60 protein-coding genes, 1 pseudogene and 1 riboswitch (1 of these 62 running past the window's edge) are annotated in these 57,671 nt (G+C 36.3%); of the genes and pseudogenes, 42 read left to right on the top strand and 19 right to left on the bottom strand.

Going from position 1 to position 57,671, the window contains the following annotated elements:
• The 3 genes from A9G22_RS02505 to A9G22_RS11050 form a co-directional block, all read left to right on the top strand.
• Positions 1 to 216, top strand: partial view of a DUF6708 domain-containing protein gene (locus A9G22_RS02505; protein ID WP_075508305.1) — the 3' portion only. Its footprint begins 609 nt before the window's first position; only the last 216 of its 825 coding nucleotides appear in the window; its start codon lies beyond the left edge, outside the window; its stop codon occupies positions 214 to 216.
• A gap of 513 nt (positions 217 to 729) precedes the next feature.
• Positions 730 to 909 (top strand): histidine kinase dimerization/phospho-acceptor domain-containing protein, encoded by a 180-nt coding sequence (locus A9G22_RS11055; RefSeq protein WP_176700213.1) that lies wholly within the window; start codon positions 730 to 732, stop codon positions 907 to 909.
• Between the two features lie 2 nt (positions 910 to 911).
• Entirely contained in the window at positions 912 to 1,415 is a 504-nt protein-coding gene (locus A9G22_RS11050) for an ATP-binding protein (RefSeq protein WP_082264484.1), read from the top strand.
• Here the strand turns inward: A9G22_RS11050 and A9G22_RS02495 are convergent.
• Complete coding sequence (locus A9G22_RS02495; protein WP_075508304.1) at positions 1,384 to 2,004, bottom strand: YrbL family protein; 621 nt, start codon at positions 2,002 to 2,004, stop codon at positions 1,384 to 1,386. The genes A9G22_RS11050 and A9G22_RS02495 overlap by 32 nt on opposite strands.
• A 277-nt stretch (positions 2,005 to 2,281) precedes the next feature.
• Between A9G22_RS02495 and rplM the strand changes: the two genes are divergently transcribed.
• From rplM to glnE, 6 genes are all read left to right on the top strand, one after another.
• On the top strand, positions 2,282 to 2,710 hold the full coding sequence (rplM, locus tag A9G22_RS02490; protein WP_065566227.1) for a 50S ribosomal protein L13: 429 nt from the start codon (positions 2,282 to 2,284) through the stop codon (positions 2,708 to 2,710).
• 11 nt (positions 2,711 to 2,721) lie between these two features.
• Complete coding sequence (gene rpsI, locus A9G22_RS02485) at positions 2,722 to 3,114, top strand: 30S ribosomal protein S9 (protein ID WP_034915459.1); 393 nt, start codon at positions 2,722 to 2,724, stop codon at positions 3,112 to 3,114.
• Positions 3,115 to 3,451: 337 nt separating this feature from the next.
• A complete protein-coding gene (locus A9G22_RS02480) occupies positions 3,452 to 4,084 on the top strand; it encodes a glutathione S-transferase N-terminal domain-containing protein (protein ID WP_065586084.1) in 633 nt (210 codons plus the stop codon).
• A 49-nt stretch (positions 4,085 to 4,133) separates the two neighbouring features.
• Positions 4,134 to 4,541, top strand: a complete 408-nt coding sequence (locus A9G22_RS02475) for a ClpXP protease specificity-enhancing factor (protein ID WP_075508303.1) — start codon at positions 4,134 to 4,136, stop codon at positions 4,539 to 4,541.
• 219 nt (positions 4,542 to 4,760) lie between these two features.
• The gene (locus A9G22_RS02470; RefSeq protein ID WP_065586086.1) at positions 4,761 to 5,702 is read left to right on the top strand and encodes a CYTH domain-containing protein; all 942 of its coding nucleotides are present in this window, start codon (positions 4,761 to 4,763) and stop codon (positions 5,700 to 5,702) included.
• Positions 5,703 to 5,967: 265 nt separating this feature from the next.
• Complete coding sequence (glnE, locus tag A9G22_RS02465) at positions 5,968 to 8,799, top strand: bifunctional [glutamate--ammonia ligase]-adenylyl-L-tyrosine phosphorylase/[glutamate--ammonia-ligase] adenylyltransferase (RefSeq protein ID WP_081296906.1); 2,832 nt, start codon at positions 5,968 to 5,970, stop codon at positions 8,797 to 8,799.
• A gap of 161 nt (positions 8,800 to 8,960) precedes the next feature.
• Here the strand turns inward: glnE and ttcA are convergent, their stop codons facing one another.
• Together ttcA and yeiP are read right to left on the bottom strand one after the other, a co-directional pair.
• Positions 8,961 to 9,857: a tRNA 2-thiocytidine(32) synthetase TtcA gene (ttcA, locus tag A9G22_RS02460; protein ID WP_065586087.1), complete on the bottom strand. Its 897-nt coding sequence runs from the start codon at positions 9,855 to 9,857 to the stop codon at positions 8,961 to 8,963.
• A gap of 14 nt (positions 9,858 to 9,871) precedes the next feature.
• The gene (gene yeiP / locus A9G22_RS02455) at positions 9,872 to 10,444 is read right to left on the bottom strand and encodes an elongation factor P-like protein YeiP (protein ID WP_065586088.1); all 573 of its coding nucleotides are present in this window, start codon (positions 10,442 to 10,444) and stop codon (positions 9,872 to 9,874) included.
• Between the two features lie 115 nt (positions 10,445 to 10,559).
• On the opposite strand from yeiP, the gene A9G22_RS02450 reads away from it, so the two are divergent.
• Together A9G22_RS02450 and A9G22_RS02445 are read left to right on the top strand one after the other, a co-directional pair.
• The gene (locus tag A9G22_RS02450) at positions 10,560 to 10,826 is read left to right on the top strand and encodes a YkgJ family cysteine cluster protein (protein ID WP_065586089.1); all 267 of its coding nucleotides are present in this window, start codon (positions 10,560 to 10,562) and stop codon (positions 10,824 to 10,826) included.
• A 206-nt stretch (positions 10,827 to 11,032) separates the two neighbouring features.
• On the top strand, positions 11,033 to 12,475 hold the full coding sequence (locus A9G22_RS02445) for an amino acid permease (protein ID WP_255306864.1): 1,443 nt from the start codon (positions 11,033 to 11,035) through the stop codon (positions 12,473 to 12,475).
• Positions 12,476 to 12,602: 127 nt separating this feature from the next.
• Here A9G22_RS02445 and infA read toward each other — a convergent pair whose 3' ends face one another.
• The 6 genes from infA to bamD all read right to left on the bottom strand — a co-directional run bounded on the left by infA (position 12,603) and on the right by bamD (position 18,899).
• Positions 12,603 to 12,821 carry a translation initiation factor IF-1 gene (gene infA / locus A9G22_RS02440; RefSeq protein WP_025315083.1) on the bottom strand — a complete coding sequence of 73 codons (219 nt, stop codon included), beginning with the start codon at positions 12,819 to 12,821 and terminating at the stop codon, positions 12,603 to 12,605.
• Between the two features lie 185 nt (positions 12,822 to 13,006).
• The gene (nadD, locus tag A9G22_RS02435; protein ID WP_065586091.1) at positions 13,007 to 13,660 is read right to left on the bottom strand and encodes a nicotinate-nucleotide adenylyltransferase; all 654 of its coding nucleotides are present in this window, start codon (positions 13,658 to 13,660) and stop codon (positions 13,007 to 13,009) included.
• Positions 13,654 to 14,658 carry a DNA polymerase III subunit delta gene (holA, locus tag A9G22_RS02430; RefSeq protein ID WP_065586092.1) on the bottom strand — a complete coding sequence of 335 codons (1,005 nt, stop codon included), beginning with the start codon at positions 14,656 to 14,658 and terminating at the stop codon, positions 13,654 to 13,656. Before holA ends, nadD begins: the two co-directional genes overlap by 7 nt.
• A 7-nt stretch (positions 14,659 to 14,665) precedes the next feature.
• Entirely contained in the window at positions 14,666 to 15,163 is a 498-nt protein-coding gene (gene lptE, locus A9G22_RS02425) for an LPS assembly lipoprotein LptE (RefSeq protein ID WP_065586093.1), read from the bottom strand.
• Between the two features lie 35 nt (positions 15,164 to 15,198).
• Positions 15,199 to 17,781: a leucine--tRNA ligase gene (leuS, locus tag A9G22_RS02420; protein WP_075508302.1), complete on the bottom strand. Its 2,583-nt coding sequence runs from the start codon at positions 17,779 to 17,781 to the stop codon at positions 15,199 to 15,201.
• Between the two features lie 323 nt (positions 17,782 to 18,104).
• Positions 18,105 to 18,899 carry an outer membrane protein assembly factor BamD gene (bamD, locus tag A9G22_RS02415; protein WP_075508301.1) on the bottom strand — a complete coding sequence of 265 codons (795 nt, stop codon included), beginning with the start codon at positions 18,897 to 18,899 and terminating at the stop codon, positions 18,105 to 18,107.
• Positions 18,900 to 18,991: 92 nt separating this feature from the next.
• Between bamD and rluD the strand changes: the two genes are divergently transcribed.
• Positions 18,992 to 19,966, top strand: a complete 975-nt coding sequence (gene rluD / locus A9G22_RS02410; protein WP_075508300.1) for a 23S rRNA pseudouridine(1911/1915/1917) synthase RluD — start codon at positions 18,992 to 18,994, stop codon at positions 19,964 to 19,966.
• Positions 19,967 to 19,974: 8 nt separating this feature from the next.
• On the top strand, positions 19,975 to 20,742 hold the full coding sequence (pgeF, locus tag A9G22_RS02405; RefSeq protein WP_075508306.1) for a peptidoglycan editing factor PgeF: 768 nt from the start codon (positions 19,975 to 19,977) through the stop codon (positions 20,740 to 20,742).
• Between the two features lie 343 nt (positions 20,743 to 21,085).
• Here pgeF and A9G22_RS02400 read toward each other — a convergent pair whose 3' ends face one another.
• Complete coding sequence (locus A9G22_RS02400) at positions 21,086 to 21,700, bottom strand: 7-carboxy-7-deazaguanine synthase QueE (protein ID WP_075508299.1); 615 nt, start codon at positions 21,698 to 21,700, stop codon at positions 21,086 to 21,088.
• Complete coding sequence (gene queD, locus A9G22_RS02395; RefSeq protein ID WP_065586098.1) at positions 21,697 to 22,125, bottom strand: 6-carboxytetrahydropterin synthase QueD; 429 nt, start codon at positions 22,123 to 22,125, stop codon at positions 21,697 to 21,699. The genes A9G22_RS02400 and queD overlap by 4 nt, the downstream gene beginning before the upstream one ends.
• 3 nt (positions 22,126 to 22,128) lie before the next feature.
• Positions 22,129 to 22,174: riboswitch (PreQ1 riboswitch) on the bottom strand.
• A 286-nt stretch (positions 22,175 to 22,460) separates the two neighbouring features.
• Here queD and clpB point away from each other — a divergent pair.
• The 4 genes from clpB (at position 22,461) to A9G22_RS02375 (ending at position 27,499) form a co-directional block, all read left to right on the top strand.
• Positions 22,461 to 25,031: an ATP-dependent chaperone ClpB gene (gene clpB, locus A9G22_RS02390; RefSeq protein ID WP_075508298.1), complete on the top strand. Its 2,571-nt coding sequence runs from the start codon at positions 22,461 to 22,463 to the stop codon at positions 25,029 to 25,031.
• A 263-nt stretch (positions 25,032 to 25,294) separates the two neighbouring features.
• Positions 25,295 to 26,083, top strand: coding sequence for a lysine/arginine/ornithine ABC transporter substrate-binding protein (locus A9G22_RS02385; RefSeq protein ID WP_075508297.1), 789 nt, complete (start codon positions 25,295 to 25,297; stop codon positions 26,081 to 26,083).
• A 3-nt stretch (positions 26,084 to 26,086) separates the two neighbouring features.
• Positions 26,087 to 26,770 carry an ABC transporter permease gene (locus A9G22_RS02380; protein WP_075508296.1) on the top strand — a complete coding sequence of 228 codons (684 nt, stop codon included), beginning with the start codon at positions 26,087 to 26,089 and terminating at the stop codon, positions 26,768 to 26,770.
• 6 nt (positions 26,771 to 26,776) lie between these two features.
• Entirely contained in the window at positions 26,777 to 27,499 is a 723-nt protein-coding gene (locus A9G22_RS02375; protein WP_075508295.1) for an ABC transporter permease, read from the top strand.
• Positions 27,500 to 27,626: 127 nt separating this feature from the next.
• Here A9G22_RS02375 and A9G22_RS02370 read toward each other — a convergent pair whose 3' ends face one another.
• The gene (locus A9G22_RS02370) at positions 27,627 to 28,007 is read right to left on the bottom strand and encodes a hypothetical protein (RefSeq protein ID WP_065586103.1); all 381 of its coding nucleotides are present in this window, start codon (positions 28,005 to 28,007) and stop codon (positions 27,627 to 27,629) included.
• A 105-nt stretch (positions 28,008 to 28,112) separates the two neighbouring features.
• On the bottom strand, positions 28,113 to 28,739 hold the full coding sequence (gene lexA / locus A9G22_RS02365) for a transcriptional repressor LexA (RefSeq protein WP_065586104.1): 627 nt from the start codon (positions 28,737 to 28,739) through the stop codon (positions 28,113 to 28,115).
• A 268-nt stretch (positions 28,740 to 29,007) separates the two neighbouring features.
• Here lexA and coaE point away from each other — a divergent pair, with 268 nt between their 5' ends.
• The 5 genes from coaE to ycaO all read left to right on the top strand — a co-directional run bounded on the left by coaE (position 29,008) and on the right by ycaO (position 33,990).
• Positions 29,008 to 29,613: a dephospho-CoA kinase gene (gene coaE / locus A9G22_RS02360; RefSeq protein ID WP_075508294.1), complete on the top strand. Its 606-nt coding sequence runs from the start codon at positions 29,008 to 29,010 to the stop codon at positions 29,611 to 29,613.
• A 4-nt stretch (positions 29,614 to 29,617) separates the two neighbouring features.
• On the top strand, positions 29,618 to 30,355 hold the full coding sequence (gene zapD / locus A9G22_RS02355; RefSeq protein ID WP_075508293.1) for a cell division protein ZapD: 738 nt from the start codon (positions 29,618 to 29,620) through the stop codon (positions 30,353 to 30,355).
• 39 nt (positions 30,356 to 30,394) lie between these two features.
• Positions 30,395 to 30,613 carry a DNA gyrase inhibitor YacG gene (yacG, locus tag A9G22_RS02350; protein ID WP_075508292.1) on the top strand — a complete coding sequence of 73 codons (219 nt, stop codon included), beginning with the start codon at positions 30,395 to 30,397 and terminating at the stop codon, positions 30,611 to 30,613.
• On the top strand, positions 30,613 to 31,638 hold the full coding sequence (gene tsaD, locus A9G22_RS02345) for a tRNA (adenosine(37)-N6)-threonylcarbamoyltransferase complex transferase subunit TsaD (RefSeq protein WP_065586108.1): 1,026 nt from the start codon (positions 30,613 to 30,615) through the stop codon (positions 31,636 to 31,638). Before yacG ends, tsaD begins: the two co-directional genes overlap by 1 nt.
• Positions 31,639 to 32,226: 588 nt before the next feature.
• Positions 32,227 to 33,990, top strand: a complete 1,764-nt coding sequence (ycaO, locus tag A9G22_RS02335; RefSeq protein ID WP_075508290.1) for a 30S ribosomal protein S12 methylthiotransferase accessory factor YcaO — start codon at positions 32,227 to 32,229, stop codon at positions 33,988 to 33,990.
• Between the two features lie 53 nt (positions 33,991 to 34,043).
• On the opposite strand, the gene A9G22_RS02330 is transcribed toward ycaO, so the two are convergent.
• On the bottom strand, positions 34,044 to 34,874 hold the full coding sequence (locus tag A9G22_RS02330) for a shikimate 5-dehydrogenase (RefSeq protein WP_065586110.1): 831 nt from the start codon (positions 34,872 to 34,874) through the stop codon (positions 34,044 to 34,046).
• A 77-nt stretch (positions 34,875 to 34,951) separates the two neighbouring features.
• On the opposite strand from A9G22_RS02330, the gene A9G22_RS02325 reads away from it, so the two are divergent.
• The 3 genes from A9G22_RS02325 (at position 34,952) to mltG (ending at position 37,605) form a co-directional block, all read left to right on the top strand.
• Positions 34,952 to 35,281, top strand: a complete 330-nt coding sequence (locus A9G22_RS02325) for a nitrous oxide-stimulated promoter family protein (protein WP_075508289.1) — start codon at positions 34,952 to 34,954, stop codon at positions 35,279 to 35,281.
• Positions 35,282 to 35,490: 209 nt separating this feature from the next.
• Positions 35,491 to 36,576 (top strand): alanine racemase, encoded by a 1,086-nt coding sequence (alr, locus tag A9G22_RS02320; protein WP_075508288.1) that lies wholly within the window; start codon positions 35,491 to 35,493, stop codon positions 36,574 to 36,576.
• Between the two features lie 6 nt (positions 36,577 to 36,582).
• Positions 36,583 to 37,605, top strand: a complete 1,023-nt coding sequence (gene mltG, locus A9G22_RS02315; RefSeq protein ID WP_075508287.1) for an endolytic transglycosylase MltG — start codon at positions 36,583 to 36,585, stop codon at positions 37,603 to 37,605.
• A gap of 121 nt (positions 37,606 to 37,726) precedes the next feature.
• On the opposite strand, the gene A9G22_RS11775 is transcribed toward mltG, so the two are convergent.
• Together A9G22_RS11775 and ampD are read right to left on the bottom strand one after the other, a co-directional pair.
• A complete protein-coding gene (locus A9G22_RS11775) occupies positions 37,727 to 38,020 on the bottom strand; it encodes a YqcC family protein (protein ID WP_442899733.1) in 294 nt (97 codons plus the stop codon).
• Positions 38,021 to 38,032: 12 nt separating this feature from the next.
• Positions 38,033 to 38,578, bottom strand: a pseudogene (ampD, locus tag A9G22_RS11770) (1,6-anhydro-N-acetylmuramyl-L-alanine amidase AmpD); the annotation flags it as partial.
• A 201-nt stretch (positions 38,579 to 38,779) separates the two neighbouring features.
• On the opposite strand from ampD, the gene ppdD reads away from it, so the two are divergent.
• From ppdD to A9G22_RS02285, 6 genes are all read left to right on the top strand, one after another.
• A complete protein-coding gene (ppdD, locus tag A9G22_RS02305; protein ID WP_075508285.1) occupies positions 38,780 to 39,211 on the top strand; it encodes a prepilin peptidase-dependent pilin in 432 nt (143 codons plus the stop codon).
• A gap of 40 nt (positions 39,212 to 39,251) precedes the next feature.
• Complete coding sequence (locus tag A9G22_RS02300) at positions 39,252 to 40,358, top strand: ATPase, T2SS/T4P/T4SS family (RefSeq protein WP_075508284.1); 1,107 nt, start codon at positions 39,252 to 39,254, stop codon at positions 40,356 to 40,358.
• Positions 40,358 to 41,533, top strand: a complete 1,176-nt coding sequence (locus tag A9G22_RS02295; RefSeq protein ID WP_075508283.1) for a type II secretion system F family protein — start codon at positions 40,358 to 40,360, stop codon at positions 41,531 to 41,533. The genes A9G22_RS02300 and A9G22_RS02295 overlap by 1 nt, the downstream gene beginning before the upstream one ends.
• A complete protein-coding gene (locus A9G22_RS02290) occupies positions 41,533 to 42,294 on the top strand; it encodes a prepilin peptidase (RefSeq protein WP_075508282.1) in 762 nt (253 codons plus the stop codon). The genes A9G22_RS02295 and A9G22_RS02290 overlap by 1 nt, the downstream gene beginning before the upstream one ends.
• 216 nt (positions 42,295 to 42,510) lie before the next feature.
• The gene (locus tag A9G22_RS11510; protein ID WP_218058720.1) at positions 42,511 to 42,750 is read left to right on the top strand and encodes a hypothetical protein; all 240 of its coding nucleotides are present in this window, start codon (positions 42,511 to 42,513) and stop codon (positions 42,748 to 42,750) included.
• 38 nt (positions 42,751 to 42,788) lie between these two features.
• Entirely contained in the window at positions 42,789 to 43,667 is an 879-nt protein-coding gene (locus A9G22_RS02285) for an amidohydrolase (protein WP_218058719.1), read from the top strand.
• Positions 43,668 to 43,736: 69 nt separating this feature from the next.
• On the opposite strand, the gene ygfZ is transcribed toward A9G22_RS02285, so the two are convergent.
• On the bottom strand, positions 43,737 to 44,612 hold the full coding sequence (ygfZ, locus tag A9G22_RS02280; protein WP_075508281.1) for a tRNA-modifying protein YgfZ: 876 nt from the start codon (positions 44,610 to 44,612) through the stop codon (positions 43,737 to 43,739).
• A 284-nt stretch (positions 44,613 to 44,896) separates the two neighbouring features.
• Here ygfZ and ilvI point away from each other — a divergent pair, with 284 nt between their 5' ends.
• The 10 genes from ilvI (at position 44,897) to A9G22_RS02230 (ending at position 56,453) form a co-directional block, all read left to right on the top strand.
• Positions 44,897 to 46,615 carry an acetolactate synthase 3 large subunit gene (gene ilvI, locus A9G22_RS02275; RefSeq protein ID WP_065586121.1) on the top strand — a complete coding sequence of 573 codons (1,719 nt, stop codon included), beginning with the start codon at positions 44,897 to 44,899 and terminating at the stop codon, positions 46,613 to 46,615.
• Entirely contained in the window at positions 46,615 to 47,109 is a 495-nt protein-coding gene (gene ilvN / locus A9G22_RS02270) for an acetolactate synthase small subunit (protein WP_065586122.1), read from the top strand. The genes ilvI and ilvN overlap by 1 nt, the downstream gene beginning before the upstream one ends.
• An 851-nt stretch (positions 47,110 to 47,960) precedes the next feature.
• Positions 47,961 to 50,492, top strand: coding sequence for a type VI secretion system Vgr family protein (locus A9G22_RS02265; RefSeq protein ID WP_075508280.1), 2,532 nt, complete (start codon positions 47,961 to 47,963; stop codon positions 50,490 to 50,492).
• On the top strand, positions 50,492 to 50,998 hold the full coding sequence (locus A9G22_RS02260; RefSeq protein WP_075508279.1) for a DUF4123 domain-containing protein: 507 nt from the start codon (positions 50,492 to 50,494) through the stop codon (positions 50,996 to 50,998). The genes A9G22_RS02265 and A9G22_RS02260 overlap by 1 nt, the downstream gene beginning before the upstream one ends.
• A complete protein-coding gene (locus A9G22_RS02255) occupies positions 50,998 to 51,342 on the top strand; it encodes a hypothetical protein (RefSeq protein WP_075508278.1) in 345 nt (114 codons plus the stop codon). Before A9G22_RS02260 ends, A9G22_RS02255 begins: the two co-directional genes overlap by 1 nt.
• A 12-nt stretch (positions 51,343 to 51,354) precedes the next feature.
• Positions 51,355 to 52,431: a Tox-REase-5 domain-containing protein gene (locus A9G22_RS02250; protein ID WP_075508277.1), complete on the top strand. Its 1,077-nt coding sequence runs from the start codon at positions 51,355 to 51,357 to the stop codon at positions 52,429 to 52,431.
• A gap of 19 nt (positions 52,432 to 52,450) precedes the next feature.
• Positions 52,451 to 53,197, top strand: coding sequence for an Imm52 family immunity protein (locus A9G22_RS02245; RefSeq protein ID WP_075508276.1), 747 nt, complete (start codon positions 52,451 to 52,453; stop codon positions 53,195 to 53,197).
• Positions 53,198 to 53,335: 138 nt separating this feature from the next.
• Entirely contained in the window at positions 53,336 to 55,090 is a 1,755-nt protein-coding gene (locus A9G22_RS02240) for a hypothetical protein (RefSeq protein ID WP_075508275.1), read from the top strand.
• Entirely contained in the window at positions 55,087 to 55,743 is a 657-nt protein-coding gene (locus A9G22_RS02235) for a hypothetical protein (RefSeq protein ID WP_065579622.1), read from the top strand. The genes A9G22_RS02240 and A9G22_RS02235 overlap by 4 nt, the downstream gene beginning before the upstream one ends.
• A 134-nt stretch (positions 55,744 to 55,877) precedes the next feature.
• On the top strand, positions 55,878 to 56,453 hold the full coding sequence (locus A9G22_RS02230) for a hypothetical protein (protein WP_065579623.1): 576 nt from the start codon (positions 55,878 to 55,880) through the stop codon (positions 56,451 to 56,453).
• On the opposite strand, the gene A9G22_RS11225 is transcribed toward A9G22_RS02230, so the two are convergent.
• Both A9G22_RS11225 and A9G22_RS02225 read right to left on the bottom strand, forming a co-directional pair.
• A complete protein-coding gene (locus A9G22_RS11225; RefSeq protein WP_141669950.1) occupies positions 56,358 to 56,921 on the bottom strand; it encodes an IS3 family transposase in 564 nt (187 codons plus the stop codon). The genes A9G22_RS02230 and A9G22_RS11225 overlap by 96 nt on opposite strands.
• 65 nt (positions 56,922 to 56,986) lie before the next feature.
• Positions 56,987 to 57,244: a transposase gene (locus A9G22_RS02225; RefSeq protein ID WP_034909955.1), complete on the bottom strand. Its 258-nt coding sequence runs from the start codon at positions 57,242 to 57,244 to the stop codon at positions 56,987 to 56,989.
• A gap of 77 nt (positions 57,245 to 57,321) precedes the next feature.
• On the opposite strand from A9G22_RS02225, the gene A9G22_RS02220 reads away from it, so the two are divergent.
• On the top strand, positions 57,322 to 57,671 hold a 350-nt coding region (locus A9G22_RS02220; RefSeq protein WP_141669948.1), incomplete at its 3' end, for a hypothetical protein.

Here is a 57,671-nt window from a genome sequence, read left to right as displayed (position 1 = left end):
GGGAGTACATTTGTTTGGGGTTGGATCAATAGTTTTATGTTTTTTTGTGATGTGGCCAATATCGATGATGGTGAATATAAATCAGATCAAGAAGCGGAATTTAAAGCCCATAGGATTGACGGTCAAGACTGGCCCGAATGGATGGTAGAAGCATTTAATGCCACATCATTAGCAGAGTTAGCTGAAATTAAACAACGGCACCATATAACGGAATAGCCCAAAAGCCGTTACAGTTTGGCAAGAATGGGCAAAGCCATAGATTTACTGTAAACAACGTGAGTAAATCCGATAGTTGATTAATTCAAATTAGACAAATTATGATTTCAAAATTATTTAATAATATACGACATAGCATTCGTTGGAACCTTTTCTTTACTTTAGGCTTTATTATGTTGTTTTGTCAGATTATTACCGTTCTTTAGTTATGGCCTGAAAGTAAAGAACAAATTGATACTTTGATTAGCTTAACTATAAGCCAAAATAAAATTGATGAAGTTGTTTAAGAAGAGCTAGAAGCCATTTTTGTTTTATTTTGTTCTGCGCTTTCAATGATGTTAGTCACACTATTTTTAGCATACCAACTCATCAAACGAATCATAAAACCAATTGAAATTTTAGAAAAAAATCTTAATCAGCGTACCGAAGAAAATCCAAAACTCATTGAACCAATCAGTAATATGGGGGAGATTAAATCGATTACATCCGTATTAAATAACCTTTTTTGTTAGGTTGAATAATACATTATCTCAAGAACGTCTTTTTACTGCTGATGTGTCTCACGAAATGCGAACACCTTTAGCGGGTATCCGTTTGCATTTAGAATTGTTAGAAAATAAACCTAAGATTGATTGTCGTGAATTAATTAGTCGTATAGATCGTTTAGTTAATACCGTCGAAAAGTTATTTTAATCATGTTTGCACGAGCCAGTCAAAATTTCACAAATGGTCAATATCAACATATTAGTTTTTATAATGATATTATGATTCGTCTGTTCGATGAGCTAACACAATTAACCTTAAAAAAACAGCAAAAACTTGAGTGGTATATAATTAATAAAGATCTTGTTTTTAATGGTGATGTGACCTTCATAAGACTGTTAGTGCGTAATTTGATCGAAGATAGTTATCACTACAGTCCAGATAACACCAAAATTATGGTAAGTTGTTATCAATATAAAAAGGACATCGTTATTACGGTCGAAGATGAAGGCAAGGAGATTGATGAATCTAAAAGCGAAAAACTGACCCAAGTTTTTTTTTGCATGGATCTCAAGCATAACGGTATTAGGCTTGGGGTAAGTATTGTCAACCGTATAGCTAAGTTACATCATGGCCTAAAAAATAGGCCCGATAATATGAAAGGTGCTATTGCACAATTTTGTATCATTGATTCACATCTTCAACTAAACGAGTGATTAATATATTGTGGCTATTTTCTTTAATCATTGATGTTAAAAAACGTTGCCAAGTTCGTTCAATTTTAGCTTTAGCAAAAAAAGGAATGTAAGTGGCAATAGGAATTAAGGTTGAGTTACCAATATTATCAATAATCACTAAACGGCTTTTTTCAGTACTTAAGTGTTGAAATAATATATTTTTGCTTTTTATTGTCATTGTAATAATGCGGTCTTTTAATAGGGCTGATTTTAAATTTTTTAATGATATAACTAAATCATCATAATATTGCTGAGTTAATTTTTTATTAGCAAGGTATTTTTCAAGAGGTATAGCTATTTCACCATTATAATCTCGAATAAGTTCGAAAACATGACCTTCACCATAACTTGTTGAAACAGGGCCATAATATTGGGCTAATGCACCCCATGAAACATTACGTTTAATAAGGTGCTTATAATAGCTGATTTCACGTTTTGTTTCTTCTTCTGCGCCATCATTATAATTGACTTTAATGCATTTATTGGGATTTTCTGGATGATGATAGCATTTGCGGTGTAAGCCTCTGCCTATATAATCTTCTTTAGAAAGTCGAATTGTATTGTTCATTTATATCAATATGTCGTTATTTAATGTTAAGTGAAAGTTTAACAGTAAGCTCTTCTTATCGCCATGATTTTTTCTTTTTTGCTCTAGCGCTTTTATATTATTTCTGTATAATGTTGCCACCCACGTTACGACAATGTTTTTCCCAACGTTGTTTGCGGTTATCAATATTAATATAACTACTCGAAGGGGTAAATTAATTAATAAAGGTAATCAAAAAGTGTAAATAAATCAAATGATTTATTAACGTGAGATTAATTTAAAAATTGGATAATTACGAATGAGTACTTTTTCAGCTAAACCAGAAACAGTTAAACGCGACTGGTATGTTGTTGATGCAGCAGGTAAAACGTTAGGTCGTTTAGCTACTGAAATCGCAAGCCGTTTGCGTGGTAAACACAAAGCAGAATATACGCCACATGTTGATACAGGTGATTATATTATCGTTATCAATGCAGAAAAAGTTGCTGTAACAGGCAAAAAACGCACTGATAAGATTTATTATCGTCATACTGGCTATATCGGTGGACTTAAAGAAGCGACTTTTAAAGAAATGATTGAACGTCATCCTGAACAAGTCATCGAAATTGCTGTAAAAGGCATGTTACCGAAAGGTCCTCTTGGTCGTGCAATGTACCGTAAACTAAAAGTTTATGCTGGTAATGAGCACAATCATGCGGCACAACAACCGCAAGTATTAGATATTTAAGGGGATAAAAGATGGCTGATAATCAATATTACGGTACAGGTCGCCGCAAAAGTTCTGCTGCTCGTGTATTTATCAAACCAGGTAGTGGTAACATCGTTATTAACAAACGTTCATTAGAACAATACTTTGGTCGTGATACTGCTCGTATGGTTGTTATGCAACCGTTAGAGTTAGTTGAAATGACTGACAAACTTGATCTTTACATCACGGTTAAAGGTGGTGGTATTTCAGGTCAAGCTGGTGCGATTCGTCACGGTATTACTCGTGCATTAATGGAATATGACGAGACTTTGCGTTCTGCGTTACGTCAAGCAGGCTTCGTAACTCGTGATGCACGTCAAGTTGAACGTAAAAAAGTGGGTCTACGCAAAGCACGTCGTCGTCCACAATTCAGCAAACGTTAATTTCAACATTACAAACACATTACAAGTTTGTTTCAAAAACCCAGTATTATCTGGGTTTTTTTATGCTGATTTTATTTATTTAAAAACAAAGTTCAGTAGGTTAAAAGTTTTAATAATGGAAGGTTACCTACACAATAAATATTCTTTGACTAGATAAATCTAAATAATTTGTTTTTCCGTTATACTAAAACGTATGATTTCCTGAAACTTCTTGCTAAAAATGTATTCTTCATGAAAAGAATTTAAGAAAATTTATTTTTTTTAACAATTTTGTTATCCAATTTGTTAGAATAACTACCAACAAGAATTATTTTAATTTTACATATTTGGAGTGAATATGGTTGTTGCTGTTAATAAACGTTCTGTAATGACATTATTTTGTGATACAACAGATATTTACGGGCATCAGATTCGTTTTGTTCTGGCAGAAAAAGGGGTAACTGCCGAAATAGAGTTTGTAACGGCAGATAATCTACCACAGGAATTATTGGATCTTAATCCCTACAGTTCAATTCCAACTTTAATTGATCGCGATCTTACGTTATATGAACCACATATTGCATTAGAATATCTTGATGAACGCTTTCCGCATCCACCATTAATGCCAGTTTATCCAATTGTTCGTGCAAATTCTCGTTTAACAATGTATCGCATTAAAAAAGAGTGGTATAGCGCTTACGAAATGATTATTGCCGATCCTAATAGCAATGTAGCCAAAACGGCTCGGAAAAATCTTCTTGATGATCTTATTTCAATTTCGGTTATGTTTAAAGAAAAAGATTATTTTATGAGTGATGATTTTACTTTATGTGATTGTTATTTTGCTCCATTACTTTGGCGTTTACCGTTACTTGATATTGAATTACCCAAAGTGGCTGAAAAGAATTATTTAGCTTATATGGCGCGAATTTTTGAGCGTCCTGCTTTTGTTAATTCATTAACCGAAGAAGAAAAAAAGATAAGATCATAATCAATTAAATTTATCTTTATTTACGATAATTTTAGACTAGGTGGTTTTAATGGAACTTGAGCAAATGACTCCACGTCGCCCTTATATATTTAGAGCTTTTTATGATTGGATTTTAGAAAACGACTTAACGCCTTATATTGTGGTGAATACTTCGGTATATGGAGTATTAGTGCCGCAGGAGTTTATCCAAAATAATCAAATCGTATTAAATATTGCTCCACAATCAGTCGGTCAATATTTAGCTACTAATGAACAAATTGAATTCAATGCTCGCTTTTCTGGTGTGCCTCAACACATTGTTGTGCCAATGGCGGCAATCGAGGCCATTTACGCCCGAGAAAACGGTGTTGGTATGGGATTTGAGGATGAACCACAATATCATGCAAAACGAGAAACTTCATCTCAACAACCGGTGCAATCTAAACCCAAACCTAATCCATTTCGTGTTGTAAAATAACTATTTTTGTTATCTAAAGATTTATTAAACTAACCAAATTATAAATTTGCTGTTGCTCACACTCATAAGTGAGCAGCTTCATATTACTTAACTAATGAATAAAACTATAGCTACCTTTAAAACATTTATCTGGTTCAATTTTTGTTAATTCATGATTGAGTATATTTCTTAGATTATTCAATATATGATATAGCAAAATAACCAATATAAAACTGAATAATGAGTAACGAAATTGAATTAAAGTTTGAAATCAATACCAGCGATATTGCTAGTTTAAAAAATTTTTTAGAACAATGGGCGGATTGTGACGAAGCTGAATTGTCGGCTATTTTATCAGCTAAACGAAGCTCTGCAAAACTGAATCTGATCAATACTTATTATGATACAAGAGGTTATTATTTGCGCAACAACCATTGTGGATTGCGAGTAAGGGAGTGCGAAGATAATAATAAAAAACAGTTTGAAATCACCTTAAAGTGTGATAGTAAATCTGTGGCTGGGTTACACGAACGTACAGAATTTAATGCCGAATTACCTAATTCAGAACCTGATTTAACTGTATTACCATATTCGGCATTGCCTGATAATTGTAATATTGGTTGGTTACAAAAAGATTTATTGCCTTTGTTTAGTACGAATTTTTTAAGACAAGCTTGGTTGATTTCGTTTGCGACTAGCGAAATTGAAGTGGTATTAGATCAAGGGGAAATTAAGTCAAATGGAAAAGTTAAAATCATTCAAGAAGTCGAGCTAGAGCTCAAACAAGGTAGTAAACAAGATTTACTTAATTTTGCTATTGAGCTAAGCCGATTTCATTTACATCTATTTTCACAAAGTAAAGCATCCAGAGGTTATCGATTATTGAATAATCAGTCGATAAGAAAATATCCTTATGACACCTCAATTCAATATGACATATCTAACTTACTCGAATTTTGGCAACAAAACGAAGAGTATGCATTAGAAGTGAATGATTTAGAAGGTTATCAACAAACGTTAAATCAGGTAGATCATCTATTGAAAGATAAATTGATATCTCACGAACCAGAATTTACCCAATGGCAAATGGCAAAATTATCTGTTCATTCAGTAAAAGATTTTGCTTATAGTGAGATAAACACTAAATTAAAGTTAATGTTAATTGCACTAATAAATCACTAATGGAATAAATTGAATAGAGATATAAAGAAAGTCCAATGAAACTATCGTTTTTCAAATTATCGAGTTTTACATCTTGTTTTGTTGGTTACTTGGGTCTTTTTAAGAATGCTATTCAATAGATAGATATTTATAATTAAGACTAACATATTTATCTACTTTATTTGTTGAGAGTTATCTACTTACACAGTACCGAAAATAAGTGTTAAGCTATTTTTAAAAAGATCGGGTACTATTAGTTAATCAACTTTGTAGGTGGGAAAGTAATATGCAACAAACAAATATTATTGGTGCTCAAAAGGTCAAAGTCATCGCTAAACTAGCACAATGCAATCCAACTCAAATACAAGCTAATCTGGATATTTTAGTTTACAGTGATTTTTTGGTGGATGCCTTTTATCGATTTCCACAGTGGTTTTCTGACATTGTAAAAAATTCACCACAAGCAGACGAAAGGCAGTATTACCAAACTTGGTTAAATGAAAAATTACTAACAGTTTCAGATGAAACTGAATTTATGAAGATATTAAGACAATTTCGTCGTTATATTTTAGTCCGGTTAGCGTGGTCTCAATTAGCACATATCAGCAATGATGAGCAGATTTTATTACAATTAAGTGAACTGGCTGAGGTGATCATTGTTACTGCTCGTGATTGGCTATATGAGCTAAGTTGTAAAGAATGGGGAATACCTTGTAATGCTCAAGGTGAACCACAGCCACTACTGGTTTTAGGTATGGGAAAACTAGGCGGTGGTGAGCTTAATTTTTCGTCCGATATTGATTTGATTTTTACTTATCCAGAGCATGGGCAAACACAAGGAGGGCGGCGAGAGCTAGATAATGCTGTATTCTTTACTCGATTAGGTCAACGTTTAATTAAAGCACTAGATCAAATAACTGAAGACGGTTTTGTCTACCGTGTTGATATGCGCTTGCGACCGCTTGGTGATGGTGGACCTTTGGTACTAAGTTTCTCTGCTATGGAGGATTACTACCAAGAACAAGGACGTGATTGGGAACGTTATGCAATGGTCAAAGCGAAGATACTTGGTTGCCAACAAGCACATTATACCATCGAACTTTACCAATTATTAAAACCGTTTATTTATCGCCGTTATATCGACTTTAGTGTATTACAATCATTACGTAATATGAAAAGTATGATTGAACGTGAAGTGCGCCGTCGCGAGTTAAAGAATAATATCAAACTTGGAGCTGGGGGTATTCGTGAGATAGAGTTTATTGTACAAGTCTTTCAACTCATTCGTGGTGGTCGAGTGGTTGGTTTGCAAACACGTTCACTGCTGGCGGCTTTACTGGTTATTGAACAAGAGTCATTACTTAACACTGACGAAGTAACCGTACTACGAGAAAATTATTTATTTTTACGTCGTTGTGAAAATATACTACAAGCTATTTGCGATGAACAAACTCAAACACTACCTGATGATGAGCTCGATCAATTACGTTTAGCCACAAGCATGGGATTTACTAATTGGGGGGAATTTGAACATAGCTTATCCAAACGAATGCAAATTAATCGACAAATCTTTAATGAACTTATTGGCGAAAATGAATCAGAATCAACCTTAACAACCAAACAATATAACGATCAATTTGACGATCTTTGGGTACCTGATCTTCAAATAAGCGATGTCAGCCAAATATTACCGGCTTTTTCAGATACAGAAGTTAAGCAACTTCATCAATTGCTGGTACAGTTTCGTGATGATATTGGTAAACGCACCATTGGTGTACGAGGGCGCGAAATACTCGATCAATTAATGCCACGTTTATTAGAGTCAATTTGTAGCGAAAAGACAGCAATAGTGGTTTTATCAAGAATTTTGCCTTTGCTGGTTAATATTGTCAGTCGCACTACTTATTTAGAGTTATTACTAGAATATTCGACTGCCTTAAAACAATTAATTCGCTTATGTAGTGCATCGCCAATGATTAGTGATCAACTTGCTCATTATCCTATATTGTTAGATGAACTTATTGATATTAATTCATTGTATCAAACCGTTGCGCCTGATGAGTATAAAAGTCAGCTCTATCAATATTTATTACGTATTCAAGTTGATGATGAAGAACAACAACTCGAAGCTTTACGACAATTTAAACAGATGCAATTACTGCATATAGCGGCTGCCGATGTTGAGAATGTATTAACCACCATGAAAGTAAGCGATCACCTAACTTATGTGGCTGAATCATTATTAGATTTTGTGGTGCAAATGGCATGGAATCAGATGGTTACCCGTTATGGAAGTCCAGAACATTTAGCCGATAATGATAAAGGATTAGTTGTGGTTGCATATGGCAAACTAGGTGGTTGGGAGCTAGGTTATGGATCAGATTTAGATTTAGTATTTTTGCATGATTGCCCTATCAACAGTATGACTAATGGTAGTAATAAACAGATCGATAGCCGTCAATTTTATTTGCGTTTAGTTCAGCGAATTATTCATTTATTTAATGTGCGCACTAGCTTTGGTATTTTATATGAAGTCGATGTAAGGCTTCGCCCTCAGGGCGATGCTGGGCTACTTGCATGTAGTTTAGATTCGTTCGCAGATTACCAAATGAATGAAGCGTGGACATGGGAACATCAAGCATTAGTGCGAGCCAGAGCAGTTTATGGTGAAGATGAATTAATTAAACGCTTTAACCAAATTCGTCGTAATGTACTTTGTAAAAAGCGTGATGAAAAAAAACTAAAAACAGAAGTTTGGCAAATGCGTAAAAAAATGAGAAGTCATCTTGGCACGACACAAGCTAATTTATTTAATTTAAAGATTGATGAGGGGGGAATTGGGGATATTGAGTTTTTATCGCAATATCTTGTGCTTAATTATGCTCATCAATATCCTAAAATGACAACGTGGAGCGATAATGTTCGAATTTTAGAACTTGCAACAAATTATCAAATCATGGACTGTCATGAAGCACAGCAGCTAACACAAGCTTATATCGACATGCGCAATAAAATTCATCAACTTGCCTTGCAATTACAACCTAGTACGGTTGATAACTCGCTATTTATACAAGAGAAAAAAATAGTCAACCAATGCTGGCAAAAATGGTTAACGTAGCAATTAATATTATTAATTTGCTCAAATGTATGGTTGATATCAATTTTTTTCAAAATCCAGCTTGTTAAGTTTGTTGTGTAATATAAATAAACATTAATGCCACTTTCGTGTCTAGTGGCATTAATTGAGAAAATAATTATCACAGGCAGGATATTAACGAACTATTTAGCTTCTTGCCATAAAATCATATCTTGACCTTTAAGCTCTGAAGCATCAAAACCTGCGATAGGTGCGATATCTTCGCGGTCAAAAGCGATATCGCCACCATTAACAGCAAGATCACCTTTTTTAATTCCTTTAAAATCAAATAAATTGGTATCACACAGATGGGATAGAGTGATATTTTGTGTTGCACGGAACATAGTTTCGATACGTCCAGGAAACTTTTTATCCCAATCATTGAGCATTTCTTTAATTACTTGTCTTTGTAAGTTTGGTTGTGAACCACAAAGATTACAAGGAATAATAGGGAATTGCTTGATTTCAGCATATCTAGCAATGTCTTTTTCTTTGCAATAAGCTAGTGGTCGAATAATGATATGTTCGCCTGAATCATTCATTAGTTTCGGTGGCATCGCTTTGAGTTTTCCACCATAGAACATATTTAAAAATAGTGTTTCTAAAATATCATCACGATGATGTCCAAGGGCTATTTTAGTTGCACCAAGCTCTGTGGCTGTACGGTATAAAATTCCTCGGCGTAGTCGTGAACAAAGCGAACAAGTTGTTTTACCTTCAGGTATCTTCTCTTTGACAATACCATAGGTGTTTTCTTGCACGATTTTGTATTCAATGCCTAGGGATTGCAAATACTGAGGTAAAACATCTTCAGGAAACCCCGGTTGCTTTTGATCTAAATTAACGGCAATTAGTTCAAAGTTTATGGGCGCACTGATTTTCAAGTTAATCAGAATATCAAGCAGAGTATAACTATCTTTACCACCTGATAAGCAAACCATAATACGATCACCTTTTTCGATCATATTAAAGTCAGCGATTGCCTCGCCAGTCAAACGACGCAATCGTTTGTGTAGTTTATTTTGATTATATATATTCATTACAATTCTATTGGTTATTCGACACGGCTCATATAACGGCGTTCAGCAATATGAATTTTGACTTTTTCGTGGTTATCAATATATTCAGGAACCTGAATAACAAGCCCTGTTGATAACGTAGCTGGTTTAGTTCGCGCACTGGCTGACGCCCCTTTAATACTTGGCGAAGTTTCAACAATTTCGAGATCAACCGTTTGCGGTAATTCTAAAGCAAGGACTTCGCCATCCGCCATTAGCACTTGAATACCATTCATGCCGCCTTCAGGAATAAACAGTAGCTCATCTTCTATTTGCTCTTTTTTGAAGATATAAGGGGTAAAATCTTCGTTATCCATAAACACATATTCATCGCCATCAATATACGAAAAACTAACAGGACGGCGCGATAGTTCAATTGTTTTGAGAATATCATCACCTTTAAAGCGTTCTTCAACTTTACCCCCATTTTTGACATCGGTAAAACGCATTTTATAAAGTGTACTTGCACCACGTGCGCTTGGACTTTGAACATCAATATCTTTAACAAGTAATAATTTACCATTATAGGCGACAGCATCGCCACGTTTTATTTCATTTGCTTTAGCCATAATATTTATTCTTCACTATTAATAAAAAGGATTAAAAATTAGCTCGCTATTTTACCGCTAACTTGCTATTGTCACCAACAAAATTTAACAAAGTTCCTCAAATTAAAGAAAAGCTATGACAGATTTATTTAAATGCAGGAAAAATTGTGGTGCTTGCTGTATTGCTCCATCCATTTCATCAACTATTCCTGGTATGCCTAAGGGGAAACCTGCCGGCGTTGCTTGCATTCATTTAGATAATAATTATCGATGTAAGCTGTTTTTGCATCCATCAAGACCAATAGTTTGTGGACGATTAAAACCATGCATCGAAATGTGTGGTAATAATAGAACGCAAGCATTGAATTATTTAACTCAATTAGAACAATTCACTAAAGGTTAGGTATTGCTTAAATTTAATAAAACAGCTTTATTATTAGAATTATTTATCTCGCACAGTATTTTTTTTGATAAACTTCCCGCACTTCATTATTTGATGATAAATATCAACAATTTTAAGATATATTTTAGCCACATATAGCTTTGTACATCAAATAAGTGACTAATTTTACGATTAAATTTAATCTTTTTAGATAGAAGAAAATGATTATGAAAAATAAATTAAAACGAGATTTAAAAGCCCGCCATTTAGCCATGATAGCTATTGGCGGCTCGATCGGAACTGGGCTATTTGTCGCATCAGGGGCAACTGTTGCTCAGGCTGGTCCTGGTGGTGCATTGCTTTCGTATGCCATTATAGGTGTGATGGTGTATTTTTTAATGACCAGCCTTGGTGAGTTAGCAGCTTATTTACCTGTTTCAGGTACTTTTGCAACTTATGGCTCACGTTATGTCGATGAAGCGTTTGGTTTTGCCATTGGCTGGAACTATTGGTACAACTGGGCAATTACGGTTGCTGTAGATCTAGTAGCAGCTCAATTAGTTATCTCTTATTGGTTTGATGCAGGACCTTATAGCTGGTTATGGAGCTTATTGTTTTTAAGTATCATCTTTTGCTTAAACTATATTTCAGTTAAAGGTTTTGGCGAAGCAGAATTTTGGTTTTCATTAATTAAAGTTGTCACTGTGATTATTTTTATTGTTGTTGGCTTATTAATGATTATTGGCATCTTTCGAGGTGTCGAAGTGGCTGGCTGGAAAAATTGGTCCATCAAAGAAGCACCTTTTGCAGGTGGATTTTCATCAATGATTGGTGTAGCAATGGTGGTTGGTTTTTCATTCCAAGGTACCGAATTAATTGGTATTGCAGCTGGTGAGTCAAAAGATCCAGAAAAAAATATACCTAAAGCTATGCGGCAGGTATTTTGGCGAATCCTGTTATTTTATATCTTTGCGATTTTAGTTATCAGTTTGATCATTCCTTATACTGATTCTAACTTACTACGTAACGACGAATCTGATATCAGTGTTAGTCCATTTACCCTTGTATTTGAGCATGCAGGATTATTATCTGCTGCGGCATTAATGAATGCAGTTATTTTAACTTCCGTATTATCTGCGGGTAATTCAGGGTTGTATGCTTCAACCCGCATGCTATATGCACTTGCTAAAGAAGGTAAAGCACCTAAAATCTTTGCAAATTTATCATCGTCAGGTGTGCCTCGTGCTGCGTTATTAGCAACAACGTTTGTGGCTATGCTTTGTTTTTTAACCTCGATGTACAAAGATCAAGCTGTTTATTTATGGTTGCTTAATATGTCAGGTATGACAGGCTTTATTGCTTGGCTGGGAATTGCAATTAGCCATTATCGTTTTAGAAAGGGTTACACTATTCAAGGTCATGATGTTAATCAATTACCGTATCAATCAAGCTGCTTCCCATTTGGTCCTATTTTTGCTTTTGTATTATGCTTAATTATAACACTGGGTCAAAATTACGAGGCCTTTTTACAAGATACCATTGATTGGAATAGTGTTATCGCGACCTATATTGGTATACCATTATTTTTAGTAGTTTACTTTAGCTACAAAATAGTGAAGAAGACAAAATGGGTTAAATACGAACAGATGGACTTTTCGAAAGAAGATTAATTCAATCGTTTAGTTTAAACTCCTCTCTTTTCCGTCGACAAGGGTCGACGGATTTTTTTATTAAAAAAGAGAGAAATAAACAGTTTATAGCCTTGTAGCTTTAAATAGTTTATTTTTGATAACGATATTAGCGACTACGGAAAATGATACGTGCTTTAGATAGATCGTAAGGTGTCATTTCAACAGTAACTTTATCGCCAGTTAAAATACGAATGTAATTTTTTCGCATCTTACCAGAAATATGTGCAGTAACGACATGACCATTTTCAAGTTCAACACGAAACATCGTGTTTGGAAGTGTATCAAGTATAGTACCTTGCATTTCAATGTTATCTTCTTTTGCCATTGGGGCCTCTTAATAATAAATACAAATTAAATATACTCAACTGACTATCTGTTTTGCCTCTATATTAGAGCTTTATTAGATGACTTAGCGAAGTTAAGTATAAACACAAAAAAACTGAATTTAAAATATATAAACACAGCGGCGAAATAATGCCGAAAAAACTGTCAGATGTAAAGTCCTTTCTGTTATTTCTTTACGCGATAAAGTCCTTGCTGATAAATATAATGCCATACTTTGGGTGGCAACAAATTTTCACAACTGGCTTGATGGTTAATATTTTGTCTGATTTCAGTCGCTGAAATATCTTCAAGTGGTGTATGTGCAAAAAAGATATAACCATTCGGTGAATCATGCAAATCTTGTGCGTTTTTGGTGTTATGCGTTTCAACCCATCGTTGTAGCTCAACATTGTTGGTATTTTGTGCATAACCCGGTCTGCGACAAATGAGTAAATGACAATAATTAAGTAACGTTTGCCATTTGTTCCAAGTTGGCAAACTCAATAAAGAATCTTGTCCCATAATAAATGCCAGCCCTTCACTATTTCCATTTTCTTGTCGCCAAGCTTGAAGCGTTTCAATGGTATAAGAAGGACGAGTTGAAGCTTCAGGTAAGATTTCTCTTACATCCAATTTAAATAATGGCAAATCTTCAATAGCCAATTTTAACATTGCCAAACGTTGCTCAGTGCTTGCTTCGGGTTGTGGCTTATGGGGTGGAATATGATTAGGCAATAAACTAATCTGTTTTAGCCCAACTTCGTTAGCTAACGAAATAGCAGGGCGAAGGTGCCCATAATGGATCGGGTCAAAAGTTCCCCCTAATAACGCAGTTAGCATTTATCGAATCCCATAAACTGCATTGATAAACTAGATATCGCATCCCACATTTGCGCTTGATTATCATGTTTTAAACTGATTTCGATTTCAGTCAGCTTGGCTAACAAATTAAATAGGCTTTTAAGATCGCAACGGTTTAGATAATTGGTATAAATCATTCTTTTATTTTGCCAAACCTTATATTCATCAAAAGTTTGTTTTAATGATTTTGTTTGCAATCCCTTTTTTAAATTAATCATCAATATCAACTCACGTTGAATAATCCGCAACAAAATTAACGGTTCAAATTCATTTATTTTTAGCTGCTGTAAAATATGAATAGCTCGCTTTGTTTTATTGGCAATCATCGCATCAGTCCAATGATAGGGCGTAAATATAGCCGAATCATTAATGTTATTTTCGACTTCATCATAAGAAATGCGGTGATTGGGATATAACAATTTTAGCTGCGCAATAATTTGTGTTAACGCAAGTAAATTACCTTCATAATAATAGCAAAGCAGTTCAATTGCTTTTGGATCAATAGTTATTTGTTGTTGTTGCAAATAATTTCTAATCCATTGCGGTAATTGCAACGTATCTGGCGTGGTACAATTAACAACCACTAGATTATCTGATAATGCCTTATACCAAATAGTATTTTCTTGCGATTTAGTGATTTTATTAAGCGTGATTATTAGCGCAATATCGGGGGTTAAAACCTCACTTAATGTATTGAGTTTAGTTGTAATACCAGCATTTAACATATTCTCACCAAAATCTAGTAAAATCAAAGTATTGGTAGAAAATAGATTCATCGACTGACAGCCATCAAAAATTGCCGTCCAATCGGTTTGATTATCAATAACAAACGTAAGCTGTTCATTAAAACCTGCTTGGGTAAAGGCTTTTCGTAATTCAGTTTGCACATAATGCTGTAAATAAGGATCACTACCTAAAATTAAATAATAGGGTGATCCCAATTTATGACTAATCTGATCGGCACTAATTTTAATCATGACAACGTTAATTGACCGTATCAATCGATTTTAATTTACGGATAACTTGTCTGGCGGCTTGTTTAAACATCTCGTTTTCAATTAAGTCTTGTTCAACAGTTTTGGCCAATGCTTCAGATGGATTATCAAAAAACGTTCTAAATACACGTACACTGATTGGATACGTGTGTTGATCAGCAATAACAACTTGCGCTTCAACGGTTAAGACTAATTGATATTCGGCTGCTTTACCATCTTGATAAATTGAGATGGTATTGTGGCTTAGATTTTCGCTTAGCATCCTTAATGTAGGTACCGGACCTGCAGTATTATTATCGGTTAAAGTCACTTTGTTATCGTGTAATAACTCTTTAATATTGCGGGATAATCGACCATATGGGTCGTAACTTATATAAGACATTGTCTTAAACCGCTCAGGTACTTCAGTATCATGTTGTAAGTGAAAGCCACATCCTGTTAAGGATGATATTGTTAATAACATGATTAACGCTAAATATTTTTTCATATCTATAACCGCCTAAATTTAGTTATTAAACAATATTAACCAATAACAAGATTTAACAATTTACCTGGAACGTAAATGACTTTACGGATAGCACCATCGCTTAAATATTTTTGGATGTTAGGCTCTTGTTTCGCTTGTGATACAACAAAATCTTGCTCGGCATCAGCTGGTACCGTAAATTTACCACGGACTTTACCGTTAATTTGCACAACAATGAGTTTTTCGTCTTCAATCATTGCTAATTGGTCAGCAACAGGCCAGGTTGTGTTATCAATGGATTCACTATGACCTAAGGCTTGCCACATAACAAAACATGCGTGTGGCATCATAGGGTAAAGCAAACGAACAATCGCATTTAATGCTTCACTCATGAGTGCACAATCTTGCTCGGTTTCTTGTGGCGCTTTTTGCAAGCGATTCATAAATTCCATCACAGCGGCAATAGCGGTATTAAACGTTTGTCGACGTCCAATATCATCACTCACTTTCGCAATAGTTTTATGTAGTTCACGGCGTAATGATTTTTGTTCATTATCTAAGGCTGTAATATCTAATTTAACGGTTTGACCTTTTTGAGCATGTTCATAAACTAACCGCCACACACGTTTAATAAATCGGTTGGCACCTTCAACGCCAGACTCTTGCCATTCCAAAGTCATATCCGCTGGTGAAGCAAACATCATAAACAATCGAACTGTATCGGCACCATATTTTTCAACCATTTCTTGTGGGTCGATACCATTGTTTTTGGATTTTGACATCTTCGTCATACCCGCATGGACTAGCTTATTGCCATGACTGTCAACCGCTTTAGCAATTCGGCCTTTTTCGTCACGTTCAATGGTAACTTCAGTTGGTGACACCCAAATGCGTTCATTCGTTGGGCTGGTATAATAAAATGCGTCGGCTAATACCATACCTTGGCATAGTAAGCGTTTTGCAGGTTCATCTGATGATACTAAACCAAAATCACGCATTAATTTATGGAAAAATCTAAAATAAAGTAAGTGCATTATGGCATGTTCAATACCACCTACATACTGATCGACAGGCAACCAATAATTAGCTGCTTTTTCATCTAACATGCCTTTGTCGTAGTGTGGGCAAGTGTAACGGGCATAATACCAAGATGATTCCATAAAGGTATCAAAGGTGTCCGTTTCACGTAGTGCTGGTTGACCGTTAACGGTTATTTTAGCCCAATTAGGATCAGCCTTAATCGGGCTAGTTATGCCATTCATTTCGACATCTTCAGGCAAAATAACTGGTAATTGATCTTCTGGTGATGGCATAGTTGTACCATCTTCAAGCGTCACCATTGGGATCGGAGCACCCCAGTAACGCTGGCGTGAAACACCCCAATCACGTAAACGATAATTAACTTTACGTTGACCAATACCTAACGCAATTAATTTATCGGCAACAGCATTAAACGCTTGCTCAAAATCTAGACCATCAAACTCGCCTGAATTAAATAATTTTCCATGCTCAGTATATGCTTTTTCAGACAAGTCGGGTGCATTGCCGTCTTGAGTTAAAATAACAGGATTAATAGGTAAATTATATTTTGAAGCAAACTCATAGTCTCGTTCATCGTGACCTGGAACCGCCATTACTGCACCAGTGCCATATTCAATTAAGACAAAGTTAGCAATCCAAACAGGGACTTTCTTACCTGTTAACGGGTGGATAGCATTAAAGCCAGTGGCAATCCCTTTCTTTTCCATAGTTGCCATATCAGCTTCGGCTGTTTTGGTATTTTTACATTCAGCAACAAACTCGGCAATTTTTACATCATTTTTTGCAGCTAATTGCGCAAGCGGATGTTCCGCTGCAACCGACACAAAGCTCACCCCCATTAAAGTATCGGGGCGTGTTGTATAAACGCGTAATTTATCGGCATAATTTTCAACAGCAAAATCAAACTCAACCCCTTCAGAGCGACCAATCCAGTTACGTTGCATAGTTTTAACTTGCTCTGGCCAGTCCTCTAAGATATCTAAATCATTAAGTAGCTCTTCAGCATATTCGGTGATTTTAATAAACCACTGCGGGATCTCTTTACGTTCAACGGGAGTACTACAACGCCAACAGCAACCTTCAACCACTTGCTCATTAGCAAGTACGGTTTGGTCATTTGGACACCAGTTAACTGCCGATGTTTTTTTATAAACTAGGCCTTTTTCATATAACTTAGTAAAAAACCATTGTTCCCATTTGTAATATTCTGGACGGCAAGTTGTCACTTCACGATCCCAATCATAACCGAAGCCTAAAAGCTGTAATTGCTTTTTCATATAGGCAATATTTTCGTAGGTCCATTTTGCAGGAGCAGTATTATTTTTAACAGCAGCGCCTTCAGCAGGTAAGCCAAACGCATCCCAACCAATTGGTTGTAGTACATTTTTACCGTTTAAGCGTTGGTAACGTGAAATGGTATCACCAATCGTATAGTTGCGAACATGACCAAGATGCAAACGCCCTGAAGGGTAAGGTAGCATCGACAAGCAGTAATATTTTTCTTTTGATGGATCTTCGGTAACGTGAAAGGTTTTATTTTCTTGCCAGTGTTTTTGTACGGCGGATTCTATTTCATCTGGGCGATATTGTTCTTGCATGACGAGTTAATGTCCTATCTATTATTGCTAATAAAAATATGTTGCTAATTGTATTGGTTATTGACACGTTTTACAAACGATATATGAATCAAGATATTGATTTCTTGCTGTGGTAAATTTAAAGAATGACAATCAATTTAAAGAAGAATAAATTGTGAGTTATAAAGTATATTTTATTGCTGAGATTAAATAAATGACTAAACTATAATAGTTTAAGCAGAAAGGGCGACAATAAAACAAATTAATCGCTATTTAAGTTTAATTAAATAGCGATTAAAGCCGTACAAAATTATCCAAAGACAGGCTCTTAAATTTAGAACGGTTTAACCACCATTAAACACACTAGTAAAGCGTGATAATAACGAACGTTGCTCTTCTTTAGGCATATTTTCAAGATTTGCTTGAATCAGCTGATCGACTTTTTGAGTTTCATCGGCTAAGCCTAATTCATTATAAGCATTACGCATTAGAAGCAATGCTTCTTTAGTCGAATCGGTATCTGGGAACATAACTAGCATATTCGTTACGCGATTAATTACTGCTACATAAGCTCCACGTTTAGTATAAAACTGTGCAATTTTTAACTGATAGCGAGCCAACCTATTTTTCAAAAAAACAAGGCGTTTTTGTGCATCAGCTACATAGTGACTGGTTGGAAAGCTTGACACTAAATAAGTAAAATCTTTAAATGCTGCTGAGGCATAATCAGGATCTCGGTCTGAGCGATCAACATTAAACCAACCTTGGATCATATTATCATCTTGCGCCATATTTGAAATACCACGCATATAAATAACCCAATCAATATTTTGGTGAGTTGGGTTCAATTTTAAAAACCGATCAATTGACGCAATTGCTAATGGTAAATCGGCGGATTTATAGTAAGCATAAATCAAATCAAGTTGCACTTGCTGAGAATAAGGACCAAATGGATAATTCTTGTCCATAGCCTCTAATACAGCAATACTAGATTTAATATTACCTTTTTCAAGCTCTGTTTTTGCTTTGTTATAAAGTTCAATTTCAGGTACATTTTCAACATTGGGCTTGGAAGAAGTACAGCCAATTAGTAAGCCACTTAAAGCAATAGCTAACAAAGAGTGTAAAGGTAATTTCATTCAGTTTTCAATCCAAATTTAATTAAACATTAAAGGCCATGATTGGTATATAATACTCTAAAACAAAACAGCTTAAAATAGATAAATTACACATGCACAAGTTAAAATTATCAACCGAAATAGCACAAACTCAACTAGGCATGCGCTTAGATCAAGCATTATCAGCGCTTTTTCCTGATTACTCACGATCAAGAATAAAAGATTGGATAGTGAATAATAAAGTCACTGTCAACAACGCCATCATCAACAAGCCCAAAGAAAGAGTGCTTGGTGGCGAAAAAATAACTATCAATGCTGAAATTGAAGAAGAAACTTATCACCAACCCGAAGACATAAAACTTGATATTGTTTATGAAGATGACGATATTTTAGTGATCAACAAACCTCGTGATTTAGTTGTGCACCCAGGCGCAGGTAATCCAGATGGTACGGTATTAAATGCCTTATTACATTATTATCCTGATATAGCGCGCGTACCGCGTGCCGGTATAGTGCATCGGCTAGATAAAGACACCACAGGCTTGATGGTGGTAGCTAAAACCGTTAATGCACAAACGCACTTAGTTGAATCGCTTCAACAACGTGAAATCACGCGCGAATATGAAGCTGTTGTTATGGGCATTATTACTGCAGGGGGGATGGTTGATCAGCCTATCACGCGCCATCCAACCAAACGAACTCATATGGCAGTATTTCCAACTGGCAAACCAGCGGTCACGCATTATCGAGTAATGGAAAAGTACCGCCTGCATACCCGCTTGCGTTTACGCTTAGAAACAGGGCGAACTCATCAAATTCGCGTACATATGGCACATATTGCCCACCCATTAGTTGGCGATCCACTCTATGGTGGAAGGCCAAGGCCGCCTAAAGGGGCTAGCGAATCATTTATTCAAACCTTGCGCAACTTTGACCGCCAAGCATTACATGCAACAATGCTACGTTTATTCCATCCTATTACTGGAGATCAAATGGAATGGTATGTACCAATACCACAAGACATGCAAAAGTTAATTCAAGCTTTACAAGAAGATACTGAACAGTACAAAGATGAACTAGATTGGTGATAATTATGATTAAATCGATTTACCCATATTGGACAGCACCGAAAAACATCCACGCTTTTACCACAACACGAACAGGAGGCGTTAGTCTAGCGCCATTTGCAAGTTTAAATATGGGAAATCGAACCGGTGATAATTTAGAACATATTGTTGAAAACCGCCGACGAATTATTCAAACAGAACAAATACCAAGCGAACCCTATTGGTTAACTCAGATCCATAGCACCATAGCACTTGATATATCACAAATTGCCTTACAACCACCAATGGGCAATATCAATTCTCATCAATCGTTTGAAGCCGATGCTTCATATACAAATCAACCAAAACAAGTCAGCGTGGTACTAACCGCAGACTGCATGCCTGTATTATTTTGTACAACAAAAGGTGATGAAGTTGCCGCCGCCCATGCGGGTTGGCGAGGATTATGTAATGGTATATTAGAAGAGACAGTTAAAAAATTTTCAAGCCCGCCATCAAAAATTATTGCTTGGATGGGACCTGCTATCAGTGCCAAAAAATTCGAAGTGGGTATCGAAGTCAAACAACAATTTGAAAAAGTCGATCCAAAAGCACAAATCGCATTCCGCTTAATCGATTCAACTGAACAAAAATACTTAGCCAACCTGTATTTAATTGCCAAACAACGTTTACAAGCGATCGGAATAACACAAATTTTTGGTGGTGATTATTGTACTTTTACTGAACAAGATAAATTCTTTTCTTATCGGCGTGAAAACAAAACTGGCAGAATGGCAACGATGATTTGGTTTGATTGATTTTCTTATAAATCAATATAATATCTGATATTTTATAAAAATATACACTAATCTTTTATAATCGTCAAAAGTTAATATTGCCATTAATTCGGCTTTGGAAATTGAGCGAGATTAGCCCGCCAAACAAGAATGTTTAGCGGGGCTATGCTTTGTCAGAAAAATTGATAGATAATACGTCAAAGCTGAGTGAAAATTTTTCTGGAAAAATTTGAACATGTGAGCAAAACGAAGACGGCCTTGCAAAAGGGATTTACTATCCTCTTTGCTCGAATGTTGATGTCAAAGTTATTTTTTATCCAAAAGATAAAATGTCCGAAACCTAAAGCACCCTAAAACAAAAAATTTACTCAATGTCCGCAAATTTATGGCTTTGCACACTCAATAACCATTTATTATCGAGTCGGTTTTCGTTGATCTGTCCTAATAGTTTAATGGTATCAAACATATTAAACACCCCATCTTTTTCGCATGGTGAAAGGTAATAGTGTTTTGCTTGAATATGGGTTTCGATGTATTGGCAAAAAGGAATAAAATCAATGTGATTTTCGGCAACAATTCGCACCTCATTGGCGGTAGGTTGTGCTATTTTTCGGTAGTGTGACCGATAACAAAACTTAGGGCTTAGAGCAATATAATCAATAAGCGGATCAATGTTGCCAAGCCCATTACTTTCAATGGCAATAAAATAACCTGCATTTTTTAATGGTACAAGCAATTCAGGTAATGCTTTAACCATAGTAGGTTCGCCACCGGTAATAATGATATTTTTGCTTTTATATTCTCTAACTTTAGTCATTAAAGCATCTACCGTAAATCGGGTAAATTGGCGGAAATTAGTATCACACCAAGCACAATTTAAATTGCATCCAGCAAAACGGATAAAAACAGCAGGCATGCCAGTATTATAACCCTCGCCCTGTAAAGATTCGAAGATTTCAACGATACGAAATTCGATCATTTTTGGCTCCGGTGATATTCACAATATGAAGTTGGCGTTTCCCATAATTTGATCATCGAAACAGGCAAATATTGAGACAGACAATCAAATATAAATTTGCTCATTCCTTCGGCGGTTGTTCGGCATGGAAATGCGAAGATTTTTCGCTCCATTTCTTGCAGTAAAGTGGCAATACGGCACTCATTGGGGTTATTTTGGTTATAAAGGTAAGCATGATCCAGCGGATCGATAATATGCTGTTTGACAATTGTTTTTAGATCAGCATAATCCATGACCATATCTTGACTCGAACCATTATCGATAAGATCACCGCTAATTTCGACTAATAAGCGATAAGTATGACCGTGCAGATTATGGCACTTTTTATTGTGCCCATCTAACATATGACAAGCATCAAATTGAAACTCTTTGGCTATTTTGAACATTTTATATTCCTAGTTTTTTTACGTGGGATGGATTACGAACCACGGTTAGCAAACCTAACAAAATAAAGACGCTAATATAATAGATCAAAGCTGATTTGTCATCTTGCAAGTTTTATTTAAAACAACATTAAGTGGTAATTGCTTGAATTGTGGTAACCTTTATTTTTGACGCTAATTAAGCTTTAAACACTTGCTGATCTTGCTGTACAAATTTTATAAAAAATATTCTGAATTTGCTCTTGAAATTTAGCTTGCAACACACATTTAGATCACATGCAAATGGGTTGAATGTGTTTAGCATTGAATCCAAATCTATTACTCAGGAGATAAATACTATGAGGTTAGATAAATTAACAAACAAGTTTCAACAAGCTTTAGCTAGTGCGCAGTCTATTGCATTGGGTAAAGACAATCAATATATAGAGCCTGTGCATGTCCTATCAGCCATGCTTAATCAAGAAGGTAGCAGTATAACACCATTATTGACTACTGCTGGTGCAAATGTTGCTATTTTGCAACAAGAATTAACACAAGCCATTGATCGATTACCCCAAGTTCAAGGTGTTGGTGGGGATGTTATGCCATCCCAAGAGTTTATTCGCGTATTAAATCTATGCGACAAATTATCCCAAAAAAATGGCGATAGCTATATATCATCAGAACTTTTTATATTAGCCGCTTTAGAAGACAAAGGTAGCTTAAGTGATATTCTTAAAAGGTCAGGCGTCAATAAAGACAAATTTAGCCAAGCAGTCAATCAAATAAGAGGTAGCGATAACGTGAATGACCCTAATGCAGAAGATCAACGTGGTGCTCTTAAAAAATATACTATTGATTTAACTCAACGAGCAGAACAAGGTAAGCTTGATCCTGTTATTGGTCGTGATGAAGAAATTCGCCGAACAATTCAGGTATTACAGCGCCGTACTAAAAATAATCCGGTATTAATTGGTGAACCAGGTGTGGGTAAAACCGCCATTGTGGAAGGTTTGGCTCAACGTATTGTTAACCGCGAAGTGCCTGAAGGATTGCGGAATAAACGCGTTTTATCATTAGACATGGGTGCATTAATTGCGGGGGCTAAATATCGTGGTGAATTTGAAGAACGGTTAAAAGCCGTGCTTAAAGACTTAGCAAAAGAAGAAGGTCGCATTATATTGTTCATCGACGAAATCCATACCATGGTTGGTGCAGGTAAAAGTGATGGTGCAATGGATGCTGGTAATATGCTAAAACCTGCATTAGCGCGTGGAGAATTGCACTGCGTGGGCGCAACAACACTTGATGAATATCGTCAATATATCGAAAAAGATCCGGCGTTAGAACGTCGTTTCCAAAAAGTCTATGTTGCCGAGCCAACAGTTGAAGATACCATTGCCATTTTGCGTGGATTAAAAGAACGTTATGAACTGCATCATCATGTACAAATTACCGATCCAGCAATTGTGGCGGCGGCAACGCTATCGCATCGTTATATTTCTGATCGTATGTTGCCTGATAAAGCAATTGACTTAATTGACGAAGCCGCATCGAGTATTCGTATGCAAATGGATTCAAAACCGGAATCTTTAGATCGACTTGAAAGGCGCATAATTCAACTTAAACTTGAGCAACAAGCGCTTAAAAAAGAGTCTGACGATGCCAGTAAAAAACGTCTTGAGATGTTAAACGATGAACTTTCTGAAAAAGAAAAAGATTATGCATCACTTGAAGAAGAATGGAAATCAGAAAAGGCAGCCGTTTCGGGCACGCAAAGCATCAAAGCTGAACTGGAAAAAGCGCGGACTGAAATAGAGCAAGCACGTCGAGCCGGCGACTTGAGCAAAATGTCTGAATTACAATACGGCAAAATACCAGAGCTCGAAAAGAAACTTGCTTCAGCAACTCAGTTAGAAGGCAAGACAATGAAGTTATTGCGTAACAAAGTGACCGATAACGAAATTGCCGAAGTGTTATCTAAAGCGACAGGTATTCCTGTTTCTAGAATGCTTGAGAGCGAAAAAGACAAATTATTACATATGGAAGATGCTTTACATAAACGCGTCATTGGACAAAATGAAGCGGTATTAGCGGTTGCCAATGCGATTCGTCGTAGCCGGGCTGGACTTTCTGATCCAAACAAACCAATTGGGTCGTTCCTATTCTTAGGACCAACTGGTGTCGGTAAAACCGAGCTTTGCAAATCACTGGCTAACTTTATGTTTGATAGCGAGGATGCCATGGTGCGTATTGATATGTCAGAGTTTATGGAAAAACACTCCGTCGCTCGCTTAATTGGTGCACCTCCGGGTTATGTTGGTTATGAAGAAGGCGGGTACTTGACTGAAGCAGTTAGACGTCGACCTTATTCAGTCATTTTACTTGATGAAGTCGAAAAAGCGCATCCAGATGTCTTTAATATCTTACTGCAAGTTCTGGATGATGGACGCTTAACCGATGGCCAAGGTCGCACGGTTGATTTTCGTAATACCGTCATAATTATGACATCAAACTTAGGATCTGATCTAATTCAAGGTCAAGTTGAGCTCAGTTATGACGAAATGAAAGCGTTAGTGATGACAGTTGTTGCTAAACACTTTAGACCAGAATTTATCAATCGTATTGACGAAACAGTGGTATTCCATCCACTCGGTCAAGAAAATATCAAAGCGATTGCAAAAATTCAATTAGCGCACGTTGAAAAACGTTTAGATGAACGTGGTTACCAATTGGATATCTCGGATGCGGCGTTGGAACAACTTGCTAAAGTCGGCTTCGACCCAATTTATGGGGCAAGACCGCTGAAACGCGCGATCCAGCAAGAGATTGAAAACCCATTAGCACAACAAATATTGTCTGGCAAATTAGTTCCAGGAAAAACTATCCATTTGGATCTTGTTGGCGATAATATTGAAGCTAAACAGTAATTAACCATCAAATGATAAACCGACCTTTTAGGGTCGGTTTTTATAAAAATATAAATAATTAACTTGAAAGCTTTTTGTAAAAGCCCAATTAAGCTAGTTTTTGTTATTTATAAAAAATAACAGCCCCCTAACCATTTTGTCGCACGTGTTTATCATTAAGTAAATTTAATTTTTTGCCCAACGATAATAACTTTTTTTTATTATAAAATTATGTCAGAACACGTTATATTATGCTCTTAGATAAAAACTGGGAAAAATGAATCATGAAGCAGTTATTAAAAACGTTAGCCATTTTGAGTTGTTTAGGTTTACCAGTATCAAGTTATGCAACGTTGCCAGAATCGATTAAAATTGGGACGGATACGTCTTATGCACCTTTTGATTTTATTGATGCTAATGGTGATATCACCGGTTTTAATATCGAAATCACTAAAGCCCTGTGTGAAAAAGTCAACATTAAATGCACTTTTCAATCGACTGATTTCGATGCGCTGATCCCTTCATTATTATCAAGAAAGATCGATATGATTTCGTCATCGCTTATGATGACTGAAAAACGTAAAAAGCAGATTGCTTTTTCTGACGAGATTTTTATAACTTATTCGCGTTTGATAGTTAAAGAAGGTACTCATTTAATGCCTAATGCTGAATCGTTAAAAGGTAAGCGCGTTGGGGTTGAGCAAGGTACTTCACAAGAACATTTTGCCAACGTAATGTGGCGACCTAATGGGGTGATGATTGTGCCTTACCAAAATCAGTTGCAAGTATTTTCGGATTTAGTGGCAGGTCGTTTAGATGCGGCATTACAAGACGAAGTTACTGGCAGTTATGCCTTTTTAAAACAACCACAAGGTAAAGGTTTTGTTTTTGCTGGCGATGGATTGAAAGATGCTGACTATTTTGATGTCGGCGCAGGACTTGGTTTTCGTAACAATGATAACGAATTGCGCGAAGCCTTTAATCAGGCTTTAAAAGACATTTTAGCAGATGGCACTTACCAAAAAATTAATAATAAGTACTTTGATTTTAATGTGTATGGTAATAAAAAATAAACTATGCAGGGTTATATTGCGTTAATTTGCCAAGGCGCCTGGCTAACCATTATTTTAGCACTAGCATCGCTGCTGTTAGCTATGCTACTTGGCATTGTTTGTGCACTGGGCAAGCTGACTGATTCTAAAGTGTGTAATGTGATTTGTCAGGCTTATACATCGTTAATTCGAGGCGTGCCTGATTTAGTCCTAATGATGCTGATATTTTTTGGTTTACAATTTTTGGTTAATAATATTACCGATTATCTTAACGCCCCTTTTATTGAAGTTGATCCGTTAATGGCTGGTATTTTTACATTAGGCTTTATTTATGGCGCATATTTTACCGAAACCTTCCGAGGTGCTTATCTTGCGGTGCCTAAAAATACGTTAGCGGCAGCAAAAGCACTTGGGTTGAGTAAAGTACAAGTTTTTCGATATGTGATGTTTCCTTTGATGATGCGCTTGGCCTTGCCGGGGATTGCGAATAATTGGTTAGTAGTGTTAAAGGCGACAGCATTGGTGTCGCTACTGGGATTATCGGATTTAGTCAAAGCTACTAAAAACGCAGGCGAAGCGTTGTATCAACCTTTGTTATTTGCTTTGATTGCAGGGGCATTTTATCTATTTTTTACGTCAATATCGAATATCATTTTATGGTGGCTGGAACGTCGTTATTCCATTGGCACAATCAAAACTAAATTGTAAGAATTCATGTTAGAAATTATTCAACAATATTGGCAGGCACTATTATGGACTGATGGTTATAATATCACCGGTCTTGCCATGACGCTGTGGATTTTAATTTTATCGGTTTTAATGGGGGGAATTTTGTCACTAGGGTTAGCGGTAGGGCGAAATTCGCAAAATAAACTGATTAAATTGCCCATTTGGCTGTTTACTTATGTTTTCCGTGGCACACCTTTATATGTGCAGTTACTAATTATTTATACTGGCATTTATACTTTGAGTATGGTTAAAAATCATGCTTGGCTAAATGATTTTTTTCAAAGTGGAATAAATTGTACGGTGTTAGCCTTTATCCTAAATACCTGCGCCTATACCACCGAAGTTTTTGCAGGCGCTATTCGCAATGTGCCTAGTGGTGAAGTGCAAGCCGCAACCGCGCTTGGGTTTAACCGCATTCAGCAATATCGTTATATTATTTTGCCAAGAGCGTTTCGTATTGCTCTACCGGCTTATAGTAATGAGGTGATTTTTATGTTGCATTCAACGGCGCTGGCCTTTACGGTCACCGTGCCGGATGTGATGAAAATTGCGCGCGATATTTATGCCGAAACATATCAACCCTTTCAAGCTTTTGGCATTGCAGCGGTAATTTATCTTTGTGTGAGTTTTACGTTAATTTTTGGTTTTAAAAGGTTAGAAAAGCGTTGTTTGGCTTTTCAGCAGGTTAACGGGCAAAGCAACTTATAATGTTATTTAAATTATAGATTCATTCATCCATGCATTTATATTTTATCAATCAATTGATTGATTGAAATAAAAAACCGGCAATGATAACACTACCGATTTTTTGTTATTCTATTGATTTGTTATTAAGTTAATTAATAGGATAAAAATCGTTTGTAGTTTCAGAGGCGCTATCATGATCATGACTACTTGAGTCTGGTAAAGCTCTAGAACGTTCGATAGGAACATAACTACCATTCGGCGTTTCAACTTGACACTCGCCTAAAAAGATAGAGTATTTGGTATTTGCATGCATGCTTTGACCTCTAAAATAGCAGTGAGTAGCATTGTATAAATCAACTCGGCAAAGCAATGCAATGGCTAAGCAAACAATGAGTACAGCTAAAGCTACCCATTTTAATTGTTTCCAAATTAAGGACCAAAATCCGATCCCTCTGAAACGGCAATATCCAAAGACGAGCAATATAACCGCAATAAACCCTAAAAATTCGTATAACCAAAATAGCCACATAATAATCTCCTACGCTTTAGTTAGTTGCTATTTTATACTAACTGTTATTTTATACTAACTGTGCCTGTACATCTATATGCTTGTAACTATGTATATGGTATATGCTTACATCCAAGAACCGTTACGGATAATACCAACAGCTAGCCCTTCAATAGCAAAATTTTGTTGTTCTAAGTCAATTTCGATCGGCGAAAAGTCTTCATTTTCGGCAAGTAGATGAACATTCTTGCCTTTGCGTGATAGGCGTTTAACAGTAACTTCGTCGTCAATGCGGGCAACGACAACTTGACCATTTTTAACATCTTGGGTTTTATGTACGGCTAATAAATCGCCGTCTAATATGCCAACGTTTTTCATTGACATACCATGTACTCGTAATAAAAAGTCGGCGTGGGGTTTAAACAGTGAAGGATCAACTTGGTAATGACTTTCGATATGTTCTTGCGCTAATATTGGCGATCCAGCTGCAACTTGACCAATAAGGGGTAAGCCTTCAAGCTCGCTCTGCTCAACAGAGCTTTCAAGCAAAAGACGAATCCCGCGCGATGAGCCGGCAATCATTTCTATTGCCCCTTTTTTAGCAAGCGCTTTAAGATGCTCTTCGGCCGCGTTGGCGGATCGAAACCCTAATTTTTGAGCTATTTCAGCACGTGTGGGGGGCATGCCGGTAGTTTGTATGTTGTCTTTGATCAAATTATAAATCTGTTGTTGGCGTTCAGTTAACGGTTTCATTTCTATTTCCTGTTTTTATATACAGATACATGTAATTATATACAGCCAATGATATAAAACAACTGTTTTATTTAATTTATTTTAGATTAGGAGATGAATTTTTTGAATTGTAGGTAGTATAAGCTAAATTTAGAGAATGATTTCGTCAATTTTATTAGCTATTTAAAGTGATATTAATGATTTAGGTGATGCCTTTATTTTGCATTATTTAATCCCCCTACTTGTATGCTATAATGTCTTAACTTTTTGCTGGATTGGAATTTGCCTTATGTCTTATGTTGTTGCACTTAGTGGTGGGGTTGCCAGTGGTAAAAGCACCATCGCAGATTTGTTCTCCAAATTAGGAGTGCCCATTATTGATGCAGACATGATTGCAAGGCAAGTTGTTCAAGTTGGTACTGAAGCCTTTAACCAAATTGTTATGCACTTTAGCCAAGAAATATTGCTGGCTAATGGCGAACTTGATCGCAGTCAGTTGCGAGAGATCATTTTTAATAATGATCATGAACGGCTTTGGCTTAATCACTTGCTACACCCCCTTATTCAACAAGAAACCCAAAAACAAATTGCTATGCAAAGCACAACCTATGTGATCTGGGTTGTTCCATTATTGGTTGAAAATAATTTGCATACTTTGGCTGATCGCGTGCTGATAATCGATGCGCCTGTGCCGTTACAAATGGCGCGGTTAGTAAAAAGAGATAACATTAGTGAAACATTAGCAAAAAAGATGATTATGTCGCAAGTGTCTTTAAAAAAACGCTTATCTTATGCTGATGATATTATTGTTAATGATGGTAATTTGGCTTTACTCACTGCACAAGTTAATCTACTGCATCGAAAATATTTAGATAACTTTAATAGTAAGATTTAGATAGATGAATAACATTATTTTTGAACATCCATTGAATGAAAAAATGCGCACTTGGCTTCGTGTTGAATTTTTATTAAATCAATTAAATACGTATTGTCACTTTGATCAAAATAATGCGTTGGTTTTTTTTCACGCACTGTCCGAGCTGTTAGAAATTATTGAACGTAACGATGTTAAAGGTGATTTGATTAAAGAGTTTGAATTGCAAAAACAAAAGTTAATCTTGTGGCTAAATTTTGATGGTGTGGATCATGATTTACTTAATGATTTGATTCGCCAATTTGATGAATTTGTGACTCAATTTAATGCAATTGCGCGCATAGGGCAGCCATTAAAAGATGATCGTCTTATTTCTGCTATTCGTCAACGTTTAATGATCCCTGGTGGGTGTTGCAGCTTTGATTTACCTTCGTTCCATTTATGGCTAAAAATTTCGCAAGAAAAGCGTGATACTCAAGTCAAAGCTTGGTTACAACACTTGTCAATTCTTGATAAATCCCTAACATGTTATATGCAATTAATTAGACAAATGGGCGAATTTAAGCCTTTTATTTGTACTAATAACTTTTTTCAAGAAACCAATGGCGAAGTTAATTTGATTCGTATTCGGGTTTCGTTAGATAAAAATGTCTATCCTCAAGTATCAGGTTATATGTCACGCTATAGCATTCGATTTTTACCACTTGATGCTTGCGATAACGTTAATATTGATGACATTGAATTTGAATTAGCTTGCTGTTAATGCCGTTAAATACCAATTATTGAAAAAGAAAGAGTTGAAATGAATAAAAACACAGCCACCTTTGTCAATTGCCCAACTTGTCAAAAAAAAGTTGAATGGAGTAAAGAGAGCCCTTATCGTCCATTTTGTAGCAAACGTTGCCAACTTATTGATTTAGGCGATTGGGCAACCGAAGAACATCGCATTGCCGATAAAGACATCACCGAACAAGATCTTTGGAGCGAAGAAGATCTTACCGATTTCGCAGGTAAACATTAATGAAGATTCTAGGTATTGAAACCTCGTGCGACGAAACAGGTATTGCCATTTATGATGATATCAATGGTTTGCTTGCAAACCAGCTTTATTCGCAAATTAAGTTACATGCTGATTATGGTGGTGTAGTGCCTGAGCTCGCATCTCGTGATCATATTCGTAAAACTGTACCCTTAATTCAAGCAGCATTAAAAGAAGCAAATTTGCTGCCAGCGGATATTGATGGTGTGGCTTATACAGCAGGTCCAGGCTTAATTGGTGCTTTAATGGTTGGTGCATCGATTGGGCGTTCGCTGGCTTATGCTTGGGACGTACCCGCAGTTGCAGTTCATCATATGGAAGGGCATTTGCTAGCCCCCATGCTTGAAGATAATCCGCCCGAATTTCCCTTTGTGGCATTATTAGTTTCGGGTGGGCATACACAGCTTATTAGCGTAACGGGTATTGGTCAATATCAACTTATTGGTGAATCCATTGATGATGCCGCTGGTGAGGCATTTGATAAAACCGCTAAATTACTTGGTTTGGATTATCCTGGTGGTGCAAAATTGTCAAAATTAGCTGAGCAGGGTAATGGGAATCGGTTCCATTTTCCTCGTCCAATGACCGATCGTCCTGGGCTGGATTTTAGTTTTTCAGGTCTTAAAACAGCGGCTGCCAATATAATCCACCAATATAGTGACAATCATATTATTGATGCGCAAACTCAAGCCGATATTGCTAGAGCCTTTGAAGATGCTTTGGTTGATACGTTAGTGATTAAATCGAGGAGAGCTCTTGATCAAACTGGATTTAAAAATTTAGTGATAGCAGGTGGGGTAAGTGCTAACCGAACTCTGCGTAATAGATTAACTGAACTGATGCATCAGCGAAAAGGACAGGCTTATTATCCAAGACTTGAATTTTGTACCGATAATGGCGCTATGATAGCTTATGCTGGTATGATTCATCTAAAAGCGGGAAAACACTCAGATTTGGCGATTAATGTTAGACCAAGATGGCCACTCAGCGAGCTTAATGTCGGTTAAACGATTATTTTGATTTAAAGAAATAATAATCAAAACAAAAGCAAAAAATAAAAAAGCGAGAATTAGTTCCCCCTTTTTTATTTTTTAGAGTAACGATCAAATCAATGCTAATAATTAATAATCTTGCTCTAGAAAGTGATACTTGGTTTTCAAAATTTGATTTTTCGTTAGCTAATTTTTGGATATTGTGATTAATATTAAATAACAAACAAATTAATAGAAAACCAATACGAGTCAAAATAAAACCTACAACAACGGGAATAGGCAGCTAAGCCGGAGTGAAAATATAAGTAAATGTATCAGAACTACCTAGAATAATGGTGAAGGAGCCAATTCCAATAAAAACCAATGCACCTTAATAGACGATAGTGATAATAGTGATAAATGCAAGTGTTATCCTTTTACTAAGGAAGAAAAAGTCTTTGAATGCAAGATCATTAAAATTAATTTTTGTTCATTTTATTCCTTATGTAAAGAGGGATAATTTTATTACTTCTATTTTTTTATATTTGCGTATAAAGTGATAAATTCTTGAAAGCGGTAAAGCGCAATGTTCTAACATAAAATTATTTTGAGATTATTTTAACTATGAAAACTTATATTCCAGGCAAAGATGCTGCTCTTGAAGATTCAATCAATTATTTTCAGCAACAATTAGCAAAATATGATTTAGAAGTCAAAGAAGCTTCTTGGCTCAACCCTGTGCCCAATGTGTGGTCAGTACATATTCAAAACACACAGTGTCCACTCTGTTTTGCGAATGGTAAAGGCGCAAGCAAAAAAGCGGCATTGGCATCGGCCTTGGGAGAATATTTTGAACGATTATCAACCAATTACTTTTTTTCAGATTTTTATTTAGGTAAAAAGGCTGCAAATGCTGATTTTGTGCATTATCCGACCGAAAAATGGTTTTCTATACCTGAAGATAACTCCCTCCCTAAAGGAGTATTATCCGAAAAACTCCTTAAGTTTTACGATCCCGATCGTGAGTTATGCGCAACGGATTTAATTGATTTACAATCAAGTAATGGTGAGCGGGGTATCTGTGCGTTACCATTTGAGCAACAGTCTGACAAACAGACGATTTATGTGCCGGTTAATTTAATCGCTAATTTATATGCCTCTAATGGTATGTCAGCCGGTAATACGCGTAATGAAGCGCGAGTACAAGGGTTATCTGAAATTTTTGAACGTTACACTAAAAATAAAATTATAGCTGAGGCCATTAGCTTACCGAGTATTCCTACCGAGGTTATTCATCGATATCCAGCTATTTTAGCGGCTATTGATGCGCTTGAAAGCGAAGGCTTTCCACTTTACTGTTTTGATGCCTCATTAGGTGGTGAGTTTCCGGTTATTTGTGTGGTGTTGTTTAATCCGCAAAATGGAACATGTTATGCCTCGTTTGGTGCACATCCAAATTTTGGTGTTGCGCTAGAGCGAACCGTGACTGAACTATTGCAAGGTCGCAGTTTAAAAGATCTTGATGTGTTTTCACCGCCAACTTTTGATAATGATGATATTGCTGATCTTAGCAATTTAGAAACGCACTTTATTGATTCAAGCGGTTTGATTTCATGGGATCTATTTAATGAGCAAGCCGATTATGAATTTGTCGATTGGGACTTTTCAGGTACAACCGAGCAAGAATTTGCTAATTTAATGGCTATTTTTACCCGTCACAAAACAGAAGTGTTAATTATGGACTATGAACATCTTGGTGTTTATGCATGCCGAATTTTGGCTGTTGGCATGTCTGAAATTTATCCCCCTGAAGATCTTTTAATTGCCAATAGCAATATGGCGATTGGCCTGCGTGATCTTATTTTGTCGTTACCTTATCAAAAACATTCTGCCAAACAGTACTTAGCCATTATTGAACAGCTTGATGATGAAGGCCTTGATGATTATGCACGCGTTCGTGAACTACTTGGTATTGCAACTGGTAACGATAATGCTTGGTTAACACTGCGCGTTGGTGAATTAAAAGCGATGTTGGCATTGGCAGGTAAAGATTTAGTGCAAGCACAACAATGGATTGATTGGACGGTTGAAATGAATGAGTCTATATTTACCCCAGCACGTAATCACGCTTATCGTTGCTTGCAAACGTTGGTTAATTTTATTTTGCAACGTGACAAAAAACAGTTTAACAACTATCAAACAGCATTTAATAAAATGTACGGTCAAGCTTGTGTTGACGATATGTGGCAATATGCTAATGGCGAAAAAACATTTTTTGGCTTGGCAGATTTTACTTCAGCCGATAAAACGACTAATGATAATTTAGAGCAATTTGCTATGCATCAAAAATTATTAGCTGTGTATAACAAATTACATCAGGTGATGTGATAATCTATTTGTTTAAATTCCACCGATATACTTGGTGGAATGAATAACACTATTTAGCCTTGCCTTGCAAATTCACCGGCTTGTTTCACCAATTCTGTGCTGGGTGTTACGCCAGTATATAACACAAATTGTTCAAGCGCTTGAATCACCGCAACATCGGCTCCTGAAATAATCTTTTTGTTTAGCTTTTGGGCATATTTTATCATTGGTGTTTCAACAGGCAATGCAACCACATCAAACACAATATCGGCATTTTCTATCATGGCTGAGGGAAATGCGAGATTTTCTGCTTCAATGCCTCCATGCATACCAATTGGGGTCACATTAATAATTAGTTTGGCTTGTTGTGGCAATATGTCTTGTTCATCTTTAACCCATTTATAACCGTAGCGTTTAGCTAACGCTTCGCCTTTTGCTTGATTACGCGCGGCAATCATGCCATTTTTAAATCCTGCATCATAAAAAGCACCAATCACCGCATTAGCCATACCTCCGCTGCCTTTTAACACAAATGGCACTGTATTATCGATTTTATTTTCTGTAATGAGTTTGGCAACAGCAATATAATCAGTGTTATAGGCTTTTAAATGATGGTTGGTGTTAACAATGGTATTGACTGATTGAATAGATTTTACCGAATCATCCAATTCATCAATAAACTCAATGCAAGCTTCTTTATAAGGCATTGAAATGGCGCAACCTCGAATCGCTAAGGCTTTAATGCCATAAATTGCATCTTTCAAATTATTAGTAGTAAAAGCTTTATATAAGTAATTAAGATCGAGTTTTTCATACAAATAATTATGAAAACGAGTACCAAAATTGCTTGGTCTTGCTGAAAGGGACATGCAAACAGTTGTGTCTTTATTGATAATTCTTGCCATTACAATAAATCCTTGTAATTATAGTTTGATGATTTTAATTTATTTCTTTCTTCATTAACATTAACGTGTATGTCATTATGGTTGTAAACAATACTGGTTCTAAAATACAGCAAGAAAAATCGACAGTCAATGCGATGATTCTTTTATATTGCCATCAAAAGCATCACACCTCACGCCACCAGTTATGTAATGAATGCAATGAGCTATTGCAATATGCTATGCAACGTTTAACTATGTGTCGTTTTGGAGAGGCCAAAACAACGTGTGAACGTTGTCCTAAACATTGTTATCACAAAAATGATAAACAAAAAATTAAACAAGTTATGCGTTATGCTGGCCCTAGAATGATAATTTCCCACCCCATTATGGCCTTTAGACATTTTTATAAGAATTTGGTGAACAAATAGCTTATTGTTAATAATTATTATGTGGCAAAACACAAAATGTATGGTCAATTATCATAAAGTTGATATTACAATTTAATCAATTTATTTAATTAACAATACTCATGCTTAAAATTGCATGAAATTTCAACCGATTTGTGCACTAAGAAAAATTTGTTATTATTGAAAACAAACTTTACAATAATCATTTGATAAGAGTTTGGATCCAAGAAATGTCTATCGCAGTTGTTGAAGTCAATCGTCAAGCAGTTATTCATAATTTTGAATACCTCAAAAAAATAGCCCCTGATAGTCAGCTAGTTGCAATTATTAAAGCCAATGCTTATTCACATGGTATCGAGGGCATAGCGCAGTTGTTAAGCGATAAAGTAGATTATTTTGGTGTATCGCGACTATCTGAGGCAATACAAGTACGGAATAAGGGTATTAATACCCCTATTATGGCTTTGGAAGGATTTTTTCCGCATGAAGATATAGCTGATTTGATTGATTTTAATATTCAGCCTGTTATTCATAGCAAATGGCAAATTGATGTATTGCAATCATCTCCCCTTGAAGATCAAATTACTACATGGTTTAAGCTTGATACCGGTATGCATCGGTTAGGCTTTTGTCTTGATGAAGCCAAGGATGAGTTTTATCGCTTAGCCAGTTGCTTTGTGGTTCGAAAGCCAATTAATATTATGAGTCATTTTAGTTCGGCTGATGATCTCACTTCTGATCAAACATTAAAGCAACTTAAACTGTTTGATCAGTTTATTGCGTCAATTGATGACAAATCACTTATTGGCAAATGTTCGATTGCCGCATCGGGTGGCACATTGGCCTGGTCCAATACTCAGCGCGATGTTGTGCGTCAGGGGATTGCTTTATATGGCATTTCGCCTTTTGATTCACCAATTGCTGAGCTACAGCCAGCCATGACATTTAAATCCGAATTAATCGCAGTGCGAAAGCATAAACAAGGCGAATCGGTGGGTTATGGTCAGACTTGGTGTAGTTTGCAAGAGACTAAACTAGGTGTCGTTGCGATGGGCTATGGTGACGGCTATCCACGCAACATCCCGCAAAATACCCCCGTTTTGATTAATGGCCGTAAAGTACCGATTGTTGGTCGAGTTTCAATGGATATGATTGTGGTTGATTTGGGCATCAACAGCCTTGATAAACCTGGTGACGAAGTCATATTTTGGGGACCAGGACTTCCCGTTGAAGAAATCGCTAAGCACTCTGGTATTAGTGCTTACGAATTAATCACGCGCTTAACTTCACGCGCAAAAATCCACTATAGCAGATAATAAGTTATGATTAAAAAAATTTTTTTATATACTTTACTTACCCTGATATTCATTGTGGGTGGTTCGATCAGTATTGGTTATTATTTTTTACAACAGTTTTCTAAACAGCCAATGCAAGTCACTTCCGAAAACCAGATGTTTGTTTTGAAAAAAGGGACATCCATGCATCAGCTAGTTGCGCAAATTAAAGAAAGTCAATTAATGCAAAGTGCTTATTTACTGCCTTATTTGTGTAAACTAAATCCATCTTTAAGTTCAATTAAAGCAGGAACTTATCAGTTACATCCGCATATGACAGTTGAAGAGTTTTTGCAATTGTTGGTGTCAGGTAAAGAGAGTAATTTTTCGATCCAATTTGTTGAAGGTAAACGCGCTAAGGATTGGTTGAAAATTATTCAAAACACACCTTATATTCAGCAAACTTTAGTTGGTCAAACAGACGAAGAAATTGCTAAGTTATTAGGCATTGAAGGTTCGCTTGAAGGTTGGTTGTCGCCTAATACCTACCTTTATACTGCGGACACGTTAGATATTAGTATTTTAAAACGTGCGCATATGACAATGAAAAGTAACCTGCAAAAAATTTGGGATAATCGCGATAGTAATCTTCCCTACCAATCACCTTATGAATTATTGATTATTGCATCAATCATTGAAAAAGAAACTGGTGTCGGTTCTGAGCGAGCGAATGTCGCTTCAGTATTTGTTAATCGTTTAAAAGCCAAAATGAAGTTACAAACAGATCCAACAATTATTTATGGTTTAGGTGATAACTATAAAGGTATGATTAGGCGTGTTGATTTAACCGACACTCAAAATCCTTATAATACCTATGTTATTGAAGGATTACCACCAACACCAATTGCAATGCCAAGCCTTGCTTCATTAGAGGCAGCTGCGCATCCGGCTAAAACTAATTATCTGTTTTTTGTTGCGAATGGAACAGGTGGACATACCTTTTCAACCACTTATAGCAACCATCAACAAGCGGTGAATGAGTATCGACAGTTATCGAAAGGTGGAAATTAGCTTTAAAAAATTCAATAAAATCAATGGATTTTCTGGTTGATTTTTATTCGTTTTTTTGACTTTAACCATTGTTACACATTAATGTACCGTATATTAATACGGTACATTTTATCTTGTTAATTTACGATAATTCATCAAGTTTCTTAATAAGATATAGCAGATGATTAACATCTTGTTCTTGCTCTTTTAACGCTTCTTCAAAATAAGGGTACAGAGCAAATTTGGGGAGATTACCTTTGGCATCAATGAGTGCTTGCATCCGCGGAATAAAAATCCATTGCAACCATTCGTGTGCTTGCATGGTGTCAAGTGCGAAGGGTTGTTCACTTAAAAAGGCATCAGGTTTTGGCGGTGTGATTTGCCATAAATTGATTTTTTGTAACTCTGCAATAATTTGCTCAATTTGATTGAGCAACTTTTGTTCTTGTGATTTTTGCGCTAACAAATTTCGGTAATATTGCCAATCAAAACAAGGACCTGGATCGGTTTTTCGATCTGGGGCAATATCACTATGTCCAGTGATGTTTTTGAACGCATAATGTTGTTGTAATAATAAAGTTATGTTAGCTAATTGCTGATATTGTTGTTCGGTAAAGCTGTCGCTATCGCATCCTTCCATTTCAATACCAATTGAAAAATCGTTACAATTTTCTTGTCCTGCAAATACGGATTTCCCCGCATGCCAAGCACGTTTATCAAATGGCACAAATTGAATCATTTCGCCATCACGTCGAATAAACAGATGACTTGACACTTCAAGTTGATAAATTGAAGCAAAGTACGGATGCTTGTTAGGATTGAGTTGACCTGTAAATAATTGTTCAACATAAGGCCCTCCATATTGATTGGGCGGTAAGCTTATATTATGGATAACAAGTAACGAAATCGGTTTATTGGCTGGCCGTTCATTATAAAACGGTGAAACGACTTGTTTTATACCTTGTAACCAACCGTTAACAATTTTTAGGGACATATTGACTCCAACTTATCTAATAAACCGATGTATGGATTTGTTTGTTTTGCGATCTGCTTCGCGAAAATTGAGCATACAACGTAATAATGAATTGCGTAATGGATTTTTATTTCCAAATTTACTATTTCGCTATTATTCCATTTTTTTGTTTTGCTATAAAGCTCTTGTGTTAAATCATTGACAGAAACTATCGAGGTATTTATGTCTAATCAATCGGGCTTTACGTTATTTGAACTTATGATTGCCATTATTGTGATTGCTATCTTAACGGCTATTGGTGTGCCTGCATATCAAGGATATGTTAAAAAAGCCGCACTGACTGATATGCTGCAAATCATGACAACGTATAAAACGGCTGTCGAAATTTGTGCTGTTGAGCAAGGTAGTTTAGCCAATTGTAGCAATGGTAATAATGGGGTACCAGCAAGCCGAACGTCTAACTATGTAACATCAATTACGGTCAATAACGGCGTGATTACCTTAGTTGGAACTAGTGCTTTAGCGGGGTTAACCACCACATTGACACCAACAATTAATGCCACGCATGGTAATTTAGATTGGAATCGCGTTTGCACCACATCGCCAGTCGATGCCAGTTTAACCAGTGCTTGTGAAGATGTTTTCAAATTTTAAACTTCATCATTAAATCGTTAAAGGATAAGGAAGCGTTATTATGCAAGAAGAACAGTTAATTGAAAGTATTGATAAATTGCTGCTTGAAGCATTAAATAAGCGCGCTTCAGATATTCATTTTGAACCTTATCAACACAGTTACCGTATTCGCATGCGTATTGATGGGGTTTTGCATGATATGTTATCGCCACCGCTTGCACTGGCCAAACAGATAACAGCCCGATTAAAAATTATGTCCAAGTTAAATATTGCTGAGCATCGATTGCCACAAGATGGGCAATTGGTTATTGACCGTTACACAATGCGTATGGCAACTTTACCCGTAATGAATGGTGAAAAAATTGTCTTAAGAGTAATGGATAATCATGAATCAGAACTAACAATAAATGATTTGGGTTTAACTGACGCTGACCTTTTAACATTCAAGCAAATTTTGGACTATCCTCAAGGATTGATTTTAGTTACCGGACCCACTGGCAGTGGTAAGACAATCACATTATATAGCGGATTAAAACGGTTAAATAAAACCGAACGTAATATTTGTAGTGTTGAAGACCCTATTGAAATTCCCCTTGATGGCATTAATCAAACCGCTATCAACCTTAAAGCTGGTTTGACTTTTGCGATTGTATTACGAGCCTTATTACGACAAGATCCCGATGTGATGATGATAGGTGAAATTCGCGATCGTGAAACTGCCGAAATTGCTATTCAAGCTGCGCAGACAGGGCATTTAGTTCTATCAACTTTGCATACTAATTCAAGTGTCGAGGCAATAACTCGCTTAAATCAAATGGGTATTGAAAATTATCTACTTTCATCAAGTTTAAAATTAGTCATTGCCCAGCGGCTAGTACGGAAATTGTGTCCTCACTGCAAGGTGGTGGCAAGAGAACAGATTAAGTTAGACAACGAACAAGTGCCACATTATGTGGCGTCGGGCTGTCTAAGGTGTATTGGTGGATATAAAGGACGGGTTGGATTATACGAACTTTTAGTCATTACGCCTGACATGCAAAAGCAAATATTAGCTAATCAAGTTGTTTTGCCGGCGAATATGACTTCGTTAAAAATGGCTGGGCAAAAATTAGTTAAACAGGGCATGACAACACTAGCTGAATTAAACCGTGTATTAGGTGATACGTAATGAAAAGGCTTTATTATTGGTATGATTTAGATTTTAACCAGCACAAAATCATCGCTAAATCGTCACAAGCTGTTAAACGGCAGTTATTGTTGCAAGGTAAAATCGCCATTAAAATTAAAGCAGGCAATATTATTACCGCACACAGTTTTAATCGTGCCGATCTGCTGATTATTACTAAACAATTAGCGACCATGTTAAAGGCGGGGTTATCCATCATTGATACATTACAGTTGCTTGCCCAAGAACAAACTAAACCGCACTGGCAATATCTGCTACTTGATATTAAACAGCAAATTGCTAAAGGTGAGTTTTTATCTCAAGTATTACAGCAACATCACTCGGTGTTTTCTGCGTTGTATTGCGAGATTATTGCAACTGGAGAGCTAACAGGGCAACTTGATGAAAGTTTTTCGCAGTTAGGGTTATTACTTGAAAAATCAATTAATTTACAAAAAAATCTAAGAAAAGCGATGCGTTATCCGCTGTTTTTATTATCTGTAGCGATGCTTGTTAGTTTAGTGATGTTGTTATTTGTTTTGCCAAAATTTTCGGATATTTATCAGGATTTCGATGCCGAGTTGCCGGCTTTCACAAAATCGGTTATCGAATTTTCTAACTATTTACAACAAAGTTGGTTAATTTGGTGCACGGTATTTTTTATCAGCTATTTTGGTTATCAACGCTATTTTAAAGTGCGCTACCGTCGTGAGATTGAAGTGATAGTAATTAAAATTCCCTTTATGGGTAAAGTGATTCAAACCAGTTGCCTAACCCAAATTTTTCAAACCATTGCAATTACCCAAAAAGCAGGAATACCGTTATTAACAGGTTTAGTCGCAGCCGGTAATACTACTTATTACAGTCTTTATCGTGATAGTATTTCACAAATTATTGCTGGTATTGAGCAAGGCCATTCATTTAGTCATGTACTGCATCAACAATTACACTTTCCTAATTTATGTTCGCAATTAATTCATGTGGGTGAACAGTCGGGCACGTTAGATTTAATGCTTGATAAACTAGCCATCTATTATCAAGAACAAAATCAGACCTTAACTGATAATTTATCGCAAGCTTTTGAACCATTATTAATGCTAGTGTTAGCCTTGATTATTGGCAGTTTAATTGTGGCGATGTATTTACCTATTTTTCAAATGGGCGAGGTGATTCACTAATGCTAATGTTTATAATCATCTGTTTGGGGCTTTGCATGGGTAGTTTTGTTTATGTTGCTTATTGTCGGTATTTGCCATCAATGTCCACATTTCAGTACTTATGTTGTATTAGCATTCAGCGATCCGCTTGTCCACATTGTCATAATAAACTCAAATTTTGGCAATTGTTGCCAGTTGTTTCTTGGTTTATCTTAAAAAGTCGTTGTTATAACTGCAATGCCAAGATTTCGTTACACTATGTTAGTGTTGAATTATTCGTCGCTGGTTTATTTGCTATTATCTATTTTGATAAAGGCATGCATATTCAAAGTTACATCTTAATGCTTCTTGGCTGCTATTTTTTGCTTTTGGCTTTTATTGATTTTAAATACTATTTATTACCTGATATGTTTACGCAACCATTGATGTGGGTAGGTATTATGCTCGCCTATTTTAAGATAACAAACATTGAATTAACCGATGTTTTGCTAGGTATTTTCTGGGGATATTTATTATTAAAACTACCTGCCACTTTATTTTATTTAATATTTAAAAAAGAGGGGTTAGGTGGCGGGGATATTAAATTACTGGCCGCATTGGGAGCTTGGCTACCTTATACATTATTACCCTTGTTATTGTTTTTTGCTTCGTTACTCGGGATTATATGTTATCTTTTTTTGCGATATGCGCTTAATCAAAACATTACAAAAATCATTCCTTTTGGTCCTTTTTTATTAATATCGGGTTATACGATCTATTATTGTACTAACAATTGTTGTTAAAAAACTACAGAAAATCTTGTGTTTCAGTCAATGTTTGTTAATCAATAATGTGTTAAAAGTGCTTAACGTAATTATTTTGTTCAATATATGCAATATATAACCAAAATTGATATCCATAGTAAAAATAGTTATTTTTATAAAAGTGAAAATCGCGTTATAGTGCTAGCTAAATCAGTGTGTTATGCTGTAAGTCAGTCACTAATTAAGGAATCATTTATGATATCAAGTAGTATTAATCAACTAAAAAGTGAAATGATCGCGTGGCGCCATCATATTCATGCTCATCCCGAAACCGCTTTCGAAGAAGTTAACACCACCAAATTTATCATCGAAAAACTGCAATCATTTGGTATTACCGAGTTATATACTGATTTTGCACCAACGGGCGTTGTTGGCATTATTAAAGGTAATCAAGAAGGGCGATGGATTGCGCTTAGGGCTGATTTGATGCATTAGATATTATCGAAGAAAATAATATCGATTATTGCTCAACCATGCATGGTAAAATGCATGCATGTGGGCATGATGGACATACTGCTATGTTGCTCGGCACGGCTAAGTATTTGAGCGAAAACCGTGATTTTGCGGGCACTGTTGTGGTTATTTTTCAACCGGCTGAAGAAAATGAGGGCGGGGCACGCGTTATGGTTGAAAATGGTTTATTTGAACGATTTCCAATTGAAGCGGTGTATGGCATTCATAATCAGCCTAATATGGAATTAAATCACTTTTATATTAACCATGGACCTATGATGGCTTCGTATGATGTTTTTGAAATTAAAATAACGGGTGTTGGCGCTCATGCAGCTGCTCCTCATTTGGGCAAAGATACGATACTAACTGCCACACAAATCGTTAATGGTTTACAAAGCATTGTCAGTCGTAATGCTGATCCTTTAAGTTCGTTGGTCGTTAGCGTAACGCAAATTCACAGCGGTGATACTTGGAATGTATTACCGCAAGAAGCGGTGATTCGAGGCACGGTTAGAACATTTAGCGCCCAAGTGCAAGATATGGCTGAAAGTCGCATTAAACAAATAGCAACAGGTATTGCTACAACATTTGAAGCCAAGGCTGAAGTGGATTATCAACGCCGCTACCCTGCGACGATTAATTACGCTAAACAAGCCGATATTGCTATCACTGCGGCTAAAAAAATCGTCGGGCAAGATAACGTAATTATTGATCCTCTTCCTTCAATGGGATCAGAAGATTTTGCTTTTATGCTGCAAAAAATACCGGGTGTATACGTTTGGTTAGGCGCAGGTAGCGGTGCCAACTTACATAACCCAGCCTTTAACTTCAATGATGAAGTGTTAACTACAGGCGTAAGTTATTTTGTTGAAATTGTTAACCAAGAACTTGCTAACTAACTTAAAACGATAGACACAAAGTCGGCTGGAATAAACATTATTTTATTCCAGCTTATAGTTCAAAAAGAATTAAAACGTCATTCGGCTGTTATCGTTTCCAAAAACTCTAAATGGGGTGTTTAGATCAATTCCATTATTAAGTACGACTTGGACACAAACACCATTTTTTTCATCCAGTTTTGCTGCGGCTAATACAAGTCCACCTTCTCGCCAACCACCGGCAAGTTTGTATTCAAGCGTACTACCAATTTTAGGAAGGACGTCACTGGTACCTTTTATTACATACATTCCGCGAGTGTTAGCACCACGAAATTGTGCTCTAGCGACCATTTCTTGACCACAGTAACAGCCTTTTTCAAAGCTGATTGCATCATAAGATTGTAAATTGCAGGCTTGTGGTAATAAAATTGCCATGTTGTTATCATCAATAATAGGATAACCTGCTTGCAAATCAAGTTTCAACCACTCACTACATGGATTTAAATCCTCCGGAATAGGTTCTGGTGTGACCATAATAACGCGCATTTCTGGTAAAGGTACTTTGATATAGGTGATATTATTTTCAGTAAAACAGCTTGTATCACTTAATTTTGCAGTAACTGTCGCAGGAATTGCATCACCGACCAAACCGATAATATTTAAATCTTGGACTGGTTCGATAGTCACTTTAGAAAAAACAGCGTATTTTTCGAGTTCGGCAATCTGTTTTTTTACAACACTTTTACGCTCGATATAGTAAATATCGTTACCGCGTTGAAATAATAATAAAGTGCTCCACATTCTGCCTTTATTGTCACAATGAGCGGCATAGAGCGTGGATTGTTCTGAAAGTCGGTTAATGTCGTTGGTTATTTGACCTTGCAGAAAAACACGGTTATCGTCGCCAGAGACTTTAACTAATTGCCAGTCAGCAAGAGAGGTTGGTTTAGAAGAAATATTGCTCATATTTGTACCTTTGGGTAATGAAGAATCCTAGCACCATTATGGCTAGAAATACTTAACTTCTGAGTTTATATAAAAAATAAAAAAATAACAATAAAATCAATTAGCAATATTTAAATAAAATTGATAGATTACAGATATTATTCATAATATTCTAAAAATTATTTTTGTTGATGAACAATTTTTTAAGTAATGCGCTTAGCTAATTGACTTTAATTGATTTTATTTATCAGTTGATGCAAAATGAATCACTAAATGACTAATTAGTTACATTGGAGGCAACAACCATGGCAAAACTGTCAGGCGCAGAAATGGTGATTCAATCTTTGATTGACCAAGGAGTAAAACAGATATTTGGTTATCCAGGTGGTAGTGTTCTTGATATTTATGATGCCATTCACACATTAGGCGGCATTGAGCATATTTTAGTTCGTCATGAACAGGCTGCCGTACATATGGCTGATGGTTACGCCAGAGCAACAGGCGATGTTGGTGTAGTTTTAGTAACTTCAGGCCCTGGAGCGACCAACACGATTACCGGCATTGCAACAGCTTATATGGACTCGGTACCACTGGTTATATTGTCTGGACAAGTTGCCAGTAATCTCATTGGTAACGATGCATTCCAAGAATGTGATATGATCGGAATTTCTCGTCCAATTGTTAAACACAGTTTTTTAGTTAAAAACAGTAAAGATATTCCAGATACCATCAAAAAAGCGTTTTATATCGCCTCGACCGGTAGGCCGGGACCAGTGGTGATTGATTTGCCAAAAGATATTGTCAATCCTGCGAACAAATATAATTATCACTACCCAAATTCTGTTTTCATGCGTTCTTATAATCCAACTATTCAAGGTCATAAAAAACAGATCAAAAAAGCCTTAACCACGCTACTATCCGCTAAAAAACCGGTGCTGTTTATAGGTGGTGGAGCTATTGCAGCTGATGCTAGTAGCGAAATTAAAACACTTGCAGAAAAACTCAATATACCAGTTGCTTCAACGTTAATGGGCATTAGCGCCTTTCCGGGGACCGATAAACATTACCTTGGCATGATTGGTATGCATGGGGTTTATGAAGCCAATATGGCTATGCATAATGCTGATGTGATTTTTGCAATCGGTGTCCGATTTGATGATCGAACCACCAACAATGTTGAAAAATATTGCCCAAAAGCCAAAATCATTCATGTGGATATCGATCCAACTTCGATTTCTAAAACTGTTGTGGCTTCAATTCCAGTGGTGGGCGATGCCAAAGTTGTTCTTGAAACCCTGTTGTCAATGTTAGATGAATCCACTGCCGAACGTGATCTCGATGCGCAGATCGATTGGTGGAAACAGATCGAACACTGGCGAGCACGTCATTGCTTAGCTTATAACCATGAAGGGCAAAGCATCAAACCACAAGAAGCAATCGAAGTATTATACAAATTGACCAAAGGGGATGCCTTTGTGGCAACCGATGTGGGGCAACATCAAATGTTCACGGCACTTTATTACCCATTTGACAAACCGCGCCACTTTATTACCTCGGGTGGACTTGGCACCATGGGGTTTGGCTTACCAGCAGCGCTTGGGGTTAAATTGGCATTTCCTAAAAAAACCGTTGTGTGCATAACTGGCGATGGCAGTATTCAAATGAATATTCAAGAGTTATCAACCGCATTGCAATATGGTTTACCTGTACTGGTGCTAAATTTAAATAACCGTTTTTTAGGCATGGTTAAGCAGTGGCAAGATATGATTTATGCTGGTCGGCATTCTAGCTCTTATATGGAATCTTTACCTGATTTTGCCAAAATTGCAGAAGCTTATGGCCATGTTGGAATAGTTATAACCAAGCGTGAAGAACTTGAATCAAAACTGAAACAAGCATTAGCCATTAAAAATCGTTTGGTTTTTGTTGATGTCATGACCGATGCAACTGAACATGTGTACCCAATGCAAGTGCGAGGAGGCGCAATGAACGAAATGTGGCTTAGTAAAACGGAGAGAACCTAATGCGTTATATATTATCAATTTTAACCGAAAACGAACCCGGCGCATTATCACGAATTATTGGTTTGTTTTCACAGCGCGGCTTTAATATCGAAACGATAACTACTGCACAAACCGAAGATCCGACTATGCACCGCATGACAATTCAAACTACCGGCGATGAACATGTGCTTGAACAGATCCAAAAACAGTTGCATAAATTGGTTAATGTTTATCGCGTGCACGATTTAACCGAAGGACCGCATGTGGAGCGTGAAATCATGTTGGTAAAAGTTGCCGCAAAAGGTTCGGATGCGCGTGACGAAGTAAAACGTTGTGCCGATATATTTAGGGGATCGATTGTTGATGTGACTGCGACACATTACATCGTACAATTATCAGGTACGAGTGAAAAACTAGACTCATTTTTAGCTTCAATTCGCGAAACTTGTAATATTGTCGAAACTGTACGCTCAGGGATTATTGGTTTATCACGTAGTGAAAAAACAGTCAAATAACAATATTTATTGTTAACATTTTTAATTAAGACGCATTGTGCGTCTTAATGTTGTTATAAATATTAAAATAAAAAGGCATAAAGATTGTAGTTATAATATAATTCCGCTAAAAATAAAAAATAACAACGCTTTATTCCTAGAGCAATGTTAACCGTTAACTATGGGAAAAAGCGATAAAAATTGATGCTAAATTTCAGCTCCGATCATCTAGCATATGAACTTAAATAAATTGTAAGGGAAAGCCGGATTGTTTATATGTCTAGATTAAAATAACCCACTAAAAACGCATATGGGAGTTTACCTGAAATCGCTTTATGTGGTTTGCCATATTATATTAATCAATTAGTTAATCTTTATTTTTCTATCTTTTGAACCGCTAAATATTTTTGAATGAAGCCATATCAACATTAAGGGTCGTATTACTCTTCCTGCTTTTTCTTTTGTTTCTGGGCTGGCAGGTTGAGTGAATTTTTCATTTATATGAGGGTTATCCCCCTATTTTATTGGTTCAAAAATAGATTAATTTCTAGTTAACATATCCAGAAATCTATACCGCTTCAGCATAAATTTATTTTTCATTTAACAGGTTAAAAAACATACTTAATAAAGTATGGCGTTGCCTAAACCGCTTTTTAAATAAAGGCGTTAAGCAGCTACCAGATACTCGTTTAGTTAACAGATATTATTGATATTAAGCAAAAGTATTGATTAAAAAGGTTAACGTTGCGTTAAAATGGTTTATACTCTGTTTCCATTATCGTTTATGCTTAAAACAATACTATAAATAACGATAAGCCAATCACCTCATTAACAATAAAATATAGAGATTTTAGGGAAAATAGGAAAACAATATGGACAACACGCTTAATCCCTTAATCGGTGAATTTGGGGACGGATTAGTGACGGGTTTAGGGGGCGTTAGCCATAATCGCTATAGCTTAACTGTTGAGGGGCTGCGCTCGCCGATTTCGGTTTGGCATGTTGACGGTAATGAGTCGTTAAACCAGCCTTGGCGTTATGTGATTACTTTTACCAGCTCTGACAAAGCGTTATCCATTGATTCAGTGCTTAATCAAAAAGCCACATTCTCTTTTAATCCTGTTATCCATCAACCGTATCAAAGCGTAATGTCAACAATCTCATCGTTAAGTGACTTACCGTCGGTGAATGATAAGCGCACCTTACATGGAGTGATTACCGAATTTAGCCAGTTATCCGTCAATAAAGAGGAAGCCCATTATCAGGTGGTGTTATCCTCGTGTTTAGCACGGCTGGCTATTGGGCAACATAGTGCCATATTTCAACAGCAAAGCGTGGTGAGTGTAGTTGAAGAAGTGCTGCGCAGTCATGGTTTAACGGGCATTGATTACCGTTTAGAGTTAAAAGAGAGCTACCCTGAGCGGGAGTTTATCACGCAGTGGCAAGAGAGTGACCTTGAATTTATTCAACGCTTATTGGCCGATGTGGGTATCTGGTTTCGCTTTGAAACCCACGCCGAGCACCACTGTGATGTAATGGTGTTAAGTGATTATGAGCAAGGCTATGCGCAGGTGGCTAATATTGACGATAAGCCCCCCTCTGGCACGCTCGATAGGGGTGTGGAAAGTGTTTGGGATATCAGCCTGCACAGTGAAGTGGTGGTCTCCTCAGTCAAGGTACAAGACTATCACTACCGTGATGCCCTCGCCGATTTACAGGGGGAAGTTAACACCCAACCCAAAGACCTGACCACCTATGGCTGCGACTACCGCTATGCCGAGCACTATCAAGGCTTAGATAGCAACGGACAGGAAAATCCACAAACTCGTGGTGATGATAATCGTGATAACGGCAATAATTCTAATGAGAATAATACGCATGACGATAATCAGATTGAAAGCGGTCAGTGGTATGCACGTATTCGCCATGAACAGGCGATTAGCCAGCAAATTATCCTCAAAGGCAAGAGTAACCGCTATAATCTTGCTCCCGGTCAATGGATTAACCTCAACGGCAGTCCGCTGGCGGAGATTAATGACGGTATCATCATATTAAGTGTACAAGGGCAGGGTAACCGCAGTGATGCTTATGCACTTACCTTTACCGCCATGCCCTATCAAGCCTTAAAACCCTATCGCCCTACGCCTATACGCTGGCCACAAGTCAGTGGTACTTTACCGGCAAGGGTCACCAGTCCCGACAATGACACTTATGGCTATATTGATACCCAAGGACGCTATCGAGTTAAATTTAATGTTGACCTGAAACAATGGAAAAGTGGCACCGAAAGCTTATGGGTACGCTTAGCCAAACCGTATGCGGGTAACACCTATGGCTTTCACTTTCCGTTAATTGATGGCACCGAAGTGGCTATCGCCTTTATGCAGGGCAATCCTGACCGGCCGTATATCGCCCATGCCATGCATGACAGTGTTCACCCTGACCTTGTCACCACCATTAACAAACACCGCAATGTGATTCGCACGCCGGCTAATAACAAACTGCGCATGGATGATAAACGCGGGCAAGAGCATATTAAACTGGCCACCAAATACGGCAAAACTCAACTTAACATTGGTCACTTAGTTAACGAAAAAAAACAACCCCGCGGTGAAGGCTTTGAACTGCGCACTGATGAATGGGGCGCCATTGCCGCCAACAAAGGCTTATACCTAACCACGCAAACCCAGCCGAAAGCGCAAGGCAAACAGCTCGATATGCAAGCGGCAATAAGCCAACTTGAAAATGCCCTCTCCATTGCCAAAGCCCTACAAAATGCCACCACCCAGTCCGAGGCGCACAGCGCCGATACCGACAGCCAAGCGCAACTTAAAGCCAACTTAACTCAGCTAACCCAAAGTGGCCTACTGGCCTATGCGCAAGAAGGCATGGCCCTAACTAGTCCTGAAAACATCCAACTGACAACAGCTAGCAGCCTCACCTTAACCAGCGAACATCAAACTGATATCAACGCTTTAAACAACGTCACCCTCTCATCGGCTGAAGCGATTGGCTTATTTGCGCAAAAATCGGGCATGAAACTGTTTGCTAACCAAGGCGATATTGAAGTGCAAGCCCAAAATGCTAACCTCAATATGGCGACCAAGCAAAATATTAAAGTGGATAGTGTGGATGGCAAGGTGACCATTACTGCCAAAGACAACCTCACGCTTATTTGTGGTGGCTCTTATATCAAAATCAGCAGTGAAGGCATTGAACTGGGTACACAGGATAACATCTATCTTAAGTGTAATGTCTTCCAGAAGATGGGGGTGGCAACAAAATCAATTACTTCTTTGACATTACCCAAAGTTACTTCAGAGGTTAATGAAAAAATTTGTTTACCATGTTTGATACGAGCTGCAGAAAAAGCGCAAATGCTAGTGATATTAGGAGATGAATAATGTTAAACCAACATATTTCTTATCGAACATTTTTGGAACAACAAAAGCAATCCAGATATAAACTCTCACTTTATGTATTAGTCGATGGGCTAGAATATGAACGCTTATTTCAAAATGAAATTATTCAAGATAAAAATACATTACCACTTTTTATCCGTCCAAACAATAAAGAGGTCGCTTTTGCAGGGCCTTGGCTTATCGATATTATGCAAGTTGATAAAAATGTACAAAATTCACTATTGCAGCTTGAAAAAACGTATCCATCGGTTATGTGGTTAATTTCAATTCTTAGCTTAGATTATTTATTTAACCAACTAGAAAACCAATTACATTTACAATTACCTAATAAACGTAATGCATTATTACGTTATTATGATCCACGTGTCTTAAACAAGTTACAAAATGTGCTCACACCTAAACAATTTAAACTATTTACATTAAATATCAATGACTGGCTCTATTTTCATAATAATTATTACTATTCACTAATAAGAGGTAAATTATAATGCAATTTTCTCAAGAACAAATGGATGCAATATATCAACAAGAAGATGAAGAGTACCTTTGGCAAGTAACGCATAAGATCAAAAATGATAAACGTTTAACTTTACCGAATGAAGATATTAATGATCTATTTGAGCGATTAAAAGAAACTTATAACTACCTTATTGCACTAGGTTTTACTAAAAAAGCACTTATTGAGGCATTTTTATACGGGGAAGCCGTAACGCCGGGTTATAAGAATAATCCAATAATTAAAGATTGGATTGAAAAAAAGGATCATATTCCAGAACAACAATATGAAGATTTGCTTATTATTGTAGAGAAAAAGCAAAAAGGTTTACTTTAAGGAACAACAATCATGCCGATACTTATTCTGATTGAAGAAATAATAGCGATAATGGGAGCTTCTATAATCGCTTATCAGACTAGCAAAGAAACATCGGATTATCCTCCAGGTTATGAAATAAGCGCTACGCCTATTTTGGAACCCAAAAAAACACATCATCATATCTACCCTGTATATCAAGACCCTATGATTTATATGGCTATATTTAAAGCGATAGAATCAGTAACAAATAAAGCTTTAGAAGATAATGAAATAATTGATATGACTGGAGAAGATGATATAGAGCCCGATACACCAGAGGCAATAGCAGAATTAGAAAAAGAGATCGAACTAATACAAACATATCATATTAATACTTATAAGAAAAAACTTGAGAGGTTAAGACGAGGCGAACCAATTAGTCCAGCGTTAACAGAAACACAGTTATTAACCCTTATTGATAATTGTGAAAAAGAAATTAAAGAGATACAACATGATATTGAGATGGCTAAATATTATAATATAAGAGTCTTAACTAATCATGAAAAAGAATTGATTAAAGCCACAATCGCTGAAAAAATGGTTAGAATAAAAGAAGATCAGCTTGAAAAAAGCCAACGGTGTAACTGCTCTATTTCATCATTTATTACGAAAAAAATGTTTCGCCGTAATATGAGCGATCTGTCGGCTGATTACCAGTGTGCGTTTACTGGCGAATCTTGGGCGCGTACAGAAAATCCGAAAACGGGTAAAATGTCGGTAGAAATCAAAGAATGGCTTTATGAAGGCCCTGCAGGAAAAGCTGATTTCGATGGTTGGCTGGAACAATTTTGTTTGTTGCTTGAAATGAAAGCCAATTATGATTCCTTGATGTTTAGCAGGACACAAGTTAATAACAAGACAGGTCAGCCAGAATTAAAACGATTGGGTAAGCAAAAAATAAAGGGATTCAAAAGACAAGCCGAAAAACATGATAAAATTTGTTCTGCTCATCCATATGCTCACTGCTGTTGGGTTTTTATGACCCCCCTTGCCTATAATGCTTTTTTGAAGATGTTAAACAAGGCTTCCTACCCTTCAATCAGTGCAATTTGGGTTCCATTACCGTAATTAACATAAGGAGATTAATATGACTAAATACATTGAATCAGACGATATTCAGTTTAGTATCATACTTTATTTACCAAAAACAACAACACTCACATTTACTGATTTTTATCAACGTTTGGAAAATGCCCTAAAGGCTTATCAAGATAGTTTTGATTCAAACATGCGTTGGTACCTATCTAAAAACACCATAAGAGCGAAACCAGAAGAGTTAGTCTACTGCCCTGAGGGTTTTACTGATTTTGGGATGAAAAAGCTTGCTTTAGCCTACCAAAAAATTGAAAAGAACAATGATACGCAGATTTTTTTTATTGATGGTGAACCGACAAGTATCGGGCAGGTTATCACTTATAATGTTGATAAGTCATTTTTTGATGATGCTCTGATTAGTTCTGAAATTGACTTTTTTTTCACTAAATTTGAAGATTTACAGCTGTTAAAGCAAATCACAACCTTTGTGACAAAATTGGCTAACGTATTTACAGATAGCTATATTGAAATTGATTTGATGGAAAGAGTTGAAGCTATATTTCCTAAACGAATCGGTACCTCACTAATTATTTACATTCCAGCACCACTAAATGCAAAGGATTATCCAGAAGCGCATAAAATTATTCCTATTAATCAAAATGATAAACAAGTTGGCACTGTCATTGTATCGCTCGATCACTTTCCATTTTTTAAAAATATTGAGGATGTGAAAACAATGAATCGCCTTGATGTTCGGTTACGCGAAGCGGATTTGCTACCAGAGCGAAGTAATTTATGATTATCCCTAAACTTACTAAGTCAAGACATTAAGGTTGTCTGGTTACAAATTGAAATTCAGTCATCAGAAACTGAGATAAAGACATTATGGATAAAAAATGAAGCGGCTATTGCCAAAGTAGCCAAACCCAATGGGGAGTTGTCTTTAGCCGAAAACACGGTTGCTTGGACTAAGCATCCTTTACAAGCGAGTAATATACCCAGTAGTACACTAATTGTGGGCACGGCATTACAGGTCGAGATGAATGATGCAAAGTTATCACTAAGCGACAATCGAGCAATAGATGCACAAGATAACGTGTGGTTAAAAGTCGATGTACTTGATGATAAAAACCGAAAAAGAAGTGGTTGGGTGTTAGTGAATGGAGAAGGTGCTAAGCGGGTCTGTTGTTGGGATTGGTTTGATTTTATGCAGATAAAAGAAACGTCCACATTAAAAGAAATCTACCTTGACGCAGACAAATCGTTAAAACGCAATAAAGACAACCATGCATTATCGCAATATAAACCAACAATAAAAGAAACGTTATCCATCCTTGATAAGCAACACCCTGTTGAAACCAATAGATATACCAGTATAAAAGAAGCGAGTTTTAAAGGTATTGCAGATAAACCGATGTTATTTACGGCATTAAGTCGCTTATTAGTCAATTACGAAAGCGAATGGTATAGTGAAATTGATGCTGAAGGTAAATTGCCGAAATGGGAAGCGTTAAACAGTGAGATGACGGAAAATGCTAAAAATATATTAGCGTATTTACAAACGGGTGACGAAGCAAAATTAGATGCATATTTAAGCCGTGTAGGTAAAGCAAAGGACTCCCCTGAAGCGAAAGGGTTTGAAACACGAAGACGAGAAATAAGCCGTTTTCCTGCTGATTATCAACAATCACCATCGGAAAAGTTGACTAAAGCGCAGTTTGAATCTTATGCCAAAATGGCAGCATTAGAAAAACAAGTAACAGCTTGGGAAAAGACCAAAGAGAAGATAAAAAAGATGTTATGGTGGGATGATGTTGCTAAAGGCTTAGCCAAGCTAAACCAACAAAATGACACGCCCCCAGAAAATGGCGAGACAACGGATACCACAACTCCCCCTGCAGATACCACCCCACCAGCCACGCTTAGCGCTGATGGCAAGGCGTGGTTTATTCATCCGGTGGCGATGATGGATTATTTCACTAGAGTAGGAATTGTTACTTATCATATTTATCATGACGGAAAAATTGAAAGGCATATACCAGTAAAGACATTAAAAGGTTATGAAAAAAAATATAAATATGTCTATCATGATAAAAATAGTCATGTACATCAATTAGGAATATATGATTATGTTGAAGTAACAAATATTTTTTACCCTCACCAAAGATATGGTCTTACAAAATTCATTCATCTTATTGATTTAAGAGAAGTTCGTCAAAAATATTCACAACATGGTCTGAAGTACTGTTTTAATGTAGATAGTAGTCAAAAACGATTTTTCATGAATCGTGATACTTTAGCAAGTTTTTTTGGCGCAATGCTAGAAGTTAATTTTGTTGATATTAGTTGCAATGGGTTTAGTACTATCACTGGTGGTTCAGGGATCAGTAAGAGCCATTATAATGGTTATCATGGTGATTTTAAATATTTAAGAATTGATGAAGTTTTGGCAAAAGGAGATGGGACAAGCCTTCATATTGATCTACATCCTGAATTATTTGATGTTGAACGTCAAAATCAGTGGAATGATGCTTTGTATAAATTTGGTTGGACAGATATGCTTGGTTGGAGTTATACCTTAAACAAAATTAAAAAATTTCCTAACCATATAACAAAAGAGACTGCACACCATAATCATCATTTGCATGTACAGTTTTATGATATGGATAAAATTAAGGAGCGTAAAAAATGAAGAACCTAATCTATCCTGTAGTTATATATTTTATCATACTGTGTCATATTAATCTTGCAATGGGTAATAATGTACAAAATGATCTACATTATTATCAAAAAATAAGTTTGCCTTATTCATCGAATGACGTAACAAAATATTATTATTGGGAGGATAAAACTGAAGAATTGCGTATATCTCCAAATCAAAAAGTATCAGTTAGGTTTTCTGATAAAGAATGCCGCATTTTGCGAAAATTAGCAAAATTTGGTAGAAGTGATTCCTATTATCCTGCTATTTATTTTAGTTACAAAAATATTTTATATAAAGGTATATTTTTTATAAATTATACTGATAATGATATGCCAGTATTTGTTTTTCAACTAAATAGTTATGATCATCATGGAAACATTATTGACGTAATCGTTCTAGATGAACGAGTAAATGTAGAAGGTGAAGTGTTATACTTTAATGATTTTACAATTCAACAAAATGGGACGATTTTAATTAGTAAAAATGAGCAATATTTACTTGATTATGATTTAATTGATAATAACGGTAAAGGTTTTAGAAAGGGTGAAGCAAAATCTAAAAGATTTACATATCAAATGAGTACTTCAGGCATTTTTAAAAAGATAAACGAAACAAATTATAAACAATATAAGTGGAATTGATTGATAAACAATAATCTGCTTATAAAATTTAACTCCCTCCTAATATACAGCCAAAAAGAAGAAAGTTCTCTATGATAAAAGTAAAAGAGTATTTGGATACTAAAAAATGATAGAACTGGACTATTTCTAATATTTTGGCGAAGATCCGTGCGTGGAATGATGAAAAAATAACGAAGGAATGGGATGGCTCAACATCGCAACAATTGAAATCAATTAGAAATTTAGTTATTTTTTTACAAAAGGAGTTTAATTTAAATGATAAGACTTGTATCAACATCAATGCATTGCTTATAAAACAAGTGGAGAAGGTAAAAATCTTTATCCTCCTGCTGACAATTGGAACATTGATCCCAGCTGTTACTAATGCCAATAATCGTGATGTAATTAAAGTATTGTCGATAAAAAAGGTATTAGAAGTAGATAATAGTGACTATCTTAAAGATTTATGTAATAAATGGAAATTAGATAAAAAAGAGATAATACATTTTTTCGCTACTGCTGAAAAAGATATCAATTCAGCTCAAATAAATTCGTTTGATATCTATCCGTGTGAAATAAAAGGTGAATTATTAATTAATGGAATAAATAAAAAATATAGTATTAATTTGGGTGGTCTAGGATTTTTTTATGGAAAAAACATCAAACAAATAGTATTTGGTTGTTCTAAAGGTGAGTGTCTGAGATATGTTCATTATGAACCAGATATGTAATATTTTTAATGGATAGCCATGATATTCAGCCAGTTTATCTAAGTAACGGGTAACTCTCCCTGCCGGTAAGCTTACTGCAATATCAATACCTAACGCCTCACGATTAAAGTCATCGATGACATTGAATGTCCTAAAGCGACGTTGATTACAGCTACTATCACTCATAAAATCCATTGACCAACATTCACCTTGTTTATTAGGAACCAATAGCTTTTCTGGTGTTCGTTGGGGGATACGTTTTTTACGTTTAGCCCTAATATTAAGTTTTAACTCACAATACACCCGATAAACACGCTTATGATTCCATTTATAGCCGAGCTTTCTGATACGATTAAAGCATTTAGGAAAGCCCCAGCGTAAATGCCGGTCTGTGATAGCATTCAATACCGAAACAATCACCGAATCATCCTGTAACTTAGGTTGATAATAGTCAGCACAACGGCTTAAGCCAACAATGGCACAACTCATAGTAATAGTAACTGAATGATTTTATTTTAGTTGCTGTGCCCACGTTTTACGTGCCTTTGTGGGCACTAAAGCTTTTTTATAATTTCTTCCTGAAGCTGGGATTTTAAGCTCAGTTCGGCAAACATCTGTTTAAGCTTACGGTTTTCAGCCTCCAGCTCTTTTAAGCGTTTGATATCCGACGTTTCCATTCCGCCGTATTTTTCTCGCCATTTATAGAAAGTTGAATTCCCCATGCCATATTTACGGCAGAGTTCCTTGACAGGAATACCTGCTTCAGCTTCTTTTAAAATAGCGACGATTTGATGTTCAGTCATTTTTTTCATAATTAAATCCTCTTTTACTTTTATCATAGAGAATTTTCTACTTTTTTGCTGTACTATTTTAGGGGATAGTTACATTAGTGAATTTTGCATTTGCTAATACAACAAAATGTGATGAAGACTCATTTGAGGAAGTAAATATAACCACTTTTTCTGGCAGTCATATGAATTTAAAAAATCAATATTGTCCATATTCTAAAACCGAACCAATAGATTATATAGGATATCAATTATTAACTATTAAAGTTGATAACCAATTATATACTTATAAAAATAATGTTAGTGATAATGGATATTCCAGTAGAGAAATGTTCTATTCTAAACTAGGGGTATTTGGTATTGCTGAAGCCAATACAGGCAATTCTCCTTTAACGGTAACATATTTGACTATTAAAGATAATAAATTATTTTTATTGGGGAAAATCACGTT

Source organism: Gilliamella sp. App2-1, from assembly GCF_001690255.1.
GTDB lineage: Bacteria > Pseudomonadota > Gammaproteobacteria > Enterobacterales > Orbaceae > Gilliamella > Gilliamella apicola_G.
This window is presented reverse-complemented; position numbering and strand designations above follow the sequence as displayed.

Coding starts and splice junctions, on each gene's coding strand:
- A9G22_RS02375 (WP_075508295.1), top strand. CDS start 26,777: ATGTTAGAAATTATTCAACAATATTGGCAGGCACTATTATGGACTGAT.
- A9G22_RS02470 (WP_065586086.1), top strand. CDS start 4,761: ATGAGTAACGAAATTGAATTAAAGTTTGAAATCAATACCAGCGATATT.
- ttcA (WP_065586087.1), bottom strand. CDS start 9,857: ATGAATATATATAATCAAAATAAACTACACAAACGATTGCGTCGTTTG.
- A9G22_RS11510 (WP_218058720.1), top strand. CDS start 42,511: ATGATATCAAGTAGTATTAATCAACTAAAAAGTGAAATGATCGCGTGG.
- clpB (WP_075508298.1), top strand. CDS start 22,461: ATGAGGTTAGATAAATTAACAAACAAGTTTCAACAAGCTTTAGCTAGT.
- A9G22_RS02290 (WP_075508282.1), top strand. CDS start 41,533: ATGCTAATGTTTATAATCATCTGTTTGGGGCTTTGCATGGGTAGTTTT.
- rplM (WP_065566227.1), top strand. CDS start 2,282: ATGAGTACTTTTTCAGCTAAACCAGAAACAGTTAAACGCGACTGGTAT.
- lptE (WP_065586093.1), bottom strand. CDS start 15,163: ATGAAAAAATATTTAGCGTTAATCATGTTATTAACAATATCATCCTTA.
- ycaO (WP_075508290.1), top strand. CDS start 32,227: ATGAAAACTTATATTCCAGGCAAAGATGCTGCTCTTGAAGATTCAATC.
- A9G22_RS02295 (WP_075508283.1), top strand. CDS start 40,358: ATGAAAAGGCTTTATTATTGGTATGATTTAGATTTTAACCAGCACAAA.
- A9G22_RS02330 (WP_065586110.1), bottom strand. CDS start 34,874: ATGGCAAGAATTATCAATAAAGACACAACTGTTTGCATGTCCCTTTCA.
- A9G22_RS02250 (WP_075508277.1), top strand. CDS start 51,355: ATGCCGATACTTATTCTGATTGAAGAAATAATAGCGATAATGGGAGCT.
- rluD (WP_075508300.1), top strand. CDS start 18,992: ATGCACAAGTTAAAATTATCAACCGAAATAGCACAAACTCAACTAGGC.
- A9G22_RS11050 (WP_082264484.1), top strand. CDS start 912: ATGTTTGCACGAGCCAGTCAAAATTTCACAAATGGTCAATATCAACAT.
- zapD (WP_075508293.1), top strand. CDS start 29,618: ATGAATAACATTATTTTTGAACATCCATTGAATGAAAAAATGCGCACT.
- rpsI (WP_034915459.1), top strand. CDS start 2,722: ATGGCTGATAATCAATATTACGGTACAGGTCGCCGCAAAAGTTCTGCT.
- A9G22_RS02400 (WP_075508299.1), bottom strand. CDS start 21,700: ATGATCGAATTTCGTATCGTTGAAATCTTCGAATCTTTACAGGGCGAG.
- leuS (WP_075508302.1), bottom strand. CDS start 17,781: ATGCAAGAACAATATCGCCCAGATGAAATAGAATCCGCCGTACAAAAA.
- bamD (WP_075508301.1), bottom strand. CDS start 18,899: ATGAAATTACCTTTACACTCTTTGTTAGCTATTGCTTTAAGTGGCTTA.
- coaE (WP_075508294.1), top strand. CDS start 29,008: ATGTCTTATGTTGTTGCACTTAGTGGTGGGGTTGCCAGTGGTAAAAGC.
- A9G22_RS11225 (WP_141669950.1), bottom strand. CDS start 56,921: ATGAGTTGTGCCATTGTTGGCTTAAGCCGTTGTGCTGACTATTATCAA.
- A9G22_RS02235 (WP_065579622.1), top strand. CDS start 55,087: ATGAAGAACCTAATCTATCCTGTAGTTATATATTTTATCATACTGTGT.
- A9G22_RS02260 (WP_075508279.1), top strand. CDS start 50,492: ATGTTAAACCAACATATTTCTTATCGAACATTTTTGGAACAACAAAAG.
- A9G22_RS02445 (WP_255306864.1), top strand. CDS start 11,033: ATGAAAAATAAATTAAAACGAGATTTAAAAGCCCGCCATTTAGCCATG.
- holA (WP_065586092.1), bottom strand. CDS start 14,658: ATGATTAAAATTAGTGCCGATCAGATTAGTCATAAATTGGGATCACCC.
- yacG (WP_075508292.1), top strand. CDS start 30,395: ATGAATAAAAACACAGCCACCTTTGTCAATTGCCCAACTTGTCAAAAA.
- mltG (WP_075508287.1), top strand. CDS start 36,583: ATGATTAAAAAAATTTTTTTATATACTTTACTTACCCTGATATTCATT.
- A9G22_RS02300 (WP_075508284.1), top strand. CDS start 39,252: ATGCAAGAAGAACAGTTAATTGAAAGTATTGATAAATTGCTGCTTGAA.
- glnE (WP_081296906.1), top strand. CDS start 5,968: ATGCAACAAACAAATATTATTGGTGCTCAAAAGGTCAAAGTCATCGCT.
- yeiP (WP_065586088.1), bottom strand. CDS start 10,444: ATGGCTAAAGCAAATGAAATAAAACGTGGCGATGCTGTCGCCTATAAT.
- tsaD (WP_065586108.1), top strand. CDS start 30,613: ATGAAGATTCTAGGTATTGAAACCTCGTGCGACGAAACAGGTATTGCC.
- A9G22_RS02475 (WP_075508303.1), top strand. CDS start 4,134: ATGGAACTTGAGCAAATGACTCCACGTCGCCCTTATATATTTAGAGCT.
- A9G22_RS02480 (WP_065586084.1), top strand. CDS start 3,452: ATGGTTGTTGCTGTTAATAAACGTTCTGTAATGACATTATTTTGTGAT.
- ilvN (WP_065586122.1), top strand. CDS start 46,615: ATGCGTTATATATTATCAATTTTAACCGAAAACGAACCCGGCGCATTA.
- queD (WP_065586098.1), bottom strand. CDS start 22,125: ATGTTCAAAATAGCCAAAGAGTTTCAATTTGATGCTTGTCATATGTTA.
- A9G22_RS02385 (WP_075508297.1), top strand. CDS start 25,295: ATGAAGCAGTTATTAAAAACGTTAGCCATTTTGAGTTGTTTAGGTTTA.
- alr (WP_075508288.1), top strand. CDS start 35,491: ATGTCTATCGCAGTTGTTGAAGTCAATCGTCAAGCAGTTATTCATAAT.
- A9G22_RS02495 (WP_075508304.1), bottom strand. CDS start 2,004: ATGAACAATACAATTCGACTTTCTAAAGAAGATTATATAGGCAGAGGC.
- A9G22_RS02370 (WP_065586103.1), bottom strand. CDS start 28,007: ATGTGGCTATTTTGGTTATACGAATTTTTAGGGTTTATTGCGGTTATA.
- lexA (WP_065586104.1), bottom strand. CDS start 28,739: ATGAAACCGTTAACTGAACGCCAACAACAGATTTATAATTTGATCAAA.
- A9G22_RS02380 (WP_075508296.1), top strand. CDS start 26,087: ATGCAGGGTTATATTGCGTTAATTTGCCAAGGCGCCTGGCTAACCATT.
- A9G22_RS02245 (WP_075508276.1), top strand. CDS start 52,451: ATGACTAAATACATTGAATCAGACGATATTCAGTTTAGTATCATACTT.
- A9G22_RS02255 (WP_075508278.1), top strand. CDS start 50,998: ATGCAATTTTCTCAAGAACAAATGGATGCAATATATCAACAAGAAGAT.
- ygfZ (WP_075508281.1), bottom strand. CDS start 44,612: ATGAGCAATATTTCTTCTAAACCAACCTCTCTTGCTGACTGGCAATTA.
- infA (WP_025315083.1), bottom strand. CDS start 12,821: ATGGCAAAAGAAGATAACATTGAAATGCAAGGTACTATACTTGATACA.
- A9G22_RS02285 (WP_218058719.1), top strand. CDS start 42,789: ATGCATGGTAAAATGCATGCATGTGGGCATGATGGACATACTGCTATG.
- A9G22_RS02450 (WP_065586089.1), top strand. CDS start 10,560: ATGACAGATTTATTTAAATGCAGGAAAAATTGTGGTGCTTGCTGTATT.
- A9G22_RS02265 (WP_075508280.1), top strand. CDS start 47,961: ATGGACAACACGCTTAATCCCTTAATCGGTGAATTTGGGGACGGATTA.
- ilvI (WP_065586121.1), top strand. CDS start 44,897: ATGGCAAAACTGTCAGGCGCAGAAATGGTGATTCAATCTTTGATTGAC.
- A9G22_RS02225 (WP_034909955.1), bottom strand. CDS start 57,244: ATGAAAAAAATGACTGAACATCAAATCGTCGCTATTTTAAAAGAAGCT.
- A9G22_RS02325 (WP_075508289.1), top strand. CDS start 34,952: ATGGTTGTAAACAATACTGGTTCTAAAATACAGCAAGAAAAATCGACA.
- nadD (WP_065586091.1), bottom strand. CDS start 13,660: ATGCTAACTGCGTTATTAGGGGGAACTTTTGACCCGATCCATTATGGG.
- ppdD (WP_075508285.1), top strand. CDS start 38,780: ATGTCTAATCAATCGGGCTTTACGTTATTTGAACTTATGATTGCCATT.